Origin of the sequence: Mesorhizobium sp. LNHC232B00, assembly GCF_000502435.1 — a bacterium.
In the GTDB taxonomy this organism is placed as follows: domain Bacteria; phylum Pseudomonadota; class Alphaproteobacteria; order Rhizobiales; family Rhizobiaceae; genus Mesorhizobium; species Mesorhizobium opportunistum.
In genome coordinates, this window is the sequence record NZ_AYWP01000011.1 from 1 (window position 1) to 55,596 (window position 55,596).

At 62.8% G+C, this 55,596-nt stretch carries 60 protein-coding genes (1 of these 60 only partly in view); 29 read left to right on the forward strand and 31 right to left on the reverse strand.

What is annotated here, in order from left to right:
- The 7 genes from X743_RS153350 to X743_RS153320 form a co-directional block, all read left to right on the forward strand.
- Positions 1-702, forward strand: a 702-nt coding sequence (locus X743_RS153350) for a LysR substrate-binding domain-containing protein (protein WP_023766157.1), incomplete at its 5' end; no start/stop codon positions are given.
- A gap of 161 nt (positions 703-863) precedes the next feature.
- Complete coding sequence (locus X743_RS153345; protein WP_027044322.1) at positions 864-1,364, forward strand: Lrp/AsnC family transcriptional regulator; 501 nt, start codon at positions 864-866, stop codon at positions 1,362-1,364.
- Positions 1,361-2,521, forward strand: a complete 1,161-nt coding sequence (locus X743_RS153340; protein WP_023766159.1) for a saccharopine dehydrogenase family protein — start codon at positions 1,361-1,363, stop codon at positions 2,519-2,521. Before X743_RS153345 ends, X743_RS153340 begins: the two co-directional genes overlap by 4 nt.
- Positions 2,522-2,632: 111 nt before the next feature.
- Positions 2,633-3,421, forward strand: a complete 789-nt coding sequence (locus tag X743_RS153335) for an ABC transporter substrate-binding protein (RefSeq protein WP_023766160.1) — start codon at positions 2,633-2,635, stop codon at positions 3,419-3,421.
- Between the two features lie 125 nt (positions 3,422-3,546).
- Positions 3,547-4,218 carry an amino acid ABC transporter permease gene (locus tag X743_RS153330; RefSeq protein WP_023766161.1) on the forward strand — a complete coding sequence of 224 codons (672 nt, stop codon included), beginning with the start codon at positions 3,547-3,549 and terminating at the stop codon, positions 4,216-4,218.
- Positions 4,215-4,889, forward strand: a complete 675-nt coding sequence (locus X743_RS153325; RefSeq protein WP_023766162.1) for an amino acid ABC transporter permease — start codon at positions 4,215-4,217, stop codon at positions 4,887-4,889. The genes X743_RS153330 and X743_RS153325 overlap by 4 nt, the downstream gene beginning before the upstream one ends.
- Positions 4,890-4,915: 26 nt before the next feature.
- Positions 4,916-5,674, forward strand: coding sequence for an amino acid ABC transporter ATP-binding protein (locus X743_RS153320; RefSeq protein ID WP_023766163.1), 759 nt, complete (start codon positions 4,916-4,918; stop codon positions 5,672-5,674).
- Positions 5,675-5,785: 111 nt separating this feature from the next.
- Here X743_RS153320 and X743_RS153315 read toward each other — a convergent pair whose 3' ends face one another.
- From X743_RS153315 to X743_RS153285, 7 genes are all read right to left on the reverse strand, one after another.
- On the reverse strand, positions 5,786-6,901 hold the full coding sequence (locus X743_RS153315) for an alkene reductase (protein ID WP_023766164.1): 1,116 nt from the start codon (positions 6,899-6,901) through the stop codon (positions 5,786-5,788).
- A gap of 42 nt (positions 6,902-6,943) precedes the next feature.
- Entirely contained in the window at positions 6,944-7,234 is a 291-nt protein-coding gene (locus X743_RS153310) for a metalloregulator ArsR/SmtB family transcription factor (RefSeq protein ID WP_023766165.1), read from the reverse strand.
- A 168-nt stretch (positions 7,235-7,402) separates the two neighbouring features.
- Positions 7,403-8,101 carry an RES family NAD+ phosphorylase gene (locus tag X743_RS153305; RefSeq protein ID WP_023766166.1) on the reverse strand — a complete coding sequence of 233 codons (699 nt, stop codon included), beginning with the start codon at positions 8,099-8,101 and terminating at the stop codon, positions 7,403-7,405.
- Positions 8,095-8,505, reverse strand: a complete 411-nt coding sequence (locus tag X743_RS153300) for an MbcA/ParS/Xre antitoxin family protein (RefSeq protein WP_013894255.1) — start codon at positions 8,503-8,505, stop codon at positions 8,095-8,097. The genes X743_RS153305 and X743_RS153300 overlap by 7 nt, the downstream gene beginning before the upstream one ends.
- 257 nt (positions 8,506-8,762) lie before the next feature.
- Positions 8,763-10,193, reverse strand: a complete 1,431-nt coding sequence (locus tag X743_RS153295; RefSeq protein ID WP_023766167.1) for an aldehyde dehydrogenase family protein — start codon at positions 10,191-10,193, stop codon at positions 8,763-8,765.
- Positions 10,194-10,368: 175 nt separating this feature from the next.
- Positions 10,369-10,752, reverse strand: a complete 384-nt coding sequence (locus X743_RS153290; RefSeq protein ID WP_031257779.1) for an ACT domain-containing protein — start codon at positions 10,750-10,752, stop codon at positions 10,369-10,371.
- Positions 10,753-10,779: 27 nt separating this feature from the next.
- Positions 10,780-11,247, reverse strand: a complete 468-nt coding sequence (locus tag X743_RS153285) for a GNAT family N-acetyltransferase (protein WP_023766169.1) — start codon at positions 11,245-11,247, stop codon at positions 10,780-10,782.
- A 421-nt stretch (positions 11,248-11,668) separates the two neighbouring features.
- Here X743_RS153285 and X743_RS153280 point away from each other — a divergent pair, with 421 nt between their 5' ends.
- Complete coding sequence (locus tag X743_RS153280) at positions 11,669-12,055, forward strand: ester cyclase (RefSeq protein ID WP_023766170.1); 387 nt, start codon at positions 11,669-11,671, stop codon at positions 12,053-12,055.
- A 142-nt stretch (positions 12,056-12,197) separates the two neighbouring features.
- Complete coding sequence (locus X743_RS153275; RefSeq protein WP_023766171.1) at positions 12,198-13,274, forward strand: YeiH family protein; 1,077 nt, start codon at positions 12,198-12,200, stop codon at positions 13,272-13,274.
- Here X743_RS153275 and X743_RS153270 read toward each other — a convergent pair whose 3' ends face one another.
- From X743_RS153270 to X743_RS153260, 3 genes are all read right to left on the reverse strand, one after another.
- Positions 13,275-13,772, reverse strand: a complete 498-nt coding sequence (locus X743_RS153270; RefSeq protein WP_023766172.1) for a GAF domain-containing protein — start codon at positions 13,770-13,772, stop codon at positions 13,275-13,277. It abuts the gene before it with no gap.
- Positions 13,773-14,224: 452 nt separating this feature from the next.
- Positions 14,225-15,838 (reverse strand): chaperonin GroEL, encoded by a 1,614-nt coding sequence (gene groL / locus X743_RS153265; RefSeq protein ID WP_023766173.1) that lies wholly within the window; start codon positions 15,836-15,838, stop codon positions 14,225-14,227.
- Between the two features lie 68 nt (positions 15,839-15,906).
- The gene (locus X743_RS153260; RefSeq protein WP_023766174.1) at positions 15,907-16,266 is read right to left on the reverse strand and encodes a co-chaperone GroES; all 360 of its coding nucleotides are present in this window, start codon (positions 16,264-16,266) and stop codon (positions 15,907-15,909) included.
- A 246-nt stretch (positions 16,267-16,512) separates the two neighbouring features.
- Between X743_RS153260 and X743_RS153255 the strand changes: the two genes are divergently transcribed.
- Both X743_RS153255 and X743_RS153250 read left to right on the forward strand, forming a co-directional pair.
- Positions 16,513-16,746, forward strand: a complete 234-nt coding sequence (locus tag X743_RS153255; RefSeq protein ID WP_013894241.1) for a hypothetical protein — start codon at positions 16,513-16,515, stop codon at positions 16,744-16,746.
- 66 nt (positions 16,747-16,812) lie between these two features.
- A complete protein-coding gene (locus tag X743_RS153250; RefSeq protein WP_023766175.1) occupies positions 16,813-17,079 on the forward strand; it encodes a DUF1488 domain-containing protein in 267 nt (88 codons plus the stop codon).
- A 177-nt stretch (positions 17,080-17,256) separates the two neighbouring features.
- Here X743_RS153250 and X743_RS153245 read toward each other — a convergent pair whose 3' ends face one another.
- Positions 17,257-17,448, reverse strand: a complete 192-nt coding sequence (locus X743_RS153245) for a hypothetical protein (protein WP_023766176.1) — start codon at positions 17,446-17,448, stop codon at positions 17,257-17,259.
- Between the two features lie 39 nt (positions 17,449-17,487).
- On the reverse strand, positions 17,488-17,694 hold the full coding sequence (locus X743_RS0136070) for a hypothetical protein (protein WP_031257781.1): 207 nt from the start codon (positions 17,692-17,694) through the stop codon (positions 17,488-17,490).
- Between the two features lie 411 nt (positions 17,695-18,105).
- On the opposite strand from X743_RS0136070, the gene X743_RS153240 reads away from it, so the two are divergent.
- From X743_RS153240 to X743_RS153220, 5 genes are all read left to right on the forward strand, one after another.
- Positions 18,106-19,149 (forward strand): LacI family DNA-binding transcriptional regulator, encoded by a 1,044-nt coding sequence (locus tag X743_RS153240; RefSeq protein WP_023766179.1) that lies wholly within the window; start codon positions 18,106-18,108, stop codon positions 19,147-19,149.
- A 63-nt stretch (positions 19,150-19,212) separates the two neighbouring features.
- The gene (locus X743_RS153235; protein WP_013894235.1) at positions 19,213-20,460 is read left to right on the forward strand and encodes a sugar ABC transporter substrate-binding protein; all 1,248 of its coding nucleotides are present in this window, start codon (positions 19,213-19,215) and stop codon (positions 20,458-20,460) included.
- A 173-nt stretch (positions 20,461-20,633) separates the two neighbouring features.
- Positions 20,634-21,563, forward strand: coding sequence for a sugar ABC transporter permease (locus X743_RS153230; RefSeq protein WP_023766180.1), 930 nt, complete (start codon positions 20,634-20,636; stop codon positions 21,561-21,563).
- Positions 21,563-22,420, forward strand: a complete 858-nt coding sequence (locus X743_RS153225) for a carbohydrate ABC transporter permease (RefSeq protein ID WP_023766181.1) — start codon at positions 21,563-21,565, stop codon at positions 22,418-22,420. The genes X743_RS153230 and X743_RS153225 overlap by 1 nt, the downstream gene beginning before the upstream one ends.
- A 52-nt stretch (positions 22,421-22,472) precedes the next feature.
- Positions 22,473-24,446, forward strand: a complete 1,974-nt coding sequence (locus X743_RS153220) for a glycoside hydrolase family 127 protein (RefSeq protein ID WP_023766182.1) — start codon at positions 22,473-22,475, stop codon at positions 24,444-24,446.
- A 96-nt stretch (positions 24,447-24,542) separates the two neighbouring features.
- Here the strand turns inward: X743_RS153220 and X743_RS153215 are convergent, their stop codons facing one another.
- The 7 genes from X743_RS153215 to X743_RS153185 form a co-directional block, all read right to left on the reverse strand.
- Positions 24,543-24,947: a DUF1801 domain-containing protein gene (locus tag X743_RS153215; RefSeq protein WP_023766183.1), complete on the reverse strand. Its 405-nt coding sequence runs from the start codon at positions 24,945-24,947 to the stop codon at positions 24,543-24,545.
- 132 nt (positions 24,948-25,079) lie between these two features.
- Positions 25,080-25,511 carry a DUF1801 domain-containing protein gene (locus X743_RS153210; protein ID WP_023766184.1) on the reverse strand — a complete coding sequence of 144 codons (432 nt, stop codon included), beginning with the start codon at positions 25,509-25,511 and terminating at the stop codon, positions 25,080-25,082.
- Positions 25,512-25,533: 22 nt separating this feature from the next.
- Entirely contained in the window at positions 25,534-25,755 is a 222-nt protein-coding gene (locus tag X743_RS153205) for a hypothetical protein (protein WP_023766185.1), read from the reverse strand.
- A gap of 37 nt (positions 25,756-25,792) precedes the next feature.
- The gene (locus X743_RS153200; RefSeq protein WP_023766186.1) at positions 25,793-26,185 is read right to left on the reverse strand and encodes a VOC family protein; all 393 of its coding nucleotides are present in this window, start codon (positions 26,183-26,185) and stop codon (positions 25,793-25,795) included.
- A 77-nt stretch (positions 26,186-26,262) separates the two neighbouring features.
- Entirely contained in the window at positions 26,263-26,694 is a 432-nt protein-coding gene (locus X743_RS153195) for an SRPBCC domain-containing protein (protein ID WP_023766187.1), read from the reverse strand.
- Positions 26,691-27,014 (reverse strand): metalloregulator ArsR/SmtB family transcription factor, encoded by a 324-nt coding sequence (locus tag X743_RS153190; protein WP_013894226.1) that lies wholly within the window; start codon positions 27,012-27,014, stop codon positions 26,691-26,693. The genes X743_RS153195 and X743_RS153190 overlap by 4 nt, the downstream gene beginning before the upstream one ends.
- Positions 27,015-27,072: 58 nt before the next feature.
- Positions 27,073-27,840, reverse strand: a complete 768-nt coding sequence (locus X743_RS153185; RefSeq protein WP_031257783.1) for a gamma-glutamylcyclotransferase — start codon at positions 27,838-27,840, stop codon at positions 27,073-27,075.
- A 196-nt stretch (positions 27,841-28,036) separates the two neighbouring features.
- On the opposite strand from X743_RS153185, the gene X743_RS153180 reads away from it, so the two are divergent.
- The 3 genes from X743_RS153180 (at position 28,037) to X743_RS153170 (ending at position 32,613) form a co-directional block, all read left to right on the forward strand.
- Positions 28,037-28,729 (forward strand): DUF2270 domain-containing protein, encoded by a 693-nt coding sequence (locus tag X743_RS153180; RefSeq protein ID WP_023766189.1) that lies wholly within the window; start codon positions 28,037-28,039, stop codon positions 28,727-28,729.
- 165 nt (positions 28,730-28,894) lie between these two features.
- Positions 28,895-30,160, forward strand: coding sequence for a DUF763 domain-containing protein (locus X743_RS153175; protein WP_023766190.1), 1,266 nt, complete (start codon positions 28,895-28,897; stop codon positions 30,158-30,160).
- Between the two features lie 131 nt (positions 30,161-30,291).
- Positions 30,292-32,613, forward strand: a complete 2,322-nt coding sequence (locus X743_RS153170; RefSeq protein WP_023766191.1) for a cation:proton antiporter — start codon at positions 30,292-30,294, stop codon at positions 32,611-32,613.
- 23 nt (positions 32,614-32,636) lie between these two features.
- On the opposite strand, the gene X743_RS1000000170710 is transcribed toward X743_RS153170, so the two are convergent.
- A complete protein-coding gene (locus X743_RS1000000170710) occupies positions 32,637-32,780 on the reverse strand; it encodes a hypothetical protein (RefSeq protein WP_013894220.1) in 144 nt (47 codons plus the stop codon).
- Between the two features lie 305 nt (positions 32,781-33,085).
- Here X743_RS1000000170710 and X743_RS153165 point away from each other — a divergent pair, with 305 nt between their 5' ends.
- Positions 33,086-34,033: a helix-turn-helix domain-containing protein gene (locus X743_RS153165; protein ID WP_198028442.1), complete on the forward strand. Its 948-nt coding sequence runs from the start codon at positions 33,086-33,088 to the stop codon at positions 34,031-34,033.
- A gap of 193 nt (positions 34,034-34,226) precedes the next feature.
- On the opposite strand, the gene X743_RS153160 is transcribed toward X743_RS153165, so the two are convergent.
- Complete coding sequence (locus tag X743_RS153160) at positions 34,227-34,640, reverse strand: DOPA 4,5-dioxygenase family protein (RefSeq protein ID WP_023766193.1); 414 nt, start codon at positions 34,638-34,640, stop codon at positions 34,227-34,229.
- Between the two features lie 299 nt (positions 34,641-34,939).
- Between X743_RS153160 and X743_RS153155 the strand changes: the two genes are divergently transcribed.
- The 4 genes from X743_RS153155 (at position 34,940) to X743_RS153140 (ending at position 41,145) form a co-directional block, all read left to right on the forward strand.
- Entirely contained in the window at positions 34,940-35,188 is a 249-nt protein-coding gene (locus X743_RS153155) for a hypothetical protein (protein WP_156934430.1), read from the forward strand.
- A gap of 254 nt (positions 35,189-35,442) precedes the next feature.
- Positions 35,443-36,819, forward strand: a complete 1,377-nt coding sequence (locus X743_RS153150) for a hypothetical protein (protein ID WP_031257786.1) — start codon at positions 35,443-35,445, stop codon at positions 36,817-36,819.
- Positions 36,705-39,311: a sensor histidine kinase gene (locus tag X743_RS153145; protein WP_156934431.1), complete on the forward strand. Its 2,607-nt coding sequence runs from the start codon at positions 36,705-36,707 to the stop codon at positions 39,309-39,311. The genes X743_RS153150 and X743_RS153145 overlap by 115 nt, the downstream gene beginning before the upstream one ends.
- On the forward strand, positions 39,304-41,145 hold the full coding sequence (locus X743_RS153140) for a hypothetical protein (protein WP_023766197.1): 1,842 nt from the start codon (positions 39,304-39,306) through the stop codon (positions 41,143-41,145). Before X743_RS153145 ends, X743_RS153140 begins: the two co-directional genes overlap by 8 nt.
- On the opposite strand, the gene X743_RS1000000172065 is transcribed toward X743_RS153140, so the two are convergent.
- The 5 genes from X743_RS1000000172065 to X743_RS153120 form a co-directional block, all read right to left on the reverse strand.
- Positions 41,142-41,369 carry a hypothetical protein gene (locus X743_RS1000000172065; RefSeq protein ID WP_156934432.1) on the reverse strand — a complete coding sequence of 76 codons (228 nt, stop codon included), beginning with the start codon at positions 41,367-41,369 and terminating at the stop codon, positions 41,142-41,144. The genes X743_RS153140 and X743_RS1000000172065 overlap by 4 nt on opposite strands.
- Before the next feature lie 293 nt (positions 41,370-41,662).
- Positions 41,663-41,908 (reverse strand): MoaD/ThiS family protein, encoded by a 246-nt coding sequence (locus X743_RS153135; RefSeq protein WP_019859698.1) that lies wholly within the window; start codon positions 41,906-41,908, stop codon positions 41,663-41,665.
- Between the two features lie 70 nt (positions 41,909-41,978).
- Complete coding sequence (locus X743_RS153130) at positions 41,979-44,243, reverse strand: xanthine dehydrogenase family protein molybdopterin-binding subunit (RefSeq protein WP_023766199.1); 2,265 nt, start codon at positions 44,241-44,243, stop codon at positions 41,979-41,981.
- The gene (locus X743_RS153125; RefSeq protein WP_013894213.1) at positions 44,240-44,722 is read right to left on the reverse strand and encodes a (2Fe-2S)-binding protein; all 483 of its coding nucleotides are present in this window, start codon (positions 44,720-44,722) and stop codon (positions 44,240-44,242) included. The genes X743_RS153130 and X743_RS153125 overlap by 4 nt, the downstream gene beginning before the upstream one ends.
- A complete protein-coding gene (locus tag X743_RS153120) occupies positions 44,722-45,582 on the reverse strand; it encodes a xanthine dehydrogenase family protein subunit M (RefSeq protein ID WP_031257789.1) in 861 nt (286 codons plus the stop codon). The genes X743_RS153125 and X743_RS153120 overlap by 1 nt, the downstream gene beginning before the upstream one ends.
- Positions 45,583-45,830: 248 nt before the next feature.
- Here X743_RS153120 and X743_RS153115 point away from each other — a divergent pair, with 248 nt between their 5' ends.
- Entirely contained in the window at positions 45,831-46,274 is a 444-nt protein-coding gene (locus X743_RS153115) for an SRPBCC family protein (protein WP_031257790.1), read from the forward strand.
- Positions 46,275-46,447: 173 nt separating this feature from the next.
- Entirely contained in the window at positions 46,448-47,596 is a 1,149-nt protein-coding gene (locus X743_RS153110) for an amidohydrolase (protein ID WP_023766203.1), read from the forward strand.
- 30 nt (positions 47,597-47,626) lie between these two features.
- Here X743_RS153110 and X743_RS153105 read toward each other — a convergent pair whose 3' ends face one another.
- Positions 47,627-48,706 carry a LacI family DNA-binding transcriptional regulator gene (locus X743_RS153105; protein ID WP_023766204.1) on the reverse strand — a complete coding sequence of 360 codons (1,080 nt, stop codon included), beginning with the start codon at positions 48,704-48,706 and terminating at the stop codon, positions 47,627-47,629.
- Positions 48,707-48,942: 236 nt separating this feature from the next.
- Here X743_RS153105 and X743_RS153100 point away from each other — a divergent pair, with 236 nt between their 5' ends.
- The 3 genes from X743_RS153100 (at position 48,943) to X743_RS153090 (ending at position 52,593) form a co-directional block, all read left to right on the forward strand.
- Positions 48,943-49,785, forward strand: a complete 843-nt coding sequence (locus tag X743_RS153100; protein ID WP_031257791.1) for an ABC transporter substrate-binding protein — start codon at positions 48,943-48,945, stop codon at positions 49,783-49,785.
- Positions 49,786-49,875: 90 nt separating this feature from the next.
- Positions 49,876-51,417, forward strand: coding sequence for an amino acid ABC transporter permease/ATP-binding protein (locus X743_RS1000000173960; RefSeq protein ID WP_023766206.1), 1,542 nt, complete (start codon positions 49,876-49,878; stop codon positions 51,415-51,417).
- Between the two features lie 51 nt (positions 51,418-51,468).
- Positions 51,469-52,593 (forward strand): FAD-binding oxidoreductase, encoded by a 1,125-nt coding sequence (locus tag X743_RS153090; RefSeq protein ID WP_023766207.1) that lies wholly within the window; start codon positions 51,469-51,471, stop codon positions 52,591-52,593.
- 24 nt (positions 52,594-52,617) lie between these two features.
- Here the strand turns inward: X743_RS153090 and X743_RS153085 are convergent, their stop codons facing one another.
- The 4 genes in view from X743_RS153085 to X743_RS153070 are tightly spaced (at most 4 nt apart) and all read right to left on the reverse strand, a layout consistent with a single transcriptional unit that may run on beyond the window.
- Positions 52,618-53,598, reverse strand: coding sequence for a branched-chain amino acid ABC transporter permease (locus X743_RS153085; RefSeq protein WP_023766208.1), 981 nt, complete (start codon positions 53,596-53,598; stop codon positions 52,618-52,620).
- Between the two features lie 4 nt (positions 53,599-53,602).
- Entirely contained in the window at positions 53,603-54,499 is an 897-nt protein-coding gene (locus tag X743_RS153080; protein WP_013894205.1) for a branched-chain amino acid ABC transporter permease, read from the reverse strand.
- Positions 54,500-54,501: 2 nt separating this feature from the next.
- Complete coding sequence (locus X743_RS153075) at positions 54,502-55,212, reverse strand: ABC transporter ATP-binding protein (RefSeq protein WP_031257792.1); 711 nt, start codon at positions 55,210-55,212, stop codon at positions 54,502-54,504.
- Positions 55,205-55,596 carry the 3' portion of an ABC transporter ATP-binding protein gene (locus X743_RS153070; RefSeq protein ID WP_031257793.1) on the reverse strand. The gene runs 346 nt beyond the window's last position, so 392 of the gene's 738 nt are visible here — the last part of the coding sequence; its start codon lies beyond the right edge, outside the window — the gene reads right to left on this strand; its stop codon occupies positions 55,205-55,207. The genes X743_RS153075 and X743_RS153070 overlap by 8 nt, the downstream gene beginning before the upstream one ends.

The window sequence follows — 55,596 nt, forward strand, 5'->3', positions numbered from 1 at the left end:
GTGCCGACGGCCGCCGGACAGGCGCTGCTGCACCATGCGCGCGCGGTGCAGAACCAGATCGAGGCGATGGCCGGCGACCTCGGCGCCTATGCCACGGGCTTGCGTGCCCGCGTGCGGCTGATGGCCAACACGGCCGCCACCAGCGAGCTGCTGCGCGACATGCTGCCGGCCTTCCTCGTCGCGCATCCCGGCATCGACATCGACCTCGACGAGCGCCCCAGCCACGAGATCGCAGAGGCGGTGGCAAGTGGTGCCGCCGATCTCGGCATCGCCGCGACCTGGGCCGGCCTCTCGCATCTGGAGCAGAAGCCGTTCTTCATCGACAGGCTCGTGGTGATCGCCGCGCGAGACTGGCCCGGCCTCAAGGGCCACACCGCCAGCCTCGGCGACCTGCTCGGCGAAGCCTTTGTCGGCCTGAGCGCCGGCCATCCCTTGCAGGAGCACATCACCCGTCAGGCCGCCCGCCTTGGCGGCCATCTGCACTTCCGCATCCGCGTGCCCGGCCTCGACAGTGTCTGCCGGCTGGTCGCCCAGGGCGCCGGCATTGCCGTCGTTCCGGAAAGTGCCGCGCGCCGCTCCGCCCGCACGCTGCGCAGCCTACGGCTGACCGACGACTGGGCAACACGCCAGCTCAATCTCTGCGCCCGCAGCTTCGACGAGCTAACGCCGCAGGCAAAGCTGCTTGCCGCGGCCTTGGCCTGAGCCTGACAACGGAACGCCGGCGGTGGCAACCGCGCGCGGAGCGGTGCGCTGTTGCCGTCCACGCTAAACAACACCTTGCTTTTCAAAAGTCTGTGACGTAGCCTATTTGCATATAGGCAAAATAATTGCCGATTTTCTTTCTGTTTATGAAAGACGGGGCTTTGCGGGAACATCTCGATCTGACCGACCGGCGGCTGGTCAAGCAGCTGTCGCAGGATGCGCAGCCGGGCATCAACCGCCTCGCCGAGATGTTGGCGATTTCGGTGCCGACGGTGCGCTCGCGGCTGCGCAACCTGCTCGACCGCAACCTGCTCAAGATTGTCGGGCTCTTGAACCTTACCGAGCGCCCCGAGTTGATCTCGGCCATTGTCGGTATCAATGCCCAGGGCCGCGGCCGTGCCCGAGAACTGGCGCAGCGCATTTCGGAACTGCCCTTCGTCAATTCGGCCTCGGTGGTCACCGGGCGCTTCGATATCATCGTCGACGTGACGGTGGCCGGTGACGTCGCCGATCTCTATCGCGTCACCAGCGAACTGATCCCGGGCGCGGGCGAGCCGGGTGAAGTCGTGCGCAGCGAGACGTTCGTCGTCATGGCGTCCTGCAACAAATGGGTCAGCCTGCCGGAAGGCTGCTGGTCGGACGATCGCAAGGAGCCGGCATGAAGATCGCGGTTCTCGGAGGCCTCGGGCTACAAGGCCGGGCGGCCATTGCCGATCTCGTCGCCAGTGGTGTCGAGGAAGTGGTTTGCGTCGATACAGCACCGGACGGCCCGGCCCGGCTTGACGGCCTGGCCGATCTTTCCCGCGTGCGCTTCGTCGTACCCGAGGGCGCGATCGGCCCGGCCCTGACCACTGTACTGGCCGATGTCGACGCCGTCATCGACCTGTTGCCGCAACCACTGATGCGCGAGGCGGTGCAAGCCGCGATCGCAACCCGCACGCCGCTGGTCACCACCAATTACGGCAAGGCGATCGCCGACCTGGCGCAGGCCGCCGAACAGGCCGGTGTGGCAATCATGACCGAATGCGGACTCGACCCCGGCATCGATCTCGTGCTCTACGCGCGCGCCGCGCGCCAGTTCGACGCGATCACCGCGATCGATTCCTATTGCGGCGGCATCCCCGAGCCGAAGGCGATGGCCAAGCCGCTTTGCTACAAGGTGAGCTGGAATTTCGACATGGTTCTGGTCAGCCAGAACCGCGACAGCGTGATGGTCGAGGACGGGCAACGCGTCGCGGTCCCGGCCGGCCAGCAGCACCACAATCCTTTCATCCATGAGATCGAGGTCGCGGGCCTCGGCATGCTGGAAGCCTTCCCCAACGGCGATGCGCTGCATTACGTCGAGATGCTTCCCGCGGCAAAAGGGCTGCGCCGCTCCGGACGCTATACGCTGCGCTGGCCGGGATGGTCGGCCTTCTGGGCACCGCTGAAGGAACTCGGCTTCCTCTCGGAAGAAAAGGTGCCCGGTACGGGCGCCAGTCCGCGCGAATTCCTCGGCCGGCTGCTCGGCCCGCAATTGCAATATGGCCCCAGCGAAAAGGACCTGTGCGTGATGCGCAATGTCTTTTCCGGCCTCGAGGGCGGCCGCGCCAAGACGGTCACTTCGGACCTGATCATCGAGCGAGACCTGGCTTCGGGCCTGTTCGGCATGAGCCTGGGCGTCGGCTATCCCGCCAGCATCGTAGCGCAGATGCTGGCGCGCGGCGAGATCACCAAGCCCGGCCTGCTCAACCCGCTGCTCGACGTGCCGGACATCAGCTTCTTCGAGGAACTGGCCCGGCGTGGCATCACGGTTTCCGAGACGGTGGCCCGGGACTGAGGAGAGAGATTTGCGAACGGTGGCCGCCGCCGGCAACGGCGCTGCCGCTCAAAAAAGCACCCCGAAGGGTGAAACAACAACGTGGAACAATAAAACAAGGAGGAATGCCAAATGAAGATTGCCAGACTTTTCATCGCCGGACTCGCACTCGCCGGCCTCACCACGGCCGCCAGTGCCGGCGCGCTCGACGACATCACCAAGCGCGGCGAACTGCGCGTTGCCGTGCAGACCCAGGGACCGCCCTTCTCGCTGGTCGGCGCCAATGGCGAGCGCACCGGCAGTTCGGTCGAACTTGCCGAACTGATGGCCAAGGAAATGGGTGTGAAAATCACCTTCCTCGACTTCGACTGGGATGGCCTGATCCCCGCGCTCTTGTCGGGCAAGGCCGATCTCTTGGTCGCCGACATGACGCCGACGCTGGCGCGCGGCATGAAGGTCGCCTTCACCACGCCTTATATGTACACAGGCAGCACCGTCTTCACCAAGGCCGACAGCAAATTCAAGACCACCGAGGACTGCAAGGCCAAGGGCACCAAGATCGCCGTGCTGCTCGGCGCGACCGGCGAGAAGGAAGCCAAGGCCGCCTTCCCCGATGCCGACATCAAGAGCTACAAGGGCGGCGGTCCGCTGCTGCTCGACGCCGTCAACAACGGCCAGGCCGACTGCGGCGTCAACGACGTCTCGGCGGTCAAGGGCCAGTCGACCGCCTACCCGGCCGGCACCTTCACCATCATGCCCGATCCGTTGTCGAAAGAGCCGCTTGCCTTCGCCACTCGCTACGACGAGCCGGACCTTTTGATCTGGATGAACCTGTTCCTCAACCAGGTCACCATCGACGGCCGCTTGCAGAAGAACCTCGACTACTGGGTCAATTCCGACGCCTGGAAGAAGGATCACTGAGAAATTAGTGAGTAGGGGAGTGGTGAGTAGGGAATAGTGACCGGTGAATGGAGAATCGACCATTCCGGATACGCTTCGCTACTCGCTACTGCCTACTCACTACTCCCTACTCACTGTTCACGCCCATGCTCGAAAATTTCAGTTTCCGCACCATCGTCGAATATCTGCCCCTGTTCGGGCAGGGCCTGGTCACGACCGTCTGGCTGTCGGCGCTGTCCTTCGTCGGCGCGCTGATCGTCGGCATCGTGCTGTGCGCCATGGGCCTGCAGCGCGGCTGGCTGTTTCGGGTTCCGGCCAAGGCCTATATCGACGCCGTGCGCGCCACGCCGTTGCTGGCACAGCTCTATTTCCTCTATTTCGGCCTGCCCCGGCTCGGCTTCGTGCTGCCCGAGCTGGTCGTTGGCATCCTCGCTTTGTCACTGAACAGCGGCGCCTATGTCGCTGAAATCATTCGCGCCGGCATCCTGTCGATCCCGCGCGGCCAGGTCGAAGCCAGCGTCGCCTCGGGCATGATCTACGTCCAGCGCATGCGCCTGGTCGTGCTGCCGCAAGCGTTCAAGGTGACGATCCCGCCGCTGCTCGGGCAGGCGATCGTGCTGGTCAAGGATTCCGCTCTGCTGTCGCTGATCTCGGTCGCCGAGCTGACGCGCGCCGGCCAGTTGCTCGCTTCCGACCGCTTCATGCCGGCCGAGGGTTTCCTCACCATCGCCGCCTTCTACCTGCTGCTCTACTACTGCTTGAAAGGACTGGCCGTTCTGTCCAGCCGCTGGCTCGGCACAGCAGGGGCGCGGGCATGATCTGGCAACAGTTCCTCAGCCTCGCCGGCTCGTATCCCCTCGCCTTGCGCGGCCTCGGCATGACCGTCGTGCTGTCGCTGATCAGCCTGGTGCTCGGCACCGTGCTTGGCTTCGGCCTCGGCATCTTGCGCACCGGCGGCAACCGGCTGATCGCCGGCGTCATCGGCGCCTGGGTCGACCTGATCCGCGGCACGCCGTTCCTGGTGCAGATATTCCTGATCTTCTTCATCCTACCGGAATTCGGCGTCGAGCTCGACGCCTTCACCGCCGGCATCATCGCGCTGACCAATCTGGCCGCCTGCTTCATCTGTGAGATCGTCGTCGCCGGCATCCGGTCCGTGCCGACAGGCCAGGTCGAGGCAGCCCTTGCATCCGGCCTGTCGGGCTGGCAGCGCATGCGCCAGGTGGTGCTGCCGCAGGCGATGCGTATCGTGCTGCCGCCGCTGGTCGGGCAATATGTACTGCTGATCAAGGATTCTTCGGTCGTCTCGGCCATCGGCCTGACCGACCTCACCCGCGTCGGCTGGCTGGTGGTGCAGCGCGTGCCCAACGGTCTCCTGGTGTTCTTCCTTGTCGGCGTCGGCTATTTCATCGTCTGCTATCCGCTGATCATGCTGGCTCGCCGGCTCGAACGCCGCATGGGCGCGGCCCATGGCGAGGTGCAGCTGTGACATCGAACCCCAAAGGGCCAACAGACATGACCAATGCGGGTCTCAACAAAACGGGCATGATCGACTTTCGCGGCGTCAACAAATGGTTCGGCTCGCTCAACGTGCTCAGGGATATCACGCTGAGCGTCGAGCCGCGCGAAGTGGTCGTCGTCTGCGGACCGAGCGGCTCCGGCAAGAGCACGCTGATCCGTTGCATCAACGGGCTGGAGACGATCAAGGACGGCGATCTCGTCGTCGACGGCCAGCGCCTTGGCGACCGCGCCACCAACATGACGCAGCTGCGCACCGAGATCGGCTTCGTCTTCCAGTCGTTCAACCTCTACCCGCACAAGACCGCGCTCGAAAATGTCACGCTCGCACCCATCCATGTCCGCAAGATCCCGCGCGCCGAGGCCGAGCATGCCGGGCGCGAATTGCTGGCCAAGGTGGGGCTCGCCGATAAGATCAACGCTTATCCGGCGCAGCTCTCCGGCGGGCAGCAGCAGCGCGTGGCGATCGCGCGCTGCCTCGGCATGCGGCCCAAGATCATGCTGTTCGACGAGCCGACCTCGGCACTCGACCCCGAGATGATTTCGGAAGTGCTCGACGTCATGGTGGCGGTCGCCGAGGAAGGCATGACCATGATGGTGGTGACGCACGAGATGGGCTTTGCCCGCAAGGTCGCCCAGCGCGTGGTGTTCATGGATGCCGGCGCCATCGTCGAAAGCGGCACGCCCGATGAGTTCTTCTCGCAGCCCAAGACCGACCGCAGCCGTGCCTTCCTGAGCAAGATTCTCAGGCACTGAGGACTGTTGGGCTTGGAATGCGATGGCCGTTCGGACCGAAATTCGGTCCGGATCGTCGCGTCAGGCGACCAGCTGCCCTTCCGCCGCGGGCGAAAGGGCAAACGTCTGGGCTCAGGCCGCCGACGGGTAATCCGTATAGCCCCTGGCGTCGCCGCCATAGAACGTCGCTTTGTCCGGCGCGTTCAGTTCGGCATTCCGCTTCAGGCGGCTGACGAGGTCGGGATTGGCGATGAACAGCTTGCCGAACGCGACAAGGTCGGCGTAGCCGTCCCCGACAGCCTTTTCGGCCAATTCCTTGTCATAGCCATTGTTCACCAGCCAGGCACCGGTGCCGCCGGCCTTGCGGTAGGAGGCCTTGAGGTCTTCGTAATCGAACGGCCTGTCGCCCTGGCTGAAGTCGCGCGCGCCGCCGGTCGCGCCTTCGACGATGTGGACATAGGCGAGGCCCCGGCTGCCCAGGCCCGCCGCAACATGGTTGAACAGAGGCTGCGGATCGGCATCCGAAGCGTCGTTGGCGGGCGTTACCGGCGACAGCCTGATCCCGGTCCTGCCGGCGCCGACCGCGCCCGTGACCGCGTCGACCACCTCAAACAGGAGGCGCGCCCGGTTTTCGATGGAGCCGCCATAATCGTCGGTGCGATGGTTGGTGCCCGAGCGCAGGAACTGGTCGATGAGATATCCATTGGCGCCATGGATCTCGACGCCGTCGAAACCGGCCACCTCGATCGCCGCCTTGGCGGCGCGGCGGAAATCATCGACGATGCCGGGGATTTCGGCCGCGTCGAGCGCGCGCGGTTCGGAAGTCTCGACGAACTCGCCGCTGCCATCCGGCTTGACCAGGAACGTCTTGGATTTTGCCCTGATCGCCGATGGCGCCACCGGCTTGCCGCCGTCAGGCTGCAACGAATTGTGCGAGATGCGTCCGACATGCCAGAGCTGGACCACGATCTTGCCGCCACCTTTATGAACCGCGTCCGTGACACGCTTCCAGCCGGCAAGCTGATCCGCCCCGTAGAGGCCGGGCACGTCGGCATAGCCTTGGCCCTGATGGCTGATGGCGGTGGCCTCCGTCACGATCAGCCCCGCCGTGGCGCGCTGGCCGTAGTAGGTGACCGACAGGTCGCCGGGTACCGCATTGGGTGAGCGATTGCGCGTCAGCGGCGCCATGACGATGCGGTTCGCCAGCGTCAGGTCACCGGCCCGCAAGGGATCAAAGAGGGTAGCCATGAGAAATGCCTTTCATGCATTTTGGGGGAATGGGGAGGATCGTCAGAGATCGGACAAGGCAGCCTGGAAGGCGGCGATGGTTTCTTCGTTGCGCTTGTAGAACACCCATTGGCCGACCCGCCGCGTCGTAACGAGGTCGGCGGACGCCAGCGTCGCCAGATGTGCCGAAACACTGGACTGAGCCAGGCCGCGGTGGTCGAATTGGCTGGCGCAGACGCCCATCTCGAGCGGATGTGCCTGCGCGGCGAAGTGCAGTTCAGGCTCCTTCAGCCACGTAAGGACATCCCGTCGAAACGGATGCGCCAACGCCTTCAATATGATGTCGTGGTCCATCTTCACCTCGCATCGATCTCAACCGATATATAGATCGGGTAGAGGCGATATGGCAGGTAATCCATGCCAATTTTGCGGGCGATCGGAGAACGTTGCTCTCAGGTCACGGCCGGAAACCTCAGTAGCGCCGCCGGGTGTTTCCGTCGCCCGTTGAGGGACGCGCTCCCATCATGTGACCGACAGCACCTTGCCCGTATCGTGCTGGCGCACGAAATCCACGCGCTTGCCGTCCCAATGGTAGGAGTAGTGCCGGCCCTGCACCGGGACGGGGATGACATCGGGCCAGAAGATGCCGATGCATTGCCCGTCCGCCATGCGCACGCTGTTCCACACCAGCCCGTCGCTGCCTTGGGCCCGCAGCGCCCGCCCCTCCGCTTGCGAGGCGGTGTAGTCGTTGGGGTCGAGCACGCCGGGCACGGCGTTGACGTCGTGGAGGTCGCGATCGACGCTGCCGATCAGCACGCGGAAATCCGCCGTCCAGCCCGGATCCTCACTGGTGGCGCGCATAAAATTCTGGTGGTGGTGGATGGTTTCGGCCAGCGCCACGTCCTCCCTGTCGCCGGCATAATAGATGCCGTAGCTGCCATCGGAAAAACGGCCGGGCCGCAGCGTCGAACAATGTACGAAGGGCGCCATCACGAAACTGGCGCCGGGGCCGGACACTCGCCTCGCGGCAGGCACCTTGCCGAGGTCGCCGAGTTCGAGCCGGATTCGCGGATTGGTCTTCTCCTCGACGGCGGCCAGCGCCTCCCAGTCGCGCGGGTCGGCAATGTCCTCGAAGAGGTCGATCGGCGGATGGATGGAGCGGATGATGCGAAAAGTCTGGTGCCAGTGGACGCGGCGCCGGACCGCGAGCCCATTCACCATGCACCACGCTCCGCATCGAGCCATTCACGCATGGCCGCAAGATCGGAAATTTCGCCACGCAGCATCAGGTCGAGCGCCGACTGGCCGCCGAAGGTGGCATTGGGCTTGCGGATCCAGGCATAACCGCGCGCCGGCTCGGTGAAGAGATAGCGCAGGCCCTTGTGGATGCCCATTAGATGCGCCATGCGGGTGCGGAGGTCGCGGTCGATCCGGCCGATGCCGCCTTCCTTCCAGCGTGCCCAGGTCCGCGCCGACATGCCGCCAAGCAGGATGCAGGCCTCGAGATCTGTGAGGTTCCACGCCTTGAACAGATTGACCGTGGTGCGCGCCAGCGCACCGGCCTCTTCCTCCGAAATGGCGCTGCCGACCGTGGCCGGCGTGGCGACGATGGACTGAAGTTGCATTTTGCTCACCCTTGCTATTGGCAGAGATATAGCATGTATTTGCCAATTGGCAAGTACGGAGCTAGCGTTCCAAGCCCCCGTGAAATGGGGGAGAGGTGACTTGGCGAAGCCGAGACGGAGCGGGGGATGGCGCAGCCCTGGAAGAATTCAGCGCGACCTCATCAGCGCCGCAGCCCCCTCTCCGACCGCTTCGCGGCCACCTCTCCCCCACTCCGTGGGGGCGAGGAACTCCTGCAAGGTCGGCGCCAGTGTCGTACCTACTCCGCTGCCTCATACCCGGCGATACCCTTGATCTCCAGAAAATCCTCAAGCCCATACTCGGCATACTCGCGGCCGTTGCCCGACTGCTTGTAGCCGCCAAAGGGCAGGCCGGCGTCCCAGGTCGGATAGTTGATATAGACGTTGCCGGAGCGCATGCGTGCAGCCACGTCGCGGGCCTTCTGGATGTCCTTGGCCTGGATGTAGGAGGCGAGCCCGTAGACCGTGTCGTTGGCCTGCTCGACCGCCTGCTCGACCGTGTCGTAGGGCATGATCGCCAGCACCGGCCCGAATATCTCCTCGCGCGCGATGCGCATGTCGTGGGTGACGTCGGCGAACACGGTCGGCCTGATGTAATAGCCGCGGTTGAGTTCGGCGGGGCGGCCGGGGCCGCCGGCGACCAGCGTCGCACCCTCGTCGATGCCGGCCTGGATCAGGTCCTGGATCTTGTCGAACTGAACCTGGCTGACGACAGGGCCAAGCTTGGTGCCGGCGTCTGCCGGGCCGACGGTGAACTTTTCCGCCGCCGCCTTGGCGTAGCCCGCCGCCTCGTCGTGACGGTCGCGCGGCACGAACATGCGCGTCGGCGCATTGCAGGACTGGCCGCTGTTGCTGAAGCAGCCGGCGACGCCCTTGCTGACAGCGGTGGCGAGGTCGACATCGGGGAACAGGATGTTGGCCGACTTGCCGCCAAGCTCCTGATGCACGCGCTTGACCATGTCGGCGGCCGCCTTGGCCACCAGGATGCCGGCCCGCGTCGAACCGGTGAACGACATCATGTCGATGTCGGGATGACTGGACAGCGCCTGGCCGACCCCGGGGCCGTCGCCGTTGACGAGGTTGAAGACGCCCTTCGGTACGCCGGCCTCGTCGAGGATCTCGGCGAAGATGATGGCATCGATCGGCGCGATCTCCGATGGCTTCAGCACCATGGTGCAGCCGGAGGCGAGCGCCGGGCCCACCTTGCAGGTGATCTGGTTCAGCGGCCAGTTCCACGGCGTGATCAGGCCGACGACGCCGATCGGCTCCTTGACGATCAGCGAGGAACCCTTGACGTGGCGAAACTCGAACGATTTCAGCACTTCGGCCATCTTCGTCAGATGCGCGAGGCCGACGCCCACCTGGCTGTCGAGCGCGAACTGGCGCGGCGCGCCCATCTCGCGCGACACGGCGAGCGCCAGGTCGGAACTGCGCTTCTTGTAGACCGCGATGACGCGGTTCAGGATGTCGAGGCGCTCCTCCACCGAGGTGAAGCCGAATGTGTTGAAGGCGCGCTTGGCCGCGGCCACCGCCTTGTCGACATCGGCCTTGGTGCCGAGCGATATCTGCGCGAAGGCATCCTCGGTCGACGGATCGATGACATCGAGTGTGTTGGCCACAACAGGATCGACCCACGCGCCATCGATATAGAACTGCAGATTGTGTGACATGATTTCTCCTGGGGGCGCGTCGCGTGGCCGTTTCGGCCGTGATATATGGCTAGAGATAACGATGCGCAAACGCCGCTGTCAAACGCAACCCCCGAAGTGGTTGAGCCAGCACGCCAGTGATTGAGCCAGACGCGTTGGGCCAGCGAACCCAGCCGTTTTCGATGGCATGGATGAACTACAGCAGCGTGTGTCCTGCCTCAACCAGACGCTGTCTCGCCGCATCCCGGTCCGCCGCTTTCACCAGCAGATGATCGCCGTCGAAGGTGGACACCAAGAAGATGCCCAGCCCGTTTTCCGACAGCGGCCGGATGACCGACAACACGATGCCGGTTTCGTCGAAAGCAAACGGCCCCTGCAATTTGAAGGCGACCCAGTCGCCGTCGTGCTTGACCGTGCCTGGAACGCGATCCTGCAGGCAAGTGATCGAGAGCTCGTCATCGGTCCTGGTGATGCTGACGAAGCCCGGCCCGTCCGCCCAGCCGGGAATGCTGTCGCTCGCCCCGAGCCGTGAAATCGCGTACAGCCCTGGAAGTTGCTTCAATTTGATCCTGGCAGCCATCGTCGTATCCATTCCTCCGCTTGCCCGCTATCGTGTCAATTTCTTGCTCATATAGACCGTCAAGCCGCCCATGAACGGCTCCTCCCTGTCGATCGTATAGCCGTGCCATTTATACAGCGACACATTGGCCTCGAAAGCGCCGTTGGTCAGCAGGCGCAGCTCCGGACGGCCTGCTTCGATCGCCTTCCGCTCGGCCCCTTCCAGCAGCAGCCGCCCGATCCCCCTGCCCTGCGCCTCCGGCGCGACGCAGACATTCTCGATCCACAAATGGTCGCCGGCAAGCATGGTTTCGATCATCCCGACAATGCGGCCCTCCTCGATGGCCAAGTCGAACGGATGCTCGGCAACGGCCTTCTCATAGTCGGCGCGCATCGGCAGCGGCTCGCGGCCGATCACCGGCACCCATTTGCCATAGGCTGATCGAACGATATCCCGGATCGCGGCGGCGTCGGCGGGTTCGGCCGGCCGGAACCGGATGGAGGACTTGATGGTCATGACAGGGCTCCAGACATGGAAAACCCCGCCGGCGGGTGTCGCGGGCGGGGCTGGAAACGAACGAACCGGATCTATCCTGCCGGGTCTTGTCGTCGCGCAGTCAGCCTGCCGCTCCGCACTGAACTGCGGCGGCGTCGTTGGATGCTGACGGGGGCGGAAATGAGCATGGCGCCAAGCTGGCGCAAGTGGCGCGGCGCTGTCAAGCCAGGGCCAACTTGTCGGGAAACATCAAGGCGCTCTCCTCGGCCTGCGGGGCCCTTATCCCCCGTGGTGACGGAACGCTGGCTCCGGTATCGACGCCAGGGCAATTCCAGGAACAGTGTGAAACGGTTTCCCTTGGGAATTGCGCTAAAGCTGGACCGCTCCCGGGGCTGTCCTATCTGATCCCTATCCTCTCCACGACGAAAGGGAGCGACCGCCCGTGACAGATATCGACCTTGCCGACACCTATCGTGGCTACATCGCCTGCCTCAATGCCCAGGACTGGCAGGACCTCGAACGCTTCGTGCACGGCGAGGTGCACTACAATGGCGACCGGGTCGGGCTGACAGGATACCGTGACATGCTGGAACGTGATTTCCGGGAAATTCCGGACCTTTATTTCGACATCCAACTGCTGATCTCCGATACGCCTTTCATAGCCAGCCGGCTGCAATTCAACTGCAAGCCGAAGGGAAGTTTTCTCGGCCTCCCCGTCAATGGTCGGAAAGTCTCTTTCAGCGAGAACGTCTTCTACGAGTTTCTCGACGGCAAGATCAGGCATGTCTGGTCGGTCATCGACAAAGCGGCCATCGAAGCGCAGTTGTAGGCGTCTTCGCTCCTTGAACGGAACGATTTCGGCGCGGAGTCGGCAATCGTTCGTCAGAATCGATCATTCTAACGAAAATAATTCGTTGGAAAGATCGTTTTAGGAATGGCATTCTCCTGAGGCACCCGCCTGGAGAATTGCATTGTCTTCCACCGCCCGCGCTACGAACGATATTCCGAAAAGCACGATTTCCGCCGATCTGGCGGCAAGTCGCAAGCGCCTCGATTCGGCGTGGAATGGCATCATCCCCGGCATCGTGCTGGTGACGATGATCACCGCCGTCGCCTTCTCGGCCCGCAATGTCTCCGGCTTCGCCTTGTTCAGCCCGATGATCCTCGCCGTCGTCGCCGGCATGGTCTATTCCAATGTGCTCGGCACGCCCGCCCATGCCAAGGCCGGCATCGCCTTCTCGCAAAAACGCCTGTTGCGCTTCGCCATCGTGCTGCTCGGCTTCCAGCTGACGCTCGGCCAGGTCGTCTCGATCGGCGCTGGCGGCGTCGGCATCGTCGCGCTGACCCTAGGCGCCACCTTCGTCTTCACCATCACGCTCGGCCGCCTGATCGGCGTCGACGCCAAGCTGGCGCAGCTGATCGCCGCCGGCACCTCGATCTGCGGTGCCTCGGCCATCGTCGCCACCAACATCGTCACCGATGCGCGCGACGAGGATGTCACCTACGCCGTCGCCTCGATCACGCTGTTCGGCACCGTGGCTATGCTCGGCTTTCCGCTGCTGGCTCCCGTGCTCGGCCTCGACCAGCACGCTTTCGGCCTGTGGGCAGGGGCCTCGATCCATGAGGTGGCGCAGGTCATCGGCGCCGGCTTCCAGAACGGCACCCAGTCCGGTGAGATCGCCACCGTCGCCAAGCTCACCCGTGTCGCCATGCTGGCGCCGATGGTCATCGCGCTCGGCCTGATGGCCCGCCGCGGCAGCCGCGACCAATCAAGCGACCAATCCGGGACGCGGCCGCCCATGCCGTGGTTCGTCGCCGCCTTCGTCGCCGTGGTGGCGCTGAACAGCCTTGTCGCGATCCCCGCCGAAGTGAAGGCGGCGATGGCGCTCGCCACCACCATCATGCTGACCATGGGGCTGGCAGCCATGGGCCTGCAGGCCGACATTTCGCAGCTGCGCTCGCGCGGCCTGCGCCCGCTGGCCCTCGCCTTCTCGGCCTTCCTGTTCATCGGCGGCTTCAGCCTGACGCTGGTGAAGTTTGTAGGCTGATTAGTCCTCGAACGAACTTGCCGCGACATAGATCGCGGCCAGCGCTTCGATGCCAGCCTGGTCGGCCTTGTCGAAGCGGCCGGGCAGCGGGCTGTCGAGATCGAGCACACCGAAGACGCCGTTGTCGTCTTCCAGGAGCACGACCAGTTCCGAGCGCGAATCGGCGTCGCAGGCGATGTGGCCGGGGAAATCGTGGACGTCCTTGATCAGCATCGAGGTGCCGAGTTCGACCGCGGTTCCGCACACGCCCTTGCCGACGGCGATGCGCACGCAGGCCGGCTTGCCCTGGAACGGGCCGAGCACCATCTCCTCGTCCGATGCCAGGAAATAGAAGCCGGCCCAATTGAGGTCGGGCACCATCTGGAAGATCAGCGCCGAGGTGTTGGCGGCATTGGCGATCGAGTCACCCTCGCCGTCGAGCAGCGCCTTCAGTTGCGTGGCAAGGTCGCGGTAGAACGCGGCCTTGTCCGAGGTGTCGATGGCCTTGGCGGCAAACATGGCTTGTCTCCGAGCTGAGAATCGCGGTTCCGTTTCCGGCAAGCTGCACCAAACGACCACCGGGCCATATTAGCGTGAATTCCATCCCCCGCGAAAGCCGCAAGATCAGGATCGCCGCCGCAATCATCGCGGACGTGTGGCTCGATCTTGCCGCCGGGCTGCATGAAGGCGCTGGTGCTGCGGTTGAGTGGGAAGTAGCAGCTTCAATACGAGCGTCCTTCTCCCCGTTCACGAGGAGAAGATGGCGGCAGCCAGATGAGGGGCAACGCGACGCTCGCAACAGGCCCGTTACCGCAGCGAAGGACTGGATATGGAAAGGTCGCATTCTCCTTGTGGAGCGTTGGCGCCGCCCCTCACCTGCCTGCCGGTGTCCTCTCCCCGTATGGTGACGGGGAGAGGGACGATGTTGTCGCCGCTTTCGCCAATCGTTGGCGTCGCAGGCCGTCTGAATCCTAGTAGCCGCCGCCCGCCGGTGCCGCATCCTTCGGCGGAACGTCGGTGATCATCGCTTCGGCGGTGATCAGCAGGGCCGCGATCGACCCGGCGTCCTGCAGTGCGGTGCGTACGACCTTCGCCGGGTCGACGATGCCGGCCTTGATCATGTCCACATAGGTCTCGTTCTGGGCGTCGAAGCCCTGATTGTGGTCCTTGCTGTCGGCGAGCTTGCCGACCACGATCGAGCCTTCGACGCCGGAATTCTCGGCGATCTGGCGGATCGGCGCTTCGAGCGCCCGCAGAACGATCGAGATGCCGGCGGTGACATCGGCATTGGCGCCGTTCAGGCCTGTTAGCGCCGATTTGGCGCGCAGCAGAGCCACGCCGCCGCCGGGCACGATGCCTTCCTCGACCGCCGCGCGCGTTGCGTTCAGCGCGTCGTCGATGCGATCCTTCTTTTCCTTCACTTCCGACTCGGTGACGCCGCCGACGCGGATGACGGCAACGCCGCCTGACAGCTTGGCCAGCCGCTCCTGCAGCTTTTCCTTGTCGTAGTCGGACGTCGTCTCCTCGATCTGGCCCCTGATCTGGGCAACGCGCGCCTGGATGGTCGCCTTGGTGCCGGCGCCGTCGACGATCGTGGTGGTGTCCTTCTCGATCAGCACGCGCTTGGCGCGGCCGAGCATCTCGATGGTGACGTTTTCAAGCTTGATGCCGAGATCCTCGGAGATCATCTGGCCTGCCGTCAGCACCGCTATGTCTTCCAGCATCGCCTTGCGGCGGTCGCCGAAGCCCGGCGCCTTGACGGCCGCGACCTTGAGGCCGCCGCGCAGCTTGTTGACGACCAGCGTGGCAAGCGCCTCGCCTTCGACGTCCTCGGAGATGATAAGCAACGGCCTGCCGCTCTGCACCACGGCTTCGAGGATCGGCAGCATCGCCTGCAGATTGCCGAGCTTCTTCTCGTGGATGAGCACATAGGGCTCTTCCAGCTCGACACGCATCTTGTCGGCATTGGTGACGAAATAGGGTGAGAGATAGCCGCGATCGAACTGCATGCCCTCGACGACGTCGAGCTCGGTTTCGGCGGTCTTGGCTTCCTCGACGGTGATGACGCCGTCATTGCCGACCTTGTCCATCGCCTTGGCGATCATGGCGCCGACGCTGGCATCGCCATTGGCGGCGATGGTGCCGACCTGGGCGATCTCGGCCGACGACTTGACCTTCTTGGCCTTGGCCTTGATTTCCACGACGACGGCGGCGACGGCCTGGTCGATGCCGCGCTTCAAGTCCATCGGGTTCATGCCGGCGGCGACCAGCTTGGCGCCTTCGCGCAGGATCGAGGCGGCCAGCACGGTTGCCGTGGTGGTGCCGTCGCCGGCGAGGTCATTGGTCTTCGAGGCCACTTCGCGCACCATCTGCGCGCCCATGTTCTCGAACTTGTCGGCAAGCTCGATTTCCTTGGCAACGGTGACGCCGTCCTTGGTGATGCGCGGCGCGCCATAGGCCTTGTCGATGACGACATTGCGGCCCTTGGGACCGAGAGTCACCTTGACGGCGTTGTTGAGGAGCTCGACGCCGCGCAGCATGCGGTCGCGCGCGTCGGTGGCGAATTTGATTTCCTTGGCAGACATTTTTTCAATCCCGTTCGTGTGAGTGGACCCGTTCGCCACCGAGCCGCCGAAGCTCGGTGTCTGCCGGGTCAGGCGGCCTTCTTGGCCGCAGGTTTGTCGGTGACGGCCGTCTCGCTCTTGTCGATGACGCCAGTCTCGCTCTTGTCGATGACGCCCATGATGTCGGCTTCCTTCATGATCAGAAGGTCCTCGCCGTCGATCTTGACCTCGGTGCCCGACCATTTGCCGAACAGGATGAGGTCGCCGGCCTTGACGTCGAGCGGCACAAGCGCGCCGTTTTCGTCGCGTGCGCCGGGGCCGACAGCGATGACTTCGCCTTCCTGCGGCTTTTCCTTGGCAGTGTCGGGGATGATGATGCCGCCCTTGGATTTGATATCGCCTTCGGCGCGCCGGATGACGACGCGATCGTGGAGTGGCCGAAACTTCATGAGAACTTCTTTCTGGGGCCGGCTTAGGCGGCCGCACCCATCCTATAGGCGCTTTGGCACTCGATAGATAGGAGTGCCAAAATTATTCGCGACCAAAATTAAATATTGAAAAGTATTATTTCGGCACCTGGTTTCGTGGTACCCAAACCCAGTCAAATAATTCAAAAAATTGAATTTTGCCGGTCGAGTGCCTATTTATCGGACAAGTTCACTCTCACGATTTCAGGGCACAAGGAGATTTCCACAATGGCCGACGGCAATCAGACGATCATGGAAAAAGCTGAAGCCCGCTTTGTCGACAAGCAGAAGAAGACGGCGGAGCGCAACAAGGCCACCGCCGAGTACATGTCCGAAGCAAGGGCCAGGGAGATCAAGACGGCAAGGCTGAGGCAATTGCGCCTGGCCAAGGAAGAGGCCGACCGCGTCGCGGAAGCCCTGAACCCGACGCCGAAGAAGAAGCGGGCTGTGAAGAAAGCCTAAGCAATTCCAGGAAAAGTGCGAAGCGCTTTCCCTTGGGAATGGCGCCAAAACAAAGGAGGCAAGAACATGAGCCTGACCTTTCCCAATCGCAGCCGCAGCTATGACGAAGCCGGCAAGCGGATCCGCTTCGTCGGCCATGACGGCATGTTCCAGATTTCCTTTTCCGTCGCCGCCGACGCGATGACCAAGATCCAGCCGCGAACCAGCGCCACCGAAGCCGGCTATCTCGCCACCTTCGACACCGAAAGCAGCGTCATTCGCGATGTGGCGTCGAAGGCCTACGACCGCACACGCAAGAGCATGTATGTGTTGACATCGGACGATTTCGGCTGAGACCTGCTTCCGAATGCGGTGAACCGGATCAGGGCTTGCGTTCTGCTCCCCGCATTGCAGTTGCACTGACGGCCAATGCATGTCGCCCAAAAGTACCTGGGGTTTGGGGAAACGACATGAAAACAAAGACCTAAAGCAATTCGCATGAATCCGCTTCAGCACGACGCGATTTAGGAATCAGCCCTTTCGTTCCGCCCTCTCTCGGCGTTTGACGTCGCGGACATTCATCTGCACCACCATGTCCTCGGCATCGCGCGGGCTCATGCCCACCATCACTCTTTGCCGCACCACGGCGGGCTGGCCGGTGAAGACATCGATGATGGTCCAGCTCTGGGGAAGCTCCATGCGCAGTGCGTAGCGATTTGCCATCTGGCATCCCGTCTTTCGGCCCGGCCGCTCTGTCGAGCCTCAACCCTTCATCAAGAAAAATACGGCCGCCAGGATCATTACCGTCCAGGCGATGACCGACAGCTTCAACGCCATGCCGCCATGCGTGACCAGGACCTCGCGCAGTCGAGGCACGATACCCGCCGGCCGGGCTCGCACCGCCGCCCCGGCGGCGGGCGCCTTGACGCCCTGTTTCCCAAAGACCGGCAGCAGCGATGGTTCACGCACGAAGATGGCCTCGAATGTCAGGGAAAAATCGGCAGCAAGGATGCTCGCGTGACCTCCATAGCACTCTTTTCGCCAGCGCCCGCATGCCAAATCAAGAATAGGCGCTACAGCACCGATGGAACAATGATGCTAGCCGGAACCGCGGTTGACGCTCAAGCGGCGGCGCTGCGACCCTTCACGCCGGGCTCGGCCTTGAAGATGCGGATCGTCGCCGCCAACTTGGCGAAGGATAATTCGAAGCGCTTGGCTTAATCCCCACCACTTTTCCCCCTTGAACGCTCACCCAATCTGGCCTAGCCTTGGCTTGAGAAAAGGTTTTTCCAAACATTTCCGATCAAGCTCGGCCATCGACCGGGCTCTGTTTCCACTTGTAAGAGAAAACCTTTTCTCAAGCTAAGGATTTTCGGCGCGATGCCATCGGACGATCAGCCTGTTCCGGTCTTTCCAAAGCCCGTCACCTTGCGTGACGTGGCCGCGCAGGCCGGCGTCAGCGTCGCCACCGCATCGAAGGCGCTCAATGACCAGGGGCGCATGACCACCGAGACCCGCGAGCGCATCCGCGAGACGGCGCGCAGCCTCGGCTTCCGCCCCAACAGCCTGGCGCAGAGCCTGCTACGGCGCCGCAGCTTCACCGTCGGCCTGCTCACCAACGATACTTATGGCCGCTTCTCGCTGCCGCTGATGTCAGGCATTTCGGACGCGCTGGTCGACAAGGGCGTCTCGGTGTTCCTGTGCAATGTCGAGGAGGATCCGCGGCTCGGCCAGATGCATGTGGACGCCATGCTCGACAAGCGCGTCGACGGCATCATCGCCACCGGCAAGCGCATCGACCGCCATCTGCCGATCGATCTTTCCAACCTGCGCGTGCCGGTGATCTATGCCTTCACCCAGCCCGATCCCGACGCCGTCGCCTTCGTTTCCGACGACGCCGGCGGCGCGCGGCTGGCCGTCGAGCATTTTTGCCGGCTCGGCCGCCGACGCATCGTCCATGTCAGCGGACCGGCGAGCTTTGCCGTGGTCCACGCCCGCGCCCAGGCCTTTCGCGACGTGCTGGCCGAAAACGGTCTGCCGGTCACCGAACCGCTGCTCGGCTCCTGGTCGGAAGCCTGGGGGCACCAAGCGGTGGCGCTGCTGTTCGACGGCAAAAGCGACAGGCCGGACGCCGTCTTTTGCGGCAACGACCAGATCGCGCGCGGCGTCATCGATGCGTTGCGCGAGCGCGGCCTCGACGTGCCCAATGATGTCGGGGTGATCGGCTTCGACAATTGGGAGATCGTGGCGGAAGCGACGCGGCCGCCGCTGACTTCGGTCGACATGAACCTGACCGCGCTCGGCCGCGAGGCCGGGCTGACCCTGCTTTCACTGGTCGGCGGCACAGCCGCCGCGCCAGGCATTCGAAAACTGCCGTGCCGGTTGGTGGTGCGGCATTCCTGCGGCCGTCCGATGGACGGCTGAAAACGAAGCGCCGCGCGAGCGGCGCCAAGCCGCGGACAGCGGCCAACCCTGGAGGAGGAGAACATGAGGAACCTGATTGCCAAACTGGCCCTGGCCGCTGCCGTTCTGGGCGGAGGCCTCGGCACTGCCGCCGCTGAAACGGCCAACATCTGGGTGCGCGCCGACGGCTCGAATTTCATGCCGAGGATCGTCGACGCCTTCAACAAGGCGCACAAGGACCAGGTCAAGCTCGACATCATTCCCAATGCCGAGATCATCCCGAAATACGGTGCGGCCGCCGCCGGCGGCACGGCGCCCGACGCGCTGTCGCTCGACCTGATCTATACGCCCTCCTTCGCCGCGGCCGGCCAGTTGGAGGACATCACCGACTGGGCCAAGTCCCTGCCCTATTTCTCCAGCCTGTCGCCGGCGCATGTGAAGACCGGCACCTACAAGGACCATATTTACGGCCTGCCGTTCTCGGCCGACGCATCGGTGCTGATCTGGAACAAGAAGCTGTTCAAGCAGGCCGGGCTCGATCCTGAAAAGGGCCCGGCCAACTGGGCCGAGATCGCCGCCGACGCCGAAAAGGTCAACGCGCTCGGCGGCAACATCAAAGGCTTCTACTTCTCCGGCAATTGCGGCGGCTGCAACATCTTCACCTTCACGCCGCTGATCTGGGCCTCCGGCGGCGACATCCTCTCCGCCGACGGCTCGAAGGCGACACTCGACAGCCCGCAACTGCGCGGCGCCATCGATCTCTACCGCTCGATGGTCAAGAAGGATCTGGTGCCGGCCGGCGCGCAGACCGATACCGGCGCCAACTTCTTCGCGGCGTTTGCAGCCGGCAATATCGGCATCTCGCCGTCCGGGGCCTTCGCCATCGGCGCGCTCAACACCCAGTATCCCAATGTCGATTACGGCGTCACCTTCCTGCCGGGCAAGGATGGCGGCTGGTCGTCCTTTGCCGGTGGCGACAATTTCGTCGTCACCAAGGGCACCACGAAGCTCGCCGTGGTGAAGGAATTCCTGGACTTCGCCTATTCGCTGGAAGGCCAGACCATCCTGGCGAAATATGGCAGCCTGCCGGTGCGCGGCGACATCGCCAAGGACGCGCTCAAGGACCTCGATCCGCGCTACCAGATCGCCGCCGAGGCCATGGCCAAGGGCAAGACGCCCTATTCGGTGGTGTTCAACGACTTGATCAACTCCGCCAACGGCCCGTGGACGCAGATGATCAACGAGGTCTTCTTCGGCGACGACGTCGACGGCGCGATCGCCAACGCCCAGGAGACCATGCAGTCGATCATCGATCAGGCGCCGCAGAAGTAAGCGCCAACCCCACCTCCCCCTCGAGGGGAGGTCGGACCGCAGGTCCGGGTGGGGTCGTCTCGGCAGTGCTCGACGGTCTTTTTCGTCGGCGCGTTGCGGAGAGGACCCCACCCCCGGCCTTCGGCCGGACCCTCCCCTCGAGGGGGAGGGGGACGAAGCGCCAAGGAACAGCCATGACCACCATCGCCACAACCACCACCGCCCCGTCCCGCGCCCGAAAACTGGTCGGCGCCGGGCGCCGGCAATGGATTGGCCTCGTCTATGTCGCGCCGGCCGTGGCGTTGGTGATGGTGTTCTTCGTCATCCCGCTCGGCATGACGGCGTGGATGTCGCTGCACAACTGGCCGTTGATGGGCGAGCACTCCTTCATCGGCCTCGACAACTATTTCGCGATCCTGCGCGACACCAGGTTCTGGAACGCGCTCAAATTCACCGGCTACTACACCGTCATCGTCACCATCGCGATCTTCGCCATTGCTTTTCCGCTGGCGATCTTCATCGAGAAACCGCGGCCGCTGACCAACCTCTACCGCACCGCCTTCTTCATGCCGGCGGTCGTCGGCTTCGCCTCGGCGAGCCTGCTCTGGTCGTGGCTGCTCAATGTCGATTCCGGCCTGTTCAGCCCCGCCGCCTACGATCTCGGCCTGATCGACAAGAAGTTCAACCTTCTGGCCACCTTCCAGCCGGCCTTCTGGTCGATCATCGCCATGGTCGTGTGGAAGGTCGCCGGCTTCACCATGATCATCCTGATGACCGGCCTGCAGTCGATCCCGCAGGATCTGCAAGAGGCGGCCGTCATCGACGGCGCCGGGCCGTTCGCCCGCTTCCGCGCGATCACCCTGCCGCTGATGCGCCGCACGCTGGCGCTGGCGCTGATCCTGTCGGTCGCCGGCTCGATCCTCGCCTTCGACCAGTTCTACATCATCCTGCGCGGCGGCCCGCGCAACCAGACTCTGACGGCGGTCTACTGGATCTTCAACCAGTCCTTCGTCTCGTTCAAGCTCGGCTATGGCGCCGCACTTTCGATGGTGCTGCTGGTGATCCTGGTGGCGCTCAGCCTCATCCAGCTCTGGCTGCTGCGCAAGCCGGAAGGGCTCGACTGATGGCGCAGGCAATATCAGCCCGAGGCAAGCTCGCCGCCCGCTTGGCCAGGCACTCCACCGGCATCGTCGCCTCGGTGCTGTTCGTGGCGCCGATCGTCTGGACCATGCTGTCGGCCTTCAAGCCGGCCGCCGAAGCACGCCTGCCGCCGCTGCCGCCATGGCCGACCACGGGCTTCTCGCTCGAAAACTACGCCACGCTCAACTCCTTCGGCGACGGCCTGTGGGCTTCGGCGCAAAACAGCATCTACGTCTCGGTAATGACCGTCCTACTGTCGGTCATCGTCAGCGTGCTGGCCGGCTACGGCTTCTCGCGCTTCCGCTTTCCGTTCAAGGACCTGTTTTTCGTCCTCATCCTGTCGACGATCATGATCCCGTTCCAGTCGATCCTGACGCCGATCTTCCTGGTGCTGACCAAGCTTGGCCTGCACAACACGCTGACCGGGCTGGTCGGCGTCTATGTGACGCTGCAACTGCCGTTCTCGATCTTCATGATGCGCAACGCCTTCGACGCGGTGCCGCGCGAGATCGAGGAGGCCGCGCGCATGGATGGCGCCGGCAACGCCACCATGCTGGTCAAGGTGATGCTGCCGCTGGTCTGGCCGGGCGTCGTCACCATCGCGCTGTTTGCCTTTCTCGGCGCCTGGAACGAGTTCCTCGCAGCCCTCGTGCTGATGACCGACCAGTCCAAATTCACGCTGCCGGTGATGATGACCGCGCTTCAGTCGGGCCGCTTCGGCGCCATCGACTGGGGCGCCGTGCAGGCGGGCGTTACCGTGATGATGGTGCCCTGCCTGATCCTCTTCCTCGCTCTGCAACGCTTCTACATCCGCGGCCTGATGGCCGGGGCCGTCAAATAGTCGCCTGACGGCCGGGGCCGTCGAACAATCGAAAGAGTAATGGAGTAAGTTCATGACCGCATCGCCATCCGTAAAAACCGGAAACCCGAAGCTCGCCTTCCGTCCGCTGCCGGTGCCGCAGGTCGACGTGCACGGCTTCTGGGGCGATCGCGCCGACGCGGTGGCAAAGCGCACCGCCGAGATCCTCTACGAGCGCTGCGTCGAAGCCCGCATGCTGGAGCAGATCGACCCGGACCGCCCCTCGCCCGGCGTCGTGATTCCGTTCCATTCGCCCTCGCCCGACGAAGCGGACCGCCAGGGCGCCGAGTTCACCGGTTCGACGGTCACCACGCAGATGTTTTGGGATTCCGATCTCGGCAAGACGATCGAGACCGCTGCCTATTCGCTTTACCGGCGCAAGAACCCAGAGCTGGAGAAGAAGATCGACGCCGTCATCGATATGTATGGCAAGCTCCAGCAAGAGGACGGCTATCTCTCCAGCTGGTACCAACGCATCCAGCCCGGCAAGCGCTGGACAAACCTGCGCGACTGCCACGAACTCTATTGCGCCGGGCACCTGATCGAGGGTGCGGTTGCCTACTACCAGGCGACGGGCAAGCGCAAGCTGCTCGACATCATGTGCCGCTATGCCGACCACATCGCCTCGGTGCTCGGACCCGAGCCCGGCAAGAAAAAGGGCTATTGCGGCCATGAGGAGATCGAGCTGGCCCTGGTCAAGCTGGCGCGGGTGACGGGCGAGCAAAAATATATGGAGCTGGCGAAATACTTCATCGACCAGCGCGGCCAGCAGCCGCATTATTTCGACGAGGAAGCGCGCGCCCGCGGCGCCGACCCGAAAGCCTATCATTTCAGGACCTACGAGTACAATCAGTCGCACATTCCGGTGCGCGAGCAGGACAAGGTCGTCGGCCACGCGGTGCGGGCCATGTACCTCTATTCGGGCATGGCCGATATCGCCACCGAATATGGCGACGACACGCTGCGGGTGGCGCTCGACCGGTTGTGGGACGATCTCACCACGAAAAACCTCTACATCACCGGCGGGCTTGGACCGTCGGCGCACAATGAGGGTTTCACCAGCGACTACGACCTGCCCAACGAGAGCGCCTATGCCGAGACCTGCGCGGCGGTCGGCCTGGTGTTCTGGGCGAGCCGCATGCTCGGCATGGGACCGAACAGGCGCTATGCCGACATGATGGAGCGCGCGCTCTACAATGGTTCGATCTCGGGTCTGTCGCTCGACGGCTCGCTGTTCTTCTACGAGAATCCGCTGGAAAGCCGGGGCCGGCACAACAGATGGAAATGGCACCGCTGCCCGTGCTGCCCACCCAATATCGGGCGCATGGTCGCCTCGATCGGCAGCTATTTCTACAGTCTGGCGGATGACGCACTTGCCGTTCATCTCTACGGCGACTCGACCGCCCGCTTCGACATTGGTGGCGTAGCTGTCAGCCTGACGCAGGCGAGCCGCTATCCCTGGGACGGCGCCGTGGAGGTCACGCTCGAGCCTCAAGCGCCGGTGGAGTTCAACCTGCACCTGCGCATCCCGGCGTGGAGCAGCAGTGCTGCGCTCCGGGTCAATGGCGAAGCGATCGACCTCGCTGACGTGACCAGCGACGGTTATGCCGCGATCCGGCGTGTTTGGAAGAAGGGCGACAGCGTCCGGCTCGATCTCGAAATGCCGATCGAGCGGCTCTACGCCAATCCCGAGGTCAGGCAGGATGCCGGCCGCGTCGCGCTGTCGCGCGGACCGCTGATCTACTGCGTCGAAGCGACGGACAATGAGACCCGGCTGCACCGCCTCGCTCTGCCGCGCACGGCAGATATAGAGGCGCATGATCAGCCCGGGCTTCTCGGCGGCGTGGTGGCGCTTTCAGCCACGGCACAAGCCGACGCCGGCTGGCAGGACGGGCTCTACCGCTCGAAGCCGCCAGCAAGCGTCGAGACGCGGTTGACCGCCATCCCCTATTTCGCCTGGGACAACCGCGAGCCCGGCGAGATGCTGGTGTGGCTGCGGGACGGATGACGGCCCCTCCCCACGCGATACCATCCGGCTTTGGGGAAAATATCGTCCGAACAAAGGGCTAGAGCCGGACTCTGACTCAATCCGGCATCGAAATCTCTAGCGTTTGGCCGTGGCCTTGGACTTGTTCAAGGCGATCGCCGCGCGCACCAGTGCCTTGAATGCCTCCTCGTCCACTTCCTCGCCTTTCTGGAAATCGATGGCACGTCGTGTATTGCCTTCGAGGCTGGAGTTGAACAGGCGCGCCGGATCGGGGAGTGCAGCCCCCTTGGCGAAGGTCAGCTTGACGAGGCTCTTGTAGGTCTCGCCGGTGCAGATGATGCCGTCATGTTCCCACACCGGGACACCGCGCCATTTCCACGTCTCGACCACCTGGGGATCGGTTTGCCGGATCAGGGCGCGCAGCCGGCCGAGCATCTCGCCGCGCCAGTCGCCGAGTTCCTCGATCCTGCCGTCTATCAGCTGGGACGGAGATTTACCGTCCTGCGTCTCGGTGTCTGTCATGTCGTTTCTCCTCCGAGCTTCGATGGCTAGAGCAATCCCGGCAAAGTGTGCAGCGGTTTTGCGTCCGCAATTGCGTAGAACAACAAAGACAGGGCATTGGAGGCGACCTTCGCCGGAAATGCCCTGGAGTACTCACATGCGCTCGCCAGGCAATTGGCTGGCCTGCTTCACCCAGGCGCTGAATTGGGCCTCGTCGAACGCATCATCCTCATGGATGTCGAGATAGCGCGTGTCCTTGCTCTTGGATTCGCCCGGTGGCACCGGATCGAGCGACAGGCCGCGGAAGAAGGCTACCTTGATGTAACGGGTGAAGCAGTGAAAGCTCAGGAACCAACCCTCGCCTTCGACGCCGTAGAACGGCGAGTTCCATTTGACGGCCTTGTGCTCGCCGGGCACCGCGCGCTCGATGAGCGCATCGAGGCGCTCTCCCACCTCGCGCTTCCAGCCCGGCATGGCCGCGATATAGGCCTGCACCGGAGCATCGCCATAACCCTTGGCGATCTGCGGGTTGCCGCCCGAAAGCAGCTTCGGCTCTGCCTTGGCGGATTTGGTCGACTTTGCCATGCCTTCCTTCCTGTCCGCTGACCTATCCGATGGCACGCTGCACGTTGCGCGTCTTCGCAACATAGGGCAGCACGAACATATAGAGGCCGCTGAACAGCAAAAGGAAGAGCGGCGGGAGTGGCGAATAGACCACCCAGGCAGGCGGCTGCCCGAACGCCATGGTGACGAAGTTGGCGACGACGGTTGCCGTGAAGATGATCGACAACCAGCGATGCGTTTGCCTGATCCATTTGCTCCAGTCCAAGATTACCTCCCTTGAAAAACGCGTGAAATAGGACGCCTTACCAGCGCGCCAACTGGGTGATCTGCACGAGATTGCCGCAGCCGTCGTTCAGTTTGGCGATGGTCGAGCCGGTCACCTCGGTCGGCGGCATGGTGAACGTGCCGCCGTTCGCCGCGATGCGCTCGTGGTCGCCCTTGATGTCGCCGGTGAAGAACATCACCGCCGGCTGGCCCTGATCGAACATCGCCTGCTGGTAGGCCTTGGCCGCCGGCTGGTCGTTGAGCGCCAGTTGCAGTTCGGTGCCCTCGGGCTCGTCCGGCGAGGCGACCGTCAGCCAGCGGAACGGCCCGTTGCTGAAATCGGCCTTCTTGGTCAGGCCGAGCACGCCGGTATAGAAGGCAAGCGCCTTTTCCTGGTCGTCCACGTAGATGCTGGTCAATTTGATCTTCATCGTCTTCCTCCATAGGTTTTGCTGGCGGCGAACCGCCCTGTGAAATCAGCTGTGGTTTTCAATTTGACCGGCGGACCTCAGTCCGTCCGGTCCAGAAGCTGTTCCAGCTTCTCGAAAAATTGCGGCCAACCCATCTTGGCGCCGCCATAGGCACGCCTCTGCTCGGGCCGGAAGCCGGCTTGCTCCATGCGCAAATGGGTTCCCGCCGGCGTCGGGGTGAGCGTGAAGGTCACCACGCTTCTGAGATCGAAGGCCGGGTCCTGGTGCGCGAGGTTCCAGGTGTAGGACAGCGTCTTGTGCGGCTCGACGGCAAGCACCTCGCAATCCAGCACGCCACCCCAATCGGCGCTGATGTTGAAGCGATGGCCGACGACCGGATTGAAATTGTTCTTCATCAGCCACTCCTCGATCAGATGTGGTTGCGTCAGCGCGCGCCAGAGTTTTTCGGGCGGATGGGAAATCTGCCGCTCGACGACGACGGTGCGGGTCTCCTCGGCCCTATCGTTCACTGGTCCATCCTTTTGAGCAAATCCTCCAGATCGTCGAACCGGCTTTCCCAAAACCCCGCCATCTGGCGTGTCCAGTCCATCAGCGGTGCCAGCGCGCCGAGCTGCGCGCTGTAATGCGTCTGGCGGCCTTGATGGCGGTCGCGCACCAGCCCGGCCTGTTTCAGCACGCCAAGGTGCTTCGACACCGCCGGTTGCGAGACGCCGGACTGCGTCGTCAGCGCCCCCACGGTCTGCTCACCCTGCCGGCACAGGCGTTCGAAGATCGCCCGCCTGGTCGGGTCGGCGAGCGTCCTGAAGAGCATGTCGTGAGCGTCCGGCATTCGCAATCGATAACCCATTGGCTATTGGTTGACGTATAACCGCAGGGATATGTGTTCGTCAAGTAGGAGATTTGGAGAGGCCGGCGGGAAGCTGGACTGCGGCGTGGGCACGCCCGATCTCTTGCGCCACCAGTTCCTGCAACTGCCACAGATTGCGGTCGCGGATGCCGCAGGCATCGAGATGGCGGATCGTCTCGAACAGATACTCGGCTCCCGAGCCCCAATGGCCGACGGCCCTGGCGAGCGTCGCCGCGATCTCAGACTTGTCGAGCTTGCCGGCATAGCGCGGATTGGCTGGATCGACGACGAAGCCGAGCGCCTGGCTCACTCCATCCCCGGTTATAACCTGCAGCCAGCGTGGCACGTTGACGGCGGGCAGGATGGTCATCTCGCGGCGCAGCAGCGCTTCGAGATTGGCGGCTACAGGCTCGGCGATCTCGAACACCATGCCCTGGCACTGGCCGCCACGATCGAGCGCCATCATCAGGCCGGGCTGCTCGAGCGTGCCGCGAAAGCGCTGCACCGTGAAGCAGAACGACCGGTGCCAGCCTCGCGCCACCGCCCGCTCACCGCCTCGCACTTCGCCGGCCGGCTTCCACAGCAACGAGCCGTAGGCGAACAGTTTCAGCGGCCCGGCGGGTGCCGAGCCCAGGATCTCGTCGCGAAATCGCGCATAGTCGGCGTCGGTCATGTAGACCATCCCCGGCGTCGGCCCGGCATCCTCGACAACGCGCATTGTGCGGGCCACCAGCGCCTCGGTCAGCGCCATCGGCGCCTTGCGCTGGGCCGATTTGCGTGACGATACAGACGAAGTAGGATCGTTCATCTCAGCGCTCCCAACCTTGCCGCCATGTTGCCGAAGGTTGGGGGGACTCTCAAGGGCCTGTCGATGGGCGCGAATCCGGCGGCGAATCCATACTGTCGCCGCAGGATTACGCGCCTGCGAATCGCCCCGCGCGGACGCCGTGAGGTTGCGGAACGAGATCGCCTTCAAGACGTTCTATCCAGGTCGGAGGAACCCCATGAACGACGCCCCGGCAACGCCCATCGGCAGGTCCCTGTCGCCGGGCGAGCTGGTTACCGTGATGTCCCATTTCCACCGCGCCGAAATTGCGCGCATGGCCGGTTGGCGTGACCGCATCGACCGCACCAGCAACTGGGCGATCACCGTAGTCGCGGCCATGTTGTCCGTGTCGCTGTCGACGGCCAGCGCACATCACGGCGTCCTGCTGTTCGCCATGCTGCTGGTCCTGCTGCTGCTGTGGATCGAGGCGCGGCGCTACCGTTTCTTCGATGTCTATCGTGCCCGCGTGCGTCAGTTCGAGCGCCACTATTTCGCACAGATCTTCTCGCCCCAGCCCGACTTCGCATCCGACTGGCTGCTGATCCTCGGCGAAAGCCTGCGGGCGCCCAAATTCCTGGTCTCGCAGCGTGTCGCGCTGGCGCGTCGTTTGCGCCGCAACTACATCCACATGATGCTCATCCTGCTGCTCGCCTGGATACTCAAACTCTCGACACCGAGCCTGATCGACCAAGGCGTTCCGGCCGGTTTCGTCGGCACTCTGCGCCAAGCCGTCAGCGCTGCGGCCCTGGGCCCGATTCCGGGATATGTCATCGTAGTGGCGATCGCGGTCCTCTATGCCGGACTGTTCGCCGCAGCCTTCCTGACACCCGGGGATGATGGCGAACTGTCCTTCGGCGACGTGCATGTCTAGCCTGAAGCAGGGCGCAAAAATTATTGCCGAACAGCTGGATGGGCAGAAATCCTGAATATCAATATCCGAACGGCATGTTCACCTCAGCTTGTAAAATACAGTGCCGATGCCATCTAGTTCGATGGATGCCGGCGCGAATCGTCGGCCAAGGGAGACGTAAACGAAGTGACACAGCGAAGCGGCAGCGCCGACCTGCCGCTGCATGGCGGACGGGTTCCGAAATGGCTGGGCGATCGCATGACGCGCCTGGGCGCGGTGCTGTGCGAGGCGATCATCCATCATTATGGCCGCGACGAATTGCTGCGCCGGCTGGCGCATCCCTTCTGGTTCCAGTCCTTCGGCGCGGTGATGGGCATGGACTGGCACTCCTCCGGCATCACCACCAGCGTCATCGGCGCGCTGAAGCGCGGGCTGACGCCGCTGTCGGGCGAACTCGGCGTCCATGTCTGCGGCGGCCGCGGCACCCATTCGCGCAAGACCCCGCATGAGCTCGAGATGATCGGGGAGCGCGTCGGCATCGACGGCACGGCACTGGCCACCGCCAGCCGGCTGGTCGCCAAGGTCGACAGCGCCGCCGTCCAGGATGGTTTCGATCTCTATCTGCACGGCTTCATCGTCACCGACGACAGCCGCTGGGTGGTCGTCCAGCAAGGCATGAATGGCGACAGCAAGCTGGCGCGCCGCTACCACTGGCTCTCGGAGGGCCTGAAAAGTTTCGTCGACGAGCCGCATGCGGCGATCGAAGGCAAGCGCCAGGGTGAGATCGTCAACCTGACCGACCACCGCGCCGAGGCTTCGCGCAGCGGCCAGCTCGACCTGTTGCGCCAGCTCGGCCCCGACAGGATTGTGCGTGAATTCGCCGCCATCGAACCGCCGGCGGCTCCCGTCACCGCCCAGCCGATGCTGCCCAACCTGATCATGCCCGCCCACCATGATGTGCGTGAAAGCGACATCGTCATGCGCCGCCTGCACGGCAATATTTCCGCGGCGATCGAGAGCGGCCCGGCGGATTTTCCCGAACTGCTGCTGGTGCCCGGCGTTGGCGCGCGCACCGTGCGGGCACTGGCCATGGTGGCGGAGGTCGTGCATGGCGCGCCGTGCCGCTTCTCCGATCCGGCGCGGTTCTCGCTGGCGCATGGCGGCAAGGACCGGCACCCCTTCCCGGTGCCGCTGAAAGTCTATGACGAAACCATCGCGGTGATGAAGTCCGCGGTGCGCAAGGCCAAGCTCGGCAACGAGGAAGAGCTAGGCGCCCTACAGCGGCTCGACGGACAGGCGCGGCGGCTGGAGCGCTACGTCACCGGACCAAGCCTGAAGGAAATCGTCGCCGGCGAGTTCGACCAGTCGCACCAGCTCGGCGGCCGCAGCGTCTTCGGCTGGGAGCCGCCTCCAGGCGAGGCTTTGCCGGACGGCGCCAAAAAGTCGGGCTAGCCGCTTGGTCGCTGCAGCTTGCCGCCTATGTCGGCATTTGCCAAACAGATTGGCCCGCCCCCGTCGCAACCTTGCGCTGCATTGCACGTTTATGGGCAACGCGTGCGACTTGATCCGCGTTGAGGGGTTGGATGACCAGGCACTGCCCGCAAGCGAGATTTCTCCCCGCCATTCTCATCCCCTTCGCCGCCCTTGCCTTTGCGGGCACGGCCTGGGCCGCGCAGCCGGTGGGTCACGCCTCCGGCATGGGCGGCTCGGCGGAAGGATTGTTCGTCGCCGAGATCGTACTTCTGCTGCTGGTCGGGCGTGGGCTGGGTGAAATCTTCCAGCGTTATGGCCAGCCGGCGATCATGGGCCAGTTGATCGGCGGCATCCTGCTTGGCCCTTCGCTGTTCGGCTTGATATGGCCAGGCGCGCAGCATCTGATCTTCTCCACCGACCCGGCGCAGAAGAGCATGATCGACGCCGTCTCGCAGCTCGGCATCCTGCTCCTTCTGCTGTTGACCGGCATGGAGACGGATCTGCGCCTCGTGCGCCGCGTCGGTGCCGCCTGCTTCTCGATCTCGATGTCAGGCGTCGTCGTGCCCTTCGCCTGCGGCTTCGCGCTGGCGCAGGTGCTGCCGGGCTCGCTACTGCCCGATCCGACGCAGCGCATCGTCGCCGGCCTGTTCCTCGGCACCGCGCTGTCGATCTCATCGGTCAAGATCGTCGCCATGGTCGTGCGCGAGATGAACTTCATGCGCCGCAATCTTGGCCAGGTCATCATCTCCTCGGCCATCATCGAGGACACGATCGGCTGGCTGATCATCGCCGTCACCTTCGGCATCGCCACCAATGGCAGCCTGCAGGTGCTGCCGCTCATCACCACCGTGGCCGAAGTGGCGCTGTTCATGGTGTTCTCCTTCACCATCGGCCGCCGCCTGGTGTTCACCCTGATCCGCTGGAGCAATGACAGTTTCCGCAGCGAATACGCCGTCATCACCGTCATCCTCATCATCATGGGCGTGATGGCGCTGATCACCAACCTGATCGGCGTGCATACCGTGCTCGGCGCCTTCGTCGCCGGCATACTGGTCGGGGAATCGCCGATCCTGTCGGACCACATCGAGAGCCAGCTGCGCGGCGTCATCACCGCGCTGTTCATGCCGATCTTCTTCGGCATGGCGGGCCTGTCCGCCGACCTCACCGTGCTTGCCGATCCGACGCTGGCGCTGCTGACGCTGGCTCTGGTGGTGATCGCCAGCGTCGGCAAGTTCGGCGGCGCCTTCATCGGCGGCCGCTTCGCTGGCATGTCATTGAAGGAGGCGACGGCCGTAGGCAGCGCCATGAACGCGCGCGGCTCGACCGAGGTCATCGTCGCCAGCATCGGCCTGTCGATGAACATCCTGTCTCACAATTTGTTCACGATGATCGTCACCATGGCCGTCATCACCACGCTTGCCATGCCGCCCATGCTGCGCTGGGCGCTTGGCCGGCTGCCAGTCGGCGATGCCGAAAAGCAGCGCGTCGACCGCGAGCTGCTCGACGAGCGCGGCTTCGTCTCCAGGCTGGAACGGTTGCTGCTTTTGGTCGACGACAGCCCGGCCGGCAAGTTCACCGCCTATCTCGCCGGCCTTGTCGGCGGCGGCAGCGGCATGCCGACCACGCTTCTCCACCTCGAGGGCGGGCAACTGCCGGGCGCTGCCCGCGACAAGGGTCCGGAACGGGCCTCCAGGGAGGTCAAGAAGGGGGCGGCCAGAAGCGCCAGGGCCGTCAGAAAGGCCGAGGACACGCCCGTCGACAAGGTCCACCTCACGGCCCGCACCGAGCTCGAAGCCACCGCCGAGACGATCGCGACGGAAGCCCGCAAGGGCTACGGCCTCCTGCTGGTCGGGCTGGAGAACGCACTGACCGACAAAGCCACCTTCAGCGGCGCGCTGAACGACATCACCAGCGGCTTCGACGGCCCTCTCTGCCTGGTGCTGAATGGCGCCAGATCCTCCGGCAAGATGCCGATGCTGCGCGCCGGCACCACGATACTGGTCCCCGTCAACGGCACCGAGGTCGCACGGCGCGCCGCCGATTTCGCCCTTGCCTTGGCGCGGCCGCATCGCGCCCGCGTCAAGGTTCTTTATGTCTCGCAGGTCCGCAAGGGCAGTCGGCCGGGCTCGGTTTCGCATCGCCGCGAGGAAGCCGTGCTGAAGGACGTCGTCGATCTCGCCGACCGCTACGGCGTCGCCGTCGACACCGCGATCCGCACCCGCGCTACGCCGGACAAGGCGATCGCCAGGGAAGTGACCAAGGGCGCGGCGATGGTGGTGATGGGCGTCACCCAGCGGCCCGGCGAAGAGCTGTTCTTCGGCGACACCGCCACGGCGGTGCTGGCCGCGGTCGCCTGCCCGGTCGTGCTCCTGGCCAGCGAGCGCGTCAGGCGAGCGGAAGCCGAGGAGGCGGCAACCGAGACCGGCGCCTGATGCCCTCGGCCAAGGCTTGCGGTCTAGATGCCGAAGAACTGCCGCCCGATCATGTAACCCAGCGCCGCCACGATGAGCGGAAACAGCGCCGGCGCCGCCTTACTGAGGAAGGAAGCTTTCGTGTCCTTGGGCGGCACATAGCGTGCGTTGCCGAGATTCTTGGTCATTGCGTACCCCGCGCCAAACCAATCAGTTTTGCGCATGTCCTTATCCCGAAACCGCTGCGCGGTTCCGGTCGACATGCATTAGAAAGAACTTATTAACAGCACGGCCAAATTAACGGCTTGCAAAGAAATTAGATCGAATTGCCGACCATTTGCGGGACTCGCTGGCATGCATCAGTGCCATTGCGGTCGAGATAATTATCATGTTAAGTTGTTGGTCGTTGCGTCCGGGCATGACCCCGAGCCACAATCCCGCGCCAAGACGGGCCCGTGACAAGAACGGAAGGCTGTTGGAGGAGGAAACTAGAATGCACGCCCACCATGTGAGCGTCGCCGACGGCGAGGCTTTCCTGTCGACATCGCGCCTTTTGTTCGGCCCGATCACCCAACGCTTCTCGCGCGGCACGGTGCCGTCGATCCCGCAGCTCGTCTCGGTCAACCTCGGCGCCTGCCGGCTATCCGAGATCAAGGCCAATTCGCATCTCGTGGTCAACGACCGGCTGTTCTGGCGCAGCTTCGATCCCGACGCGATCAAGATCCTGGTGCAGCGCCGCGGCCGCAGCCGCTTCGAGCAGCAGCAGGTCGCCGTCGACCTCGGCCCGCAATCGGCTGTTATCTACGACCCGGTGCGCAGCTATTCCCTGCAGAACCTCTCGGATGTCGACCAGCTCATCCTGCAGGTGCCGCGCTCGACCTTCGGCGACGACACGCTCGCCCGCCTCTCAGCCCCGCTGCCGCTGCCCGGCAATGGCGACAGCCTGACCCACATCGTCTCCGGCCTGATGCAGATGGCGATCGGCGAGGCGCACAAGCTGGACGAGGCCGGCAGCCGGCGCGTCGGCGACAGCCTGGTCCAGCTCGTCAACGGCCTGATCCAGGCCAAGCCGATGGCGCCCGAATCCCGCCGCTCGCCGCTCGAAGCCCTGCGCGAGCGCATCGTCGCCTATATCGACGCCAACCTGGCGCGCAGCAGCCTGTCGGCGCAGGATATCGCCCGCCACATGGGCTGCTCCCGGCGCTATCTGCACCGCGCCTTCGAAGGCGAAGGCGCGACACTGGAACGCTTCGTCTGGGACCGCCGGCTCGAACGCAGCAAGGAAGAATTGCTGTCGCCCGCCCGCGCCTCGGCCTCGATCTCCGAAATCGCCTTTGCCTGCGGCTTCAATTCGAGCGCCCATTTTTCACGCGCCTTCAAGAGCCGGTACGACGTGGCGCCGAGGGAGCTGCGCGAGCGGTTGCGGGCGGTGGTGCACTAGAGCAATTCCAGGAAAAGTGTGAAACGGTTTTCCGTCCGGAATTGCGTTGAAACAAAGAGTTAGCGCAGTTCACCGGCTCTTTTAAACGGTGAACTGCTCCAGAAGCGATTCCAGGAAAGTGTGAGCGGCTTTCCCGGGAAAAACGCGTAGCGCTTTCCCCTAGAGAATTGCGTCAGAGCAAAGAGCGAAAACGCTATGCCTTGAGCGACGGCTCGGTATTGGGCTCCAGCGCCTCTTCCGCCTCATGCTCGTCCGGCAGGACATCGCCATGCACGCCCAGCGGCCGGCCTATCCAGACCGGATCGACCAGATGGTCGCGCTTGGGATTGGTGGTGTTCGGGTGAATGAGGATGCTCAAGCCCCGATGGTTCAGCATCAGCCACGGCACGAGCGAAGCAAAGACGTCGTTGGCGAACGAGACCTGGAACATCGCCTGCTCATGCGGCCCAACCTTCTGGTCATGCCAGGCCCCCAGGCGCACGCGAAACCGTTCGCCAATGCGAAGACGCAGCCATTCGGCCTGCTGCCGCTCGGCCTGCCCGGCGTAGTAGATATGGGCATGATAGCTGGCGATTTCAGAGAGTGGTCTTGGGTTGGCTTCGTTCAACTCGATGTCCTCCCTCGCAGCATGGGCTGCGTCGCGCCATTCAGCCCAAGAACGCGGTTTTAAGCAAGGCCACCGACAGCCCCGCTCCTACCCACCGGGATCTTCGACGGCCGGGCGCCGTTCTCAGCCCGGGCGACACCCCGGCGTTTGTGTTCCGGGACTTGGTGGTGGGGATTTAGCGGTGGCGGGGCTGGCGTATGTTCAGGCGCAGGCGGCGGGTGCGGTGTAGGACACAGGTCGATGGGAACGGCCGCGAGGTCGGCGCCCTGGAAGGCCTGCCACCAGCGGAAAACGACCGCATGGCCCAGCGCTACCGCCTGGAACCGGGCACGCTCGCCGCGCTGGCGGAGAAGGATGCTGTTCTGGTCGGCCAGGCGGAGCTGCTGCGATCGATGGAAGGCGTGGCGGGGGATGCGATGCTGGCCGGCAGGCGCGAGATTGAGGTAGGGATTGCCGCGATCCCGGCGACGTTGCGAGAGAGGCAGACGCTTTTTGTGAGGTCTTGGGGGGTCAGGGCGACGCCCCCTTCGCAGACCAATCCTGAATAGCTGCTTTGCGCCTCTGCCTGCCATTCAGCTGCGACCACGCCGAGCCTGAAGTGGGCAGTTCGGTCAAGTCGGTCGATGGCCGAGCTTCCGATCCCCGGACACGCAATGCCACCGGTCGGTTCGAAATCGATCGTTGCCGAGTCGAGCTAGGATCGTTAATCTTCCTCCGGCTTGGCCGGGGGACGCACGATAGCTTCCTGATCAACGCTATATCGTTGGACAGACCGATAATCTCGGCGTGGGAGCTAGGCAGAATGAAATCGACGGCCGCTACGCCGAGCCCAAAGAGTCCCACGTCGCTCTCCGATGTCGATGACGTGCTTGTGAAGGCCGTGTCCCAGCATCATGGCGATCCGGATTTCTGGTCATCTAAGACCCGCGACCGGACAGACAGTGCGCACTGCATCTTCCAGTATCCGGCGATGATGGTTCCGCTGGTGCAGCGGCGCTTGCTCGAAGCCGTGCTGGCCGCCCAGCCTGGCATTGCCTCACTATTTGATCCCTTCGTCGGGTCAGGCACCTCGCTGGTCAGCGGGATGCACTTCTCCCTTGATGTCTTTGGTGCGGATATCAATCCACTTGCGGTCCTGATCAGCCGGGTGCGCACCTCACGCAAGGTCGAGTTCACGATTGGTTCGATCGGCGCCGAAATCGTGAGGCGCGCGCGGTCCGATAGGAGATCGAGCATCGAGACGAACCTCGCCAACCGGGACAAATGGTTCACTACCACTGCCCTTGATGAATTATCTCGATTGAGGCGGGCTATTCGCACCTGCGAAAATCTGTGGGCAAGACGTTTTCTCTGGGTCACCCTGGCTGAAACGGTGCGGCTCACCAGCAATGACCGAACCTCAACCTACAAACTCCATGCCCGGCCAACGGACGAAATCGCGACACGTAGCGTCTCACCATTCGACGTGTTTGCCGATCTAGCCTCTCGAAACGCAGACAGCTTCGCTTTTTTTCGAAAAAAACTTCGCGATGCTGGTGCTCTGCGCAATGCCCGCTATTGCGCCGTGAGTGAGGTTGTACTTGCAGATAGTCGGGAAAATCCGGAGGAATGGACCAATCTGGCGCCGTTCGACCTCATGATGACCTCGCCACCCTACGGAGACAACCTAACTACCGTTACCTATGGGCAGCATTCCTATCTACCGCTCAATTGGATCGATCTTGGCGATATCGACGCCAGGGTCGATGCCGACCTTCTTAGTACTACACTAGAGATCGACCGCCGGAGCCTCGGCGGCCGCGATGCCGTTGCATTTCGCGATGAAGAGCGGCTTTTCGCGGCGAGTTTGACGCTGAAACGGTTCGCCGAGACGCTGCCTGCCAAACCGCACGATGCTCGCACGCGCCTGATGCGTTTCTACCGCGATTTCGAGACCAGCTTGGTGGCAATGATCGGGCGGATGCGTCAAAACGCGTATATGATCTGGACTGTCGGCAATCGAAACATCGCTGGCAAACAGGTGCCGACCGATGCGATATTAAGCGAGCTGATGGAAAACCTGAGGTGCCGCACGGTGAAGACGTTAACCCGTCGGATCCATCACAAGCGTATGCCGGATCGAAATGCAAGTTCGGCAACCATGCGCGAAGAGAAAATCCTTCTGCTGCGGAAGCTTTGAGTCTTATGGCGACGCGCCCACATTTCGACATTAGCGCCGCTGTTGTACGCCAATTAGGTGAGGAGCTTGTCTCTGACGAGGTTACGGCGATCGTCGAGCTTGTAAAAAACGCTTATGATGCGGACGCCAATTTCGCGAATATCATCGTCAACACGAAGGAACGTCCGCCGGCCGGTGCGACCAATTTCGGCGAAGCAAAGGGCTATGTGACGATCGACGATGACGGCCTTGGGATGAGCGAGGACGACATCAGGGACGGTTGGCTAATGATCTCGCTCTCGGCCAAGCGTAAAATGAAAGCAGCAGGCAAGCGTACGCCTAAAGGGCGAACGCCGCTGGGCGACAAGGGGCTAGGGCGCCTCAGTACGCAGAAGCTTGGTCAAAACCTGGATATGATTACGAGGAAGGACGGCGCCGCCGACACCCTCCACGTTTCCTTTTCCTGGACTGCATTCGGTGACGATCGAAGCTTGGGTGACGTTCCGGTCTCGATTGAAACCGTGTCCGCTCCCGGTCGAGCGAAGGGTACGCAACTCATCATTTCAGGCTTGCGCAACCCCGACGTTTGGGAAGGCACTGCGGTTGATCAGCTGGTTACCGATTTATCGCAGATTATCTCCCCATTCCCCGAGGCGCGATCCTTTCTTGTGACTTTGAAGATCAATGGCCACCCTATTGATCTTGGCCAGGTGTCAGAACAGGTGCGTAAGGCCGCGGTTGGCCGCTTCTTTTTCACCTTCAAGGATGAGAAGCTGAGTCTCAACGGCAGTATTCGTTTGGCAAAACTAAGAGGTAACCAACCAGAATTCTACGACAAATTTATCTCACCTGACAAAGGCAGTTCCTTTTTCGAATATCTGCGAAAGAAACCTGCTGCCTCGTCGATTCGCTTAAGTGCAGACAAAACGCAGTTCCTCGATTTCACTTATGAGGTCGGGTTAGATTCGCTGGGAGATGTCGACACTATACTATCTCCCACCGACCCTCAGAAACGTTTACCTGCCGATCCAGGGCCGTTTTCGGGAGAAATCGATGATTTCCTGCTCCGAGGAGATGACGTTGGCGCCAAGCTTGGCGGCTTGGCGAACACGACCGAGCTCCGCGACATGATTCGAAAGCAGGCGGGAATTAAGGTCTTTCGAGACGGGTTTGGAATAAAACCCTATGGCATAAATGGTCAAGACTGGTTGAAGCTGAGTGCCGGGTGGACAAGTGCTAGTTCTTTTTATGGCTTGCGCCCCGACAACGTCATGGGTTTTGTACTAATTTCCGAAGAAGCTAATTCGCATATGAGGGAGAAGACAGATCGCGAGGGTTTCGTCTCGAACCCCTGGTCGCAAAATTTTCAGCGTTTGGTGATGCACGTCGCCAGAACTATCGGCGATCTTTACGAGACAATCAGGCGAGCCCTAAACGACTATCGGGACGAACTCGCTGAACAAGCTCAGCCGTTCGACGGAAGCCGACAAGCGATCGCTGACGCCAGTGCGGTCGTTGACCAATTGTCTTCTTATAACGAAAAGGCGGCGACTATTAAGCAGGCGACCGACGCAACCCAGGGGAAGCTTCGGGCAGTCGCTGAACGCTTCAGTAAAGCGCCACTCTTCACAAATCCTGCTGAGCGAGAAGTTAAAGATCTCCTCACCGAAGCACGAGAAGCAATCAGCGCATCAACCGCCTTGTTTGCTGAGATAGAAGATTACACGGCACAAGCTAGAGTTCTCGGTAATATTGTTTCAGTGCTCGCGCCGAAGCTTGACGTCCTTTCGGATCAGCTTAATGATTTCTCAGAGCTTGCCGGCCTTGGATTGCTTGCCGAAGCACTATCACACGAAGTTCAGAACCAAACGGACCGTTTGATGCTTCAAACGACAGGCGCAGCCAAAAAAGCTCAAATGGCGCGGCCGCAAAACCGGGACCTGCTTCAATTCACGCGAGACGTCACGTCAACTGTGTTTGTCCTGCGCACGCTTATCGCTCATCTTGGACCGTCACTGCGCTATCAGCGTGATCGGATCGATCGTCTCGAGGTCGGTGAGTTACTGAAAGAGGTGCGTGACTATTTCAAGATGCGCTGGGAAGCGGACCAGTTTGAAGCTAGGATCATCTTGACGGGCAGCAATTTCGATATTGAAACCAATCGTGGGCGAATGCTCCAGGTAATTGATAACCTCGTACTAAACTCGGAATATTGGCTGAAGGAAGCATTGAAGCGGGATGCGGCTTTCAGGCCGGAGGTCACTATTGACTACGAACCCTATCGCTTGCGCATTTGGGACAATGGCCCGGGGATCGAGCGGTCAGTGGAGGATGCGTTGTTTGAGCCGTTCGTTACGCTCAAACCCAAAGCGCAAGGGAGGGGGTTGGGATTGTTTATCACCGCACAGATCTTGGAGTCGTTCGGTGGGGGCATTTCACTGTTGCCAGAGCGGAATACTGCGGGCCGTCGCTACATCTTTGAACTGGACCTGGCGAGTATTGGTCATGGCTAAAAAAAACGAGCCGGCCCATCAGATGGCGGCGCTCAACGATATGTCACCGGAATCATCGGCAGCTATTTCTAATGAAGCGGTTGCTGAACCTGTCGAAAGTCCGCAGGCGTCGGTCGGCGAACGGCTAAGCGTGCTTTTTAACGAACTGCATATTGTTAAAGCTGTTGTGGTGGATGATCGGTTGAAAATGGTGCTCGATGCCGCGCTTGTTGCGCGGATAGTCGGTGATAATGAGGATGCCAGAGCGACTGTAACAACGCTTTTTCCGAACATCGATCTTAGCAACGAAAATGAATTTCTAGCCGATCAGGTCGGTGCGATTCTGAACACTTTCAGCGGGAATCAACGTGATGAACTTGCTGCTGCACTTGCGCATTTCAGCCAAGAGGCTGCGGACGTCAACGTCCAAGTTGACCTGACCGCGCTCATGCCGGCCGGCTTTCCAATCGAGTATTTGACGCCGGCAGAGTGGGAAGCCAAGCGCGAGGCGCTTCTTGCAGTGTGCACGACCACTGCACGGACCTTATTTTTCTTTGACCAGGAACTGGATGACGGCGCGGAGGGTACTGCGATCATTTCAAGCTTGGCGCAGCAAGACGCCGTAGCGTTTGGAACGCGATGGTTCTGTGGCTTGCTATCGCATATTCTCGACAAAGGCGAGGAGGTAGTGGTTTGGCGCGCGCTCTCCGATGAGAAGAAAATTCCGCTAAAACTATTCATGCCCATTTCGAAACAGAATTTGCACGACGGTGCGGCGTTCTATGGAGCGGTCTACCGGACCGTCATCAATATCTACACCGAAAAACTAAAGGACCTCGCGCTTGACGCATTCGGGCGCGCCATGAGCGACGCGCTGACCGAATTTCGAAATCTCGACCCAATCGATTTCGAGCATATAATCGCCAAGTCGTCTGAAGATGAAGGTGTCGGCGAACTCGAGACCCTCATTAGGGTATATTCGATTGTTCAACGTGACCGCATCAAAAAAGAGTTGCTTGATCAGGAGAGACTCAGCAATTTCTTGCAGGAAGCCCGCACGGTCAAGAAGGTGGCCGATGTTGGTCGCACCTACTCGGATGAAGCGGCGAAACGCCGCGCGAAACTCAGATACAAGGAGCTGTACGAAGCGCCCGAGCTGATCAACCAGTTCCGGGACCCGCTGAGGAACGGCGACCTGTTCGAGATCGGGAGTGGTACCCATCTCAAGCTTTGGATGCTGATCGCGCAACCGTGTGATCTTATGGTGCGCTCTGACGGGAAGCGCGCCTTTGAGAACAATTTCAAGGTAGCTGTCTTGGCCCCGGTTAAGCGCGGTGTGCTCGGCAGTCCTCCAGCAACAAAACCTGGCTACGGGTTCGAATTAGCCCGGTTGGATCATGACGGGATGCAGGCGGCGTCAGTCGTTTTTACGCAGGCAACGCCTATAGCGTTGGAAGTCCTGGATCTTGCTGTCCTTCGTGCCGATGGAAAGTGCGAAATTGAGACCAACGGAGCGGCGCCAACCGCTGAATTTTCAAGCATGGGATGGGACAATCGGGCGGTACGACTGCGTAAGTCGTTCACTGAAACCGCAACAAAAATCGAAGAGAGGCGAAAGACCACGGATAACGACCGCGCCAAGGAATATGCCGGCTTCCTTATGCCTGCCGCATCGCCAGACGTTGCCTTTCGCAAATACGGAGAATACGCGAACGGCAAGTTCTCTTACGCGATTAAACGCGCTGGCCGCGTCCGCGAGCCTTTTGCCACCTCAGTCCTTGCAGCTTTCAGTCGATATCTGTCACGCGACGCCTATGAGCACGACTTCTCGGCCGTGCGAGAGATAGATGCTTAAGTCGTTTTGCTTCCCAAGAATTCGACATTCGCGGCTTGGACAGAGCGCGGACAGCCGCGCCCATCGGTGCTCATGTGGCCGGTGATGCGCACCATCTGAGCATCCGCCAATTTTTCTTTCATCGGGGCAGAACCTTCGATCGGAACCATTGCCCCGCCACCATGGAGGTAACGCAGATACCATGTGCCGTGAACCAAAAATGTAGTGCCCAAAATTTCAGTCAAGACCGCTGTCCTTTTAGCCGCTGTCGTTTCGGAGTCTTTTTGCTGAGCGTTTATAAGTGATTAGCGTCATATGGCTGCCCTCTTCACGGGAAATCGCCGGAGCTCTGCACTTCCGCCGGGCGGTATTGAAGCCTGCGAGCTCGAACCCATGCTTTTACTATGAAGGAGCGGTACCTTCCTGAGGGAGCCTACCTATAGCTGCCAGTCGCCTTTCGACCCGTACCAAGACGTCGGACGCTTGAATTAACATTGGCGAACGCTTGAGTTAACATTGGCGAGACGCCTGCGCCCCCTCACCCCCCCGCCAATCTTGGCAGCAAAAATATCTCCGCCCCCTCCGGCAGCTTCTTCGACCACGTATCCCGGTAAATCGTCCCGTCGATCGCCACCGCGATCCCGCGGTCGATCCACGGCTCGAACCCGGGATACTGTTCAGCCAATTTCCTGAACAGTTCCCTGATGTCCTTGGCTTCGACCTCGACCTTGCTCTTGCCGCCGGCGAGCTGGCCGAGGGCGCCCCAGAGGGTGACTTCGACCATTCGCTAGCTCCTATTTTTGATGGAGCATGATGTTATCCGAAAACCGCTTGGCACTTTTCGGCATCATGCTCTACCCTTCCCGTTCGGCCTCGATCGCCGCCAGGATGCGTGGCGGCGACATCGGGATGTGGGTCATGCGCACGCCCGCCGCGTTCGACACCGCGTTGGCGATCGCCGCCAGCGGCGGCACGATCGAGGTTTCGCCGACGCCGCGCACGCCATAGGGGTGGTTGGGGTTGGGGATTTCCAGGATCTGCGTGTCGATCATCGGCAGGTCGGAGCAGACCGGGATGCGGTAGTCGAGGAAGCCGGCATTCTGCAGCCGCCCGTCCTTGCCGTAAATATACTCCTCGTTGAGCGCCCAGCCGATGCCTTGCGCGGCACCGCCCTGGTACTGGCCCTCGACATAGGTCGGGTGCACCGCCTTGCCGGCATCCTGCACCACCGTGTAGCGGATGACCCTGGTCGAGCCGGTCTCGGGATCGACCGCGATGTCGCAGATATGGGTGGCGAAGGAGACGCCGGCGCCGTCGGCGACCAGTTCGCTGTGGCCGGCGATCGGCCCGCCGGTCTTGCCGGACTCAAGCGCGATCTCCTTCAGCGACAGCTTGCCGAGATTGCCGTGCTTCTCGCCCTTGGCGACCGCATGGCCCTGTTCCCAAGCCACGTCGTCTACGGCAATGTCCCACATCTGCGCGGCGCGCTCGCGCAGGATCTTGATGGCGTTGCGGGCGGCCGAGATCGTCGCCATCGACGACGAAAAGGTGCCGCGGCTGCCGTCGGTCATGTCGTTGTAGCCGAGGCTCGACGTGTCGGCGACGATCGCCTTGACCTGGGAATAGTCGATACCGAGCTCCTCCGCCGCCACCAGCGACAGCGACGCGCGGGACCCGCCGACGTCCACCGTGCCGACGGCAAGCGAGACCGACCCGTCCATGCCGATGTTCAGGTCGGTGCAGGTCTGGCCGCCGAAATTGAACCAGAAGCCGCAGGCCATGCCCCTGCCCTGGTTCTTGCCCAGCTTGGCCTTCATGTGCGGATGGTTCTTCACCGCTTCCAGCGTCGGGCCGATGCCGATCGGGCCGTAGACCGGCCCGTAGGACGACCTCGTGCCTTCCTGTGCGGCGTTTTTGATGCGGAAGTCGACCGGGTCCATGCCGATCTCCTTGGCGAGCTCGTCGACAGCACTTTCCACCGCGAAAGCGGCCATCGGCGCCGAGGGCGCGCGATAGGCCGCGGTCTTCGGCCGGTTGACCAGCACTTCGTAGCCGACCGTCTTGACGTTCTCGAGCTTGTAGCAGGCGAACGCCGTCATGGCGCCGATCTCGGCCCAGGAGCCGGCATACGGCCCGCAGGAATAGCGCAGCGTCGCTTCGGCGGCGGTGATGGTGCCGTCCTTGCGGGCGCCGATCTTGACGTCGATCGAGGTGGCGCTGGTCGGACCCGAGGCGCGGAACACCTCGTCGCGGGTCATGACCAGCTTCACCGGCCGTCCGGCTTTCCGTGACAAGGCAAGCGCCACCGGCTCGGCCCAGACATGGGTCTTGCCGCCGAAACCGCCACCGATCTCGGACGAGGTGACGCGCAGCTTGGAGGCTTCCATGCCGAGCAGTTGCGCGCAATGCTGGCGGTACACGAAATGGCCTTGCGTGCAGACCCAGAGGTCCGCGGTGCCGTCGGACGAGACGCTCGCCACGCAGGCATGCGGCTCGATATAACCCTGGTGCGTCTGCTCGGTCTTGAAGGAGCGCTCGACAATGAAATCGGCGTGGCCGAAACCCTGGTGGACGTCGCCATGGCCGAACTGGCTGCGCTTGGTGACGTTGGAGGGCTTTGCCGGCTTTTCCTCGAGGCCCTCGGTGAAGATGGCGTCGTTGATCAGGGGCGCCGTGTGCTTCATCGCCTCGTCGACGTCGGTGACGTGCGGCAGCACCTCGTAGTCGATCTCGATAAGCTTCAGCGCTTGCTTGGCCGTGCGGGCATCGACAGCGGCGACAGCGGCCACCGCATGGCCGTCATAAAGCGCCTTGGTGCGCGCCATGCAATTGTCGAGGATGTCGTACATGGCGGCATCGCCATCGGTGAGGTCGGGCAGGTCTTTCCAGGTGATCACCGCCTTGACGCCGGCAAGCTTCTCCGCCTTCGAGGTGTCGATCTTGCGGATTTTCGCATGCGCGTGCGGGCTTCTGAGGACACGCCCGACCAATTGCCCGGCCATGTTGAAGTCGGCGCCGTAGCGGGCGCGGCCGGTCACCTTGTCGACGCCGTCGGGACGGATCGGGCGCGTGCCGACGGATGCGAATTTACGCCCGGAAAAACGCGGATCGAAGTTCATGCGTGCGCTCCCTTCATCACGTTCGCCGCGTCCTGGACTGCGCGTACGATCTTGTCGTAGCCGGTGCAGCGGCAAAGGTTGCCGGCCAGACCGAAGCGGATTTCCTCCTCGGTCGGATCGGGATTCTTGGCCAAAAGATCTTTGGCCGCGATCAAAAAGCCCGGCGTGCAGATGCCGCATTGCAGGGCGGCGTGTTCGAGGAACTTCTGCTGCAGCGGATGCAATTTGTCGCCATGCGCCATGCCCTCGACGGTCTCGATGCGCCGGCCCTCGGCTTCCGCGCCCAGCACCAGGCACGAGCACACCAGCCGGTCGTCGACGATGACGCTGCAAGCGCCGCAATCGCCGGTGCCGCAGCCTTCCTTGGCGCCTGTCAGCCCGAGCCGATCGCGCAGCACGTCGAGCAGCGTTTCGTCAGGTTGGCAAAGGTACTCGACGCTGTCGCCGTTGATTGTGGTTGAGACTGCTACGCCGGCCATCATTTGCCTCCTGCACGTGTGTAAGCCGAAGTGGCGGCACGCCTGGCCAGCACACCCGCGACCTTCCTACGGAAATCGATTGTACCCCGCTTGTCGTCGATCGGGCGGCAGGCGCCCGCGCAGACCTTGGCCAGCCGCTCCAATGCCGCTTCGTCGAGCTTCCTGCCGACAAGCGCCTCGGCGGCCTCCTCGACCAGAAGCACGGTCGGTGCCGCCGCACCCAGCGCCACGCGGGCCGCCTTGATGACGCCGTGTTCGTCGATCGTCAGGTTCACCCCGGCGCTGACCACCGCGATATCCATCTCCGTGCGCGGAATGAACCGCAGATAGGCATCGCCCGAACGCGGCGCCTGGCGGTCGAGCAGGATCGCCTCGATGATCTCGCCCTTGGCCAGCGACGTCTTGCCCGGCGCGGTCGGCACGGCCTCCACGGCAATGGTGCGCTTGCCCGAGGGACCGACGATCACAGCCTTGGCTCCGGCCGCGACCAACGCCGGCACGCTGTCGGCCGCCGGCGAGGCGTTGCAGAGATTGCCCACGATGGTGCAGCGCCCCTGCACCTGCTTCGAGCCGATCAGCTTGGCGGCTTCGACGACGCCCGGCCATGCCTTCTTCAGCGCCTTGTTTTCGCCGAGCACCGCGCAGGGCACGGCGGCGCCTATGCTGAAGCCTTCGGCCGTTTCCCTGATCTCGCCCAGAGACGCGATCGCCTTGATGTCGACGATCAGGTCGGGCTCGACAAAGCCGCCCTTCATCCTGACCAGGAGGTCGCTGCCTCCCGCGAGAATGGCCGATATGCCGGCCGATCCGGCCAACTGGCCAACGGCATCTTCTATTGAAAGCGGACGTATGTAACGCATCGTCTCCCCTTGGTCATCTCGATCTCAGCGACCGTTATAAACACTCTCCTCATAATGGCTATCCGGTTCCTGGTTTTCGGCGATTGGGCCAGGCGTCATAAAATCGAGTCCCAAATCGGCCTGATCCGCCGCGGGCCATGGCCAGACAGGCCCGTAGCCGAGCCCCGAAAAATCTGACAGCCTGTGTCGGACTGGCCAGGCCCCGTTCGTCCTAGGGGCGTCGAACAGGCATCATGAAAGGATAGGACATGCCCGGTACCGTACGTTTGCACCGCGTTCTCACCACCAGCCCGGAAAAGGTCTATCGCGCCTTCGTCGAAGGCGACGCGCTGGCCAAGTGGCTTCCGCCGAACGGCTTCACCTGCACGGTCCATCAATTCGAAGCCAAGGTCGGCGGCACGTTCAAGATGTCCTTCCGCAACTTCACAACCGGCGACAGCCATTCCTTCGGCGGCGAGTATCTCGAACTCATCCCCGGCGAGCGCCTGCGCTACACCGACAGGTTCGACGATCCCAATTTGCCCGGCGAGATCCAGGTGACCGTCATCCTGAAGAAAGTGTCGGTCGGCACCGAAATCGACATCACCCAGGCCGGCATCCCGGACGTCATTCCGGTCGAGGCCTGCTATCTCGGCTGGCAGGAATCGCTCAGGAACCTGGCAAAGCTGGTCGAACCCGAGATCAACCAGTAAGGCAAATCCCAAGCCCCGTTCGCAGCGGCGTCGGCCGCTGCGAACGGTGTTTAGACCTTTCGCGGGACGTCGCCGCAGTTCTGGCCCGCTGAAGCCCGGCACTTGGACTGTGGCAGGCACGGTCATTTGTCGCTAGCAATTCATCATCGGTTTCTGATGCGGAGGCGCAAAGCATGACCTTGACCAATCGCGACATCGTCGAGCTGACCGAGTGGCGGCGCAAGCTGCACCAGCAGCCGGAAATCTCGAACGAGGAAGAGAAGACGGCACAAGAGGTCGTCTCCTTCCTCGCCGATACGGGACCGGACAAAGTGTTGACCGGATTGGGCGGCCACGGCGTCGCGGCCATTTACGACAGCGGCAAAAACGGACCGACCGTCCTGTTTCGTTCGGAACTCGACGCGCTGCCGATCGAGGAGCTGTCGGGCGTGCCGCACTCCTCACGCGTGCCGGGCAAGTCGCATATGTGCGGCCATGACGGGCACACGGCAATCCTTGCCTCGCTCGGCCGCCAGCTCGGGCGCGAGCGGCCTGCCAGCGGCCGCGTCGTGCTGATGTTTCAGCCGGCTGAGGAAACCGGCAATGGCGCGGCCGGCGTCGTCGCCGATCCCCGTTTCGGCGAGATCGCGCCGGATTTCGCGTTCTCGCTGCACAATCTGCCCGGCGTGCCGTTCGGCGAGGTGCGGCTCAAGCCCGGCGTGGTCAACTGCGCCTCGCGCGGCATGCGCATCGCACTGGAGGGCAAGACCGCGCATTCTTCCATGCCCGAGACCGGCGTCTCGCCGATGCTGGCGATCAGCGAGCTGATGCCGGCCCTGCCCGCGCTCGGCCGCGCGACCTTCGCCGACGATGATTTCTCAATGGTCACCGTCACCCATGCCGCGATGGGCGAAGCCGTGTTCGGCATCGCGCCCGCGCACGGAGAGGTCTGGGCGACCCTGCGCACCCGGCGTGACGAGCGCATGGCGGATCTGTGCGCCGCCGCCGAAGCGCTGGTCAGCGAGATCGCCGGCCGGCATCGGCTTGCCGCGCGCTTCGACTATCACGAGATCTTCGTCGCCAGCGTCAACGCACCGGACGCCGTGGAGCATCTCAAGCGCGCGCTCGACGAAGAGGGCGTGACCCACGGACAAGAAGCCCTGCCGATGCGCGCCTCGGAGGATTTCGGCCTGTTCGGCCACAGCGCCAAGTCGGCCATGTTCTTCCTCGGCGCCGGCGAGCGGCACCCAGACCTGCACAATCCCGACTATGATTTTCCCGACGACCTGATCCCGATCGGCTCGAGGATTTTCATGCGCACGGCACGCAATCTGCTGGGCTGAGCTGATCGCGGCACCACGAACGACTGGCGTCTACGGCCTTCTGTCCGGGGGCGGGCCGACGGATCCGCGTTCAATGATCGTGGTCGGCAGGATGAGCCTTTCGGGCGGTTGTGTGTCGCCCTTCAACCGCCGGATGAGCAATTCCGCGACACTCTTGCCAAGCGCGTAGACGGGCTGGTCGATGACCGTGATGGGCGGGGTTGTCACGCTGGTCCAATCCGCGTCATGGAAGGTGATCAGCGAGACGTCCTCGGGAACTCCCAGACCGCGCTGGCGGATCACCCTGAAGATCTCCAGCGCTTTTAGACTGTCGGAGGCAAGGATCGCGGTCGGCCGATCTAACCCGGACAGCAACTTGTCGGTGACCCTTTGCGTTTCGGCGGGGCTTGTCGCACCAAGGCGGACATAGCGTTCTGGCCGCTCAATTCCTGCGTCTCGGCATACGGTGAGGAAACCGTCGATACGCTCGCGAACCGACGAGGTATAGATCTGTCCGAGTTCGCGGTATTCATGCCCCTCGGCGTCAACCCCGGTCACATAGGCGATGCTGCGGTGTCCGGCATCCACAAGAATGCGGGTCGCCCGCATGGCGATGCCACGATCGTCGACCGTGACTGTATCCACATCCAGGTCGGGCAGCGCCCTGTCAAGCAGGGCAAGCGGTCGGCCCGAACGATGGATGTCGCGAAGGTGTGAAATGTCGCGCGATTCCGACGGCGTGACGATCAGCCCGTCGACGCGCTTGCCGATCAATAGCCGCACGGCTGCCTTTTCAACCTCGATCCTCTCGCCGGAGTTGGCCAGAATGACGTTGAATCCGGCTGCCCTTGCCGCATCGCTGATGCCGCGCACCGCCAGGCTGAAGAACGGGTTCTCGATGTCGCCGACAACCACTCCGATGATGCCGGACCGGCCGGTCGTCATGCTGCGGGCCAGTTCGTTAGGACGGTAGTCCAGTGCCTTGGCCGCGGCCATGACGTCCGCGCGGATCGTATCGCTGACAACGCCGTATCCGCCGAGCACGCGTGCGGCTGTCGCTTTCGACACGTCCGCCGCGCGGGCGACGTCGCTGACTGTTATCGAGCGGGTTTTGGGCGCGGTTCTTTTCATCGGACGAACGACTACAAGAGTTGTTGACGGAAGGTCAATCTGGCGATAACCATTATCAAAGAGACCGGTCTCACGCAAATAAGAGACCGGTCTCTTTGAAGAAACTGGGAGAGCCAGGAGCATGATGTCAGCCCACCGTTCGAGCCGCTGCCGCGGCGACCAACGATGTGAGGCCTGAAACTACGGGCTCGACGCAAATGCCAAGAAGAACAAACCTTTCAGAGTGGAGAGAAGACATGAGCAGGATTGGAATTCTCAAGTCGTTGATGTCACCGGTCCGGGCCGGCGCAATGGCACTTATGGTTCTATGCATCGGATCGGGTCTGGTTTCGCGGGCTGCCGCGGCGGATGACAATCCCTATGGCCTCATCGATGCGAAGACCATCAGCGTCGGGACCATGGGGGACGCCAAACCGTACGTTTTCACGCTGGCGGATGGCACGTTCACCGGATTCGACATTGAACTGTTTCGGAACGTCGCGAGCCGCATTGGTTTCAAGCCTGACCAGGTGATCTTCACCGGCCAGGAATTCTCGGCGCTGATGCCTTCGGTTGCCAATGGACGCTTCGATGTCGCGGTCGCCGCGATCGGCACGACGGATGCGCGCAAGAAGACTGTCGACTTTTCCGACGGCTATCTCGCAGGCTACCTGTCGGTGCTTACCGCGGATAAGGCGATTACTTCGGCGGACGGGCTCAAGGGCAAGCGCCTCGGCGTCGTCCAGGGTACGTTGCAGGAAATTTACGCGACAAAGAATTTTGTCGGAACCGATCTGGTCAAATTTCCCGACAACAACTCGGCCATTTCCGCGCTCAACAACGGAACCGTCGACGCGCATTTCCTCGATTATGAGGCCGCCAAGCAATTTGGCGAGCGCTATCCGGACTTGAAGATCGCGGTGAACATCCCCTCCTTCGACGCACCCGCGGGCTTCGTCCTGCGCAAGGGCAACGACAAGTTTCGCGAGGCATTGAACACCGCCCTGCATGCGGCGATGCAGGACGGCACCTGGAAGACGCTCTACGAGAAGTGGTTCCCCGGTTCCCCGATGCCTGACCAGTACCTCCCCAAGAAGTAACCGCGACTCAGCCGCCGGCCGTGGCCGGCGGCGGACACGCTCTCGCGCCGGGTTTTTGGTTGCGCGAACGGAGCAATGGAAAGGGGTCGAATGAATTGGCTTGAAAACCTACGGCGCAGTTTCCTCGACTGGCAAGCCATGGCGGACGTGCTGCCGAGCATGATCACCATCGGGCTGAAGAACACCTTGATCCTCGCCGCTGCGTCCACGGTGATCGGTGTTGTCCTCGGCATGATCCTTGCTGTCATGGGCATCTCGCAATCACGCTGGCTGCGCATTCCGGCCCGGGTTTATACCGACATTTTCCGGGGCCTTCCGGCGATCGTCACGATTCTTCTGATCGGCCAGGGCTTCGCCCGCATCGGCCGTGAAATCTTCGGGCCTTCGCCCTATCCGCTCGGCATTCTCGCCCTCAGCCTGATTGCCGGCGCCTACATCGGCGAAATCTTCCGCTCCGGCATCCAGAGCGTCGAGCGTGGACAGATGGAAGCCTGCAGGGCTCTGAGCATGAGCTACGGACAGGGCATGCGGCTGATCGTGGTCCCGCAAGGCATCCGCCGCGTCCTGCCGGCTCTGGTCAACCAGTTCATCGGCAACGTCAAGGATTCGAGCCTGGTCTACTTCCTCGGCCTGCTCGCGTCGGAGCGCGAGATTTTTCGTGTCGGCCAGGACCAGGCGGTGGTCACGGGAAACCTGTCGCCATTGCTCCTGGCTGGCGTGTTCTATCTCGTCATCACCGTGCCGTTGACCCACGTTGTCAACTACATCGACAACTCGCTGCGGGTCGGAAAGCAAAAGGCAGGCCTCGTCACCAGCGGCCTCGCCGAGGTGAGCGAACTGGAAAGCGCGATCGGCGGCCCGTCTTCGCAGACCAGCCCCGACGGCAGCCCGGCGCTTCCCCGGTTCAAGGGCGGCAGTCTCGCCATCACTGATCTCGACATGGCTTATGGCGATCTCGATGTCCTCAAGGGCGTCAGCCTGACGGTCAAGCCGGGCACGGTCACATGCGTCATTGGTCCGTCGGGGTCGGGCAAGTCGACGCTGTTGCGCTGCCTCAACCGCCTGGTCGAGCCCAAAGGCGGCGACGTGCTGCTCGACGGCGCGAGCATCCTGACGATGAAGCCCGAAAAATTGCGCCGGCGTGTCGGCATGGTGTTCCAGCAATTCAACCTGTTTCCCGACCACACAGCCCTGGAGAACGTCATGCTGTCCCTGACCAAGGTCAAGGGCATTCCAGTGCCTGAGGCCGAGCGCATCGCCGAGGCGCGCCTGGCCGATGTTGGCCTTGCCGCACGCAAACACCATCGTCCCGGGAGCCTTTCCGGCGGCCAGCAGCAGCGCGTGGCAATCGCCCGTGCGCTTGCCATGGACCCCGAGGTTATCCTGTTCGACGAAGTGACCAGCGCTCTTGATCCCGAACTGGTGAAAGGCGTCCTCAACCTGATGGCGGACCTCGGCCGGCGTGGCATGACGATGGTCGTGGTGACCCATGAAATGGGTTTTGCCCGCAAGGTCGCCGATCAGGTCATCTTCATGGATGAGGGCCGTGTCATCGAGGCCGGCACGCCCGCCGCGATCTTCGACACTCCGAAAAGCGCGCGTCTGAAGCACTTCCTTGCCGAAGTGCTTTGATCGCACCACCGCATGGCCCAATCCCACCTCCACACAGTGAAAGAACATCCCATGGCTACATCACATTCGGTCGCAAAGGTCGTTGTTGTCGGGGGCGGTATCTTCGGTGTCTCCTCGGCCGTTCATCTTGCACGGCTCGGCATCGAAACCGTCCTGGTCAATGACGGACCGCTTGCCAAGGGAGCTTCAGGCCGCTCGCTCGCCTGGCTCAATTCCGCCCGCAAGCGGTCGGCTGAATACCATCGCCTGCGCATGATCGGCATCGATCGCTATCGGACGCTGTCGGCGAGATATCCGAATGCCGCCTGGCTGCGTTTCGACGGCGGTCTGACATGGGATGCGGACGGCGCTTCAAACGAGATCGCGGATGTCTTCGCTCATGAGAAAATTCTTGGTTATGACGCGCAGCATCTGTCCGCGGGCGCCATAGCGTCGGTCACCCCGGGCGTCGCTGCAAATGCTGTCACGCCCCAGGGCGCGATCTTCAATCCGGGCGAAGGCTGGGTCGACCTGCCGTCGCTGATCGAGCTATTGGTTGCGGAATTCATGGAGCGCGGCGGGCAGTTGGTCACCGATGCCGGAAGCGCGGCGGTCACGGTCGTCGACGGTCGCGCCACCGGCGTCACCACCACAGGCGGCATCGGCTTCGCCGCCGACGCGGTGCTGCTGGCGACCGGCGGTGATGTGCCGCGAATGGTCGCGGACTCCGGCCAATATATTGCCGACGGGACGCCAATCGCGCTGCTGGTCAGGACCAAGCCGCAACACTTGCCCCTTCGGGCCGTGCTCAATACCCCGCGCGTCGCCATCCGCCCGATGCCGGACGGAGCCCTTGCGCTCGATTCCGCCTGGTCGGAAGAAGAGGTGGTCGTCAATTCGGACGGTACTTATGGCGTGAAGGATTCGACCGTCCAGGGGCTTCTCGACGAAGCCTCGAAGGTTCTCGAGGGCCATCCGAAGTTGGAGCTGGAAAGCTATGGCGTCGGCCCCAAGCCGATCCCCGCGGACGGCGATCCGGTATTCGGCCAATTGAAGGACATCAAGGGATATTACATCGCCTTCAGCCACAGTGGCGCAACGCTTGGCCTGATTGCCGGCGAGCTGCTCGCCGGCGAGATCGCCACCGGAAGAGAGCACCCACTTCTTGCAAACTTTCGGCCGGCTCGGTTTTCTTGAGCGTCGTTGCAAATCTGAACCGCGTCACGCCACCCTTCCCCCAAGACTCCGCATCAGCCCCTTCGGCAGAAACAGCATCGCCAGGATGATCGTCAGGCCCGAGATCACCGGGTGATAATCCGGCACCACGATCCGCGCGAGGTCGAACACGGCGTACATCACGAAGGCGCCGAGGATCGGGCCGAGCAGCGTGCCGGTGCCGCCGACCACGGTCATCATCAGCGGCAGCAGCATCCAGTCGAGGGCGAACACCGAGTCCGGCCCGACATGGAAGATGTAGTAGGTGTAGAGGCTGCCGGCGATGCCGGCGATGAAAGCGCTGCCGACGAAGGCTGCGACCTTGACCCTGAGCGTGTCGATGCCGTTGGCCGACGCCGCCATCTCATCGTCGCGCACGGCGATCAGCGCCAGCCCGTAACGCGAGCGCATCAAAAGGCGGATGGCAAGTGCCGTGCCGACCATCAGGCCGAGCCCGACCAGATAGTGCGGCAAGAGCGTGTCGAAGGTGCTGGCAGGCGCCACGACGCCAAAGGCGCCGCCGGTGAAATCGCCGCCATTGATGAACATCACCTTGACGATCTCGCCGAAGCCGAGCGTGCCCAGCGCAAAATAGTCGCCGCGCAATTTGGACAAAAGCGGCAGGCCGATGATGATTGCGGCGACCGCCGCCACCAGCCCGCCCAGCGCCATAGTCACCGGGTCGAAATAATAGATGCGCGGATAGGCGTCGTAGAGCGAACCCCAGAGATAGTTGCCGCTCCACAAGATCGCGGTGGTGTAGGCGCCGAGCCCGAAAAAGGCATGATTGCCCAGGCTGATCTGGCCGCCGAAGCCGGCAACCAGGTTCCAGCCCTGTGCCATGATGGCGTAGATGAAGACGAAGAACAGGAACGAGAAGGCGTAACTATCGATCGCGCCGGGCAGCAGCGGCACCAGGGCGAGTGCCACGACGACGGCAATGGCAATTCCCGCCTTGGCTTGCTTGTTCCAGGCTTGCTTCAACATGTGCTCAAGCCTTCTTGTAGGGCCGGCTGAACAGGCCTTCCGGCTTGAACATCAGCACCGCCAGGAACACGCCGTAGGCAATCGCGTTGGTCCAGCCGCCCGAGATGAAATACTGCACATAGGCCTCGATGAGGCCGAGCAGGATGCCGCCGGCGAGCGCACCCGCGACATTGCCGATGCCACCCAGCGCCAGCGCCACCAGCGCCTTCAGGCTGAAGATGAAACCGGCGAACGGGTTGAACGGAAATGTGGTCGCGACCGCGACGCCGGCCGCTCCCGCCAGCGCGATGCCGATGGCAAAGGCGATCGCGTTGACGCGATGCGGGCTGATGCCCATCAGCGTCGCCGCTTCCATGTCCTCGGACGCCGCGCGCACCGCCTTGCCGACCAGCGTCTTGCGTAGGAACAGCACCACCAGCCCGGTGCCGGCGAGTGCGATCAGGAAGCCCATGGAGCGGGTGAAGGAGGTACGCACGCCCAATATCTCGATGCCGCTCGCCGTGTAGGAGGTGACGATTGCGGCGGTATTGCCGCCCCACACCACCGTCATCAGGTTCTGGATCAGGAACATCAGGCCGACCGCGATCAGGAGCGAGATGTTGCGGTCCTCCGCGGCCGCCGCCTTGCGGAACAGGCCTTGGTAGATCAGCCAGCCGACGACGAGCCCGACCGGCACGACGATCAGCAGCGACAGGAACGGGTCGATGCCCAGCCCGTAAAACAGCGCCCGCACGAAATAGGCGGCCAGGATGATCATCGCGCCCTGCGCCAGGAAAATCAGCCGCATGGTGCCGAAGATGAGGCTCAAGCCAACGGCGGCGACGCCATACATGGCGCCGCCCAGCGCGCCGTTGAGCGACAGTTGCAGCAGGATGTCGGGAGGCGGAATGTTGAACGTCATCACTACTCCAACACGCCCATATAGGCCTTCTGGATTTCGGGATCGGCAAGCAGCTCGGTGCCCGTGCCTTGCATGGCGAGCTCGCCAGTCTTCAGCACGAAGGCATAGTCGGCTACCTTCAGCGCCTGGTGGATGTTCTGCTCGACGAGCAGGATGGTGACGCCTTGACTGTGCAAGGTCCCGATCAGCGCAAACATCTGCTGCACCACGATCGGGCTGAGACCCAGCGACGGCTCGTCGAGGATGAGCAGTGATGGGTCCGACATGGTGGCGCGAGCGATCGCCAGCATCTGCTGCTCGCCGCCCGAAAGCGAGCCGGCCTTCTGCCCCGCCCGCTCCTTCAGCCGTGGAAACAGCGCATAGGCCTTCTCAAGAGATTGCTTGAAGCGCTTCCGCACCTTCGGCTGGAAGGCGCCGAGTTCGAGGTTCTCCAGCACCGTCATCTGCCGGAACAGGCCGCGCCCTTCCGGCACATGCGCGATGCCCATGCCGGCAATCTCCTCCGGCGCCTTGCCGGCCAGCGGCGCGCCGGCCAGGAAGATCTCGCCGCGCTTCGGCTTGAGCAGGCCGGAGATGGTCTTCAGCAGCGTCGTCTTGCCGGCGCCATTGGCGCCGACAATGGCCACGATCGTGCCGGGGTCGACATGGATCGACACGCCCCACAGCGCGCCGACGTCGCCATAGGCGACTTCCAGATTGTTCACGTCAAGCAGCCGGTTCGCCAAGATAGGCCTCTATCACTTTGCGGTTGGCGACAATCTCGCGTGGTGTGCCGTCGGCGATTTTCTCGCCATGGTCGAGCACGATCACCCGGCTGCACACTTTCATGATGGCGTCGACCTTGTGCTCTACCCACAGGATCGACACGCCACGCTCGTTGCGCACGCGGCGGATGACATCGACCATGCGCTGGATCTCGGTCGGGTTCAGCCCCGCCATCGGCTCGTCGAGCAAGAGCAGCGCCGGGCTGGACGCGACTGCCCGCGCGATCTCCAGTAGCCGGCGGTCGGACAGTGTCATATGCGCGGTGCGGACATCGCGTTTCGCGGTCAGGCCGACCAGTTCCAGCGCTTCCTCGGCCGCGGCAGTGGCATGCC

Excerpts from the sequence above, each read along its gene's own strand:
- X743_RS153340 (WP_023766159.1), top strand. The coding sequence starts at position 1,361 with ATGAAGATCGCGGTTCTCGGAGGCCTCGGGCTACAAGGCCGGGCGGCC.
- X743_RS153335 (WP_023766160.1), top strand. The coding sequence starts at position 2,633 with ATGAAGATTGCCAGACTTTTCATCGCCGGACTCGCACTCGCCGGCCTC.
- X743_RS153330 (WP_023766161.1), top strand. The coding sequence starts at position 3,547 with ATGCTCGAAAATTTCAGTTTCCGCACCATCGTCGAATATCTGCCCCTG.
- X743_RS153325 (WP_023766162.1), top strand. The coding sequence starts at position 4,215 with ATGATCTGGCAACAGTTCCTCAGCCTCGCCGGCTCGTATCCCCTCGCC.
- X743_RS153320 (WP_023766163.1), top strand. The coding sequence starts at position 4,916 with ATGACCAATGCGGGTCTCAACAAAACGGGCATGATCGACTTTCGCGGC.
- X743_RS153315 (WP_023766164.1), bottom strand. The coding sequence starts at position 6,901 with ATGGCTACCCTCTTTGATCCCTTGCGGGCCGGTGACCTGACGCTGGCG.
- X743_RS153310 (WP_023766165.1), bottom strand. The coding sequence starts at position 7,234 with ATGGACCACGACATCATATTGAAGGCGTTGGCGCATCCGTTTCGACGG.
- X743_RS153305 (WP_023766166.1), bottom strand. The coding sequence starts at position 8,101 with ATGGTGAATGGGCTCGCGGTCCGGCGCCGCGTCCACTGGCACCAGACT.
- X743_RS153300 (WP_013894255.1), bottom strand. The coding sequence starts at position 8,505 with ATGCAACTTCAGTCCATCGTCGCCACGCCGGCCACGGTCGGCAGCGCC.
- X743_RS153295 (WP_023766167.1), bottom strand. The coding sequence starts at position 10,193 with ATGTCACACAATCTGCAGTTCTATATCGATGGCGCGTGGGTCGATCCT.
- X743_RS153290 (WP_031257779.1), bottom strand. The coding sequence starts at position 10,752 with ATGGCTGCCAGGATCAAATTGAAGCAACTTCCAGGGCTGTACGCGATT.
- X743_RS153285 (WP_023766169.1), bottom strand. The coding sequence starts at position 11,247 with ATGACCATCAAGTCCTCCATCCGGTTCCGGCCGGCCGAACCCGCCGAC.
- X743_RS153270 (WP_023766172.1), bottom strand. The coding sequence starts at position 13,772 with ATGTTTGCCGCCAAGGCCATCGACACCTCGGACAAGGCCGCGTTCTAC.
- groL (WP_023766173.1), bottom strand. The coding sequence starts at position 15,838 with ATGTCTGCCAAGGAAATCAAATTCGCCACCGACGCGCGCGACCGCATG.
- X743_RS153260 (WP_023766174.1), bottom strand. The coding sequence starts at position 16,266 with ATGAAGTTTCGGCCACTCCACGATCGCGTCGTCATCCGGCGCGCCGAA.
- X743_RS153255 (WP_013894241.1), top strand. The coding sequence starts at position 16,513 with ATGGCCGACGGCAATCAGACGATCATGGAAAAAGCTGAAGCCCGCTTT.
- X743_RS153250 (WP_023766175.1), top strand. The coding sequence starts at position 16,813 with ATGAGCCTGACCTTTCCCAATCGCAGCCGCAGCTATGACGAAGCCGGC.
- X743_RS153245 (WP_023766176.1), bottom strand. The coding sequence starts at position 17,448 with ATGGCAAATCGCTACGCACTGCGCATGGAGCTTCCCCAGAGCTGGACC.
- X743_RS153240 (WP_023766179.1), top strand. The coding sequence starts at position 18,106 with ATGCCATCGGACGATCAGCCTGTTCCGGTCTTTCCAAAGCCCGTCACC.
- X743_RS153235 (WP_013894235.1), top strand. The coding sequence starts at position 19,213 with ATGAGGAACCTGATTGCCAAACTGGCCCTGGCCGCTGCCGTTCTGGGC.
- X743_RS153230 (WP_023766180.1), top strand. The coding sequence starts at position 20,634 with ATGACCACCATCGCCACAACCACCACCGCCCCGTCCCGCGCCCGAAAA.
- X743_RS153225 (WP_023766181.1), top strand. The coding sequence starts at position 21,563 with ATGGCGCAGGCAATATCAGCCCGAGGCAAGCTCGCCGCCCGCTTGGCC.
- X743_RS153220 (WP_023766182.1), top strand. The coding sequence starts at position 22,473 with ATGACCGCATCGCCATCCGTAAAAACCGGAAACCCGAAGCTCGCCTTC.
- X743_RS153215 (WP_023766183.1), bottom strand. The coding sequence starts at position 24,947 with ATGACAGACACCGAGACGCAGGACGGTAAATCTCCGTCCCAGCTGATA.
- X743_RS153210 (WP_023766184.1), bottom strand. The coding sequence starts at position 25,511 with ATGGCAAAGTCGACCAAATCCGCCAAGGCAGAGCCGAAGCTGCTTTCG.
- X743_RS153200 (WP_023766186.1), bottom strand. The coding sequence starts at position 26,185 with ATGAAGATCAAATTGACCAGCATCTACGTGGACGACCAGGAAAAGGCG.
- X743_RS153190 (WP_013894226.1), bottom strand. The coding sequence starts at position 27,014 with ATGCCGGACGCTCACGACATGCTCTTCAGGACGCTCGCCGACCCGACC.
- X743_RS153185 (WP_031257783.1), bottom strand. The coding sequence starts at position 27,840 with ATGAACGATCCTACTTCGTCTGTATCGTCACGCAAATCGGCCCAGCGC.
- X743_RS153180 (WP_023766189.1), top strand. The coding sequence starts at position 28,037 with ATGAACGACGCCCCGGCAACGCCCATCGGCAGGTCCCTGTCGCCGGGC.
- X743_RS153170 (WP_023766191.1), top strand. The coding sequence starts at position 30,292 with ATGACCAGGCACTGCCCGCAAGCGAGATTTCTCCCCGCCATTCTCATC.
- X743_RS1000000170710 (WP_013894220.1), bottom strand. The coding sequence starts at position 32,780 with ATGACCAAGAATCTCGGCAACGCACGCTATGTGCCGCCCAAGGACACG.
- X743_RS153165 (WP_198028442.1), top strand. The coding sequence starts at position 33,086 with ATGCACGCCCACCATGTGAGCGTCGCCGACGGCGAGGCTTTCCTGTCG.
- X743_RS153155 (WP_156934430.1), top strand. The coding sequence starts at position 34,940 with ATGGCCCAGCGCTACCGCCTGGAACCGGGCACGCTCGCCGCGCTGGCG.
- X743_RS153150 (WP_031257786.1), top strand. The coding sequence starts at position 35,443 with ATGAAATCGACGGCCGCTACGCCGAGCCCAAAGAGTCCCACGTCGCTC.
- X743_RS153140 (WP_023766197.1), top strand. The coding sequence starts at position 39,304 with ATGGCTAAAAAAAACGAGCCGGCCCATCAGATGGCGGCGCTCAACGAT.
- X743_RS153135 (WP_019859698.1), bottom strand. The coding sequence starts at position 41,908 with ATGGTCGAAGTCACCCTCTGGGGCGCCCTCGGCCAGCTCGCCGGCGGC.
- X743_RS153130 (WP_023766199.1), bottom strand. The coding sequence starts at position 44,243 with ATGAACTTCGATCCGCGTTTTTCCGGGCGTAAATTCGCATCCGTCGGC.
- X743_RS153125 (WP_013894213.1), bottom strand. The coding sequence starts at position 44,722 with ATGGCCGGCGTAGCAGTCTCAACCACAATCAACGGCGACAGCGTCGAG.
- X743_RS153120 (WP_031257789.1), bottom strand. The coding sequence starts at position 45,582 with ATGCGTTACATACGTCCGCTTTCAATAGAAGATGCCGTTGGCCAGTTG.
- X743_RS153115 (WP_031257790.1), top strand. The coding sequence starts at position 45,831 with ATGCCCGGTACCGTACGTTTGCACCGCGTTCTCACCACCAGCCCGGAA.
- X743_RS153110 (WP_023766203.1), top strand. The coding sequence starts at position 46,448 with ATGACCTTGACCAATCGCGACATCGTCGAGCTGACCGAGTGGCGGCGC.
- X743_RS153105 (WP_023766204.1), bottom strand. The coding sequence starts at position 48,706 with ATGAAAAGAACCGCGCCCAAAACCCGCTCGATAACAGTCAGCGACGTC.
- X743_RS153100 (WP_031257791.1), top strand. The coding sequence starts at position 48,943 with ATGAGCAGGATTGGAATTCTCAAGTCGTTGATGTCACCGGTCCGGGCC.
- X743_RS1000000173960 (WP_023766206.1), top strand. The coding sequence starts at position 49,876 with ATGAATTGGCTTGAAAACCTACGGCGCAGTTTCCTCGACTGGCAAGCC.
- X743_RS153090 (WP_023766207.1), top strand. The coding sequence starts at position 51,469 with ATGGCTACATCACATTCGGTCGCAAAGGTCGTTGTTGTCGGGGGCGGT.
- X743_RS153085 (WP_023766208.1), bottom strand. The coding sequence starts at position 53,598 with ATGTTGAAGCAAGCCTGGAACAAGCAAGCCAAGGCGGGAATTGCCATT.
- X743_RS153080 (WP_013894205.1), bottom strand. The coding sequence starts at position 54,499 with ATGACGTTCAACATTCCGCCTCCCGACATCCTGCTGCAACTGTCGCTC.